The sequence below is a fragment of the Streptomyces sp. NPDC040432 genome (assembly GCF_055595445.1).
The window spans coordinates 113,642-158,391 of record NZ_JBVIVP010000018.1 but is presented as its reverse complement, the minus strand read 5'-3'; the positions used below and the strand labels follow the sequence as shown (position 1 = coordinate 158,391).

At 73.3% G+C, this 44,750-nt stretch carries 41 protein-coding genes and 1 pseudogene; 30 read left to right on the top strand and 12 right to left on the bottom strand.

Features of this window, described 5'->3' with window-relative positions; all coding sequences use genetic code 11:
* A pseudogene (locus tag ACZ58N_RS29415) lies at window positions 1-279 on the bottom strand (hypothetical protein); the annotation flags it as partial.
* Window positions 280-309: 30 nt separating this feature from the next.
* Between ACZ58N_RS29415 and ACZ58N_RS29410 the strand changes: the two are divergent.
* Complete coding sequence (locus tag ACZ58N_RS29410) at window positions 310-1,197, top strand: tetratricopeptide repeat protein (protein WP_471165821.1); 888 nt, start codon at window positions 310-312, stop codon at window positions 1,195-1,197.
* Between the two features lie 86 nt (window positions 1,198-1,283).
* Here the strand turns inward: ACZ58N_RS29410 and ACZ58N_RS29405 are convergent, their stop codons facing one another.
* Window positions 1,284-2,555 (bottom strand): DUF1015 family protein, encoded by a 1,272-nt coding sequence (locus ACZ58N_RS29405; RefSeq protein ID WP_471165792.1) that lies wholly within the window; start codon window positions 2,553-2,555, stop codon window positions 1,284-1,286.
* Between the two features lie 98 nt (window positions 2,556-2,653).
* Here ACZ58N_RS29405 and ACZ58N_RS29400 point away from each other — a divergent pair, with 98 nt between their 5' ends.
* The 4 genes from ACZ58N_RS29400 (at window position 2,654) to ACZ58N_RS29385 (ending at window position 6,856) form a co-directional block, all read left to right on the top strand.
* The gene (locus ACZ58N_RS29400; RefSeq protein WP_471165790.1) at window positions 2,654-3,718 is read left to right on the top strand and encodes an HAD-IIA family hydrolase; all 1,065 of its coding nucleotides are present in this window, start codon (window positions 2,654-2,656) and stop codon (window positions 3,716-3,718) included.
* 65 nt (window positions 3,719-3,783) lie between these two features.
* Window positions 3,784-4,836 carry a FecCD family ABC transporter permease gene (locus ACZ58N_RS29395; RefSeq protein ID WP_471165787.1) on the top strand — a complete coding sequence of 351 codons (1,053 nt, stop codon included), beginning with the start codon at window positions 3,784-3,786 and terminating at the stop codon, window positions 4,834-4,836.
* Window positions 4,833-5,918 carry a FecCD family ABC transporter permease gene (locus ACZ58N_RS29390; RefSeq protein WP_471165784.1) on the top strand — a complete coding sequence of 362 codons (1,086 nt, stop codon included), beginning with the start codon at window positions 4,833-4,835 and terminating at the stop codon, window positions 5,916-5,918. Before ACZ58N_RS29395 ends, ACZ58N_RS29390 begins: the two co-directional genes overlap by 4 nt.
* 125 nt (window positions 5,919-6,043) lie before the next feature.
* Window positions 6,044-6,856, top strand: a complete 813-nt coding sequence (locus ACZ58N_RS29385; RefSeq protein ID WP_471165781.1) for an ABC transporter ATP-binding protein — start codon at window positions 6,044-6,046, stop codon at window positions 6,854-6,856.
* Window positions 6,857-6,921: 65 nt separating this feature from the next.
* Here the strand turns inward: ACZ58N_RS29385 and ACZ58N_RS29380 are convergent, their stop codons facing one another.
* Complete coding sequence (locus tag ACZ58N_RS29380; protein WP_471165779.1) at window positions 6,922-7,269, bottom strand: SCP2 sterol-binding domain-containing protein; 348 nt, start codon at window positions 7,267-7,269, stop codon at window positions 6,922-6,924.
* A gap of 64 nt (window positions 7,270-7,333) precedes the next feature.
* Between ACZ58N_RS29380 and ACZ58N_RS29375 the strand changes: the two genes are divergently transcribed.
* The 5 genes from ACZ58N_RS29375 (at window position 7,334) to ACZ58N_RS29355 (ending at window position 12,746) form a co-directional block, all read left to right on the top strand.
* Entirely contained in the window at window positions 7,334-7,630 is a 297-nt protein-coding gene (locus tag ACZ58N_RS29375; protein ID WP_471165776.1) for a hypothetical protein, read from the top strand.
* A 7-nt stretch (window positions 7,631-7,637) separates the two neighbouring features.
* Complete coding sequence (locus tag ACZ58N_RS29370) at window positions 7,638-8,453, top strand: TlyA family RNA methyltransferase (protein WP_471165774.1); 816 nt, start codon at window positions 7,638-7,640, stop codon at window positions 8,451-8,453.
* The gene (locus ACZ58N_RS29365) at window positions 8,450-9,409 is read left to right on the top strand and encodes an NAD kinase (protein WP_471165772.1); all 960 of its coding nucleotides are present in this window, start codon (window positions 8,450-8,452) and stop codon (window positions 9,407-9,409) included. Before ACZ58N_RS29370 ends, ACZ58N_RS29365 begins: the two co-directional genes overlap by 4 nt.
* Window positions 9,410-9,575: 166 nt before the next feature.
* Window positions 9,576-11,294 (top strand): DNA repair protein RecN, encoded by a 1,719-nt coding sequence (recN, locus tag ACZ58N_RS29360; RefSeq protein WP_471165818.1) that lies wholly within the window; start codon window positions 9,576-9,578, stop codon window positions 11,292-11,294.
* Between the two features lie 324 nt (window positions 11,295-11,618).
* Complete coding sequence (locus ACZ58N_RS29355; protein WP_471165769.1) at window positions 11,619-12,746, top strand: glycosyltransferase family 4 protein; 1,128 nt, start codon at window positions 11,619-11,621, stop codon at window positions 12,744-12,746.
* Window positions 12,747-12,780: 34 nt separating this feature from the next.
* Here the strand turns inward: ACZ58N_RS29355 and ACZ58N_RS29350 are convergent, their stop codons facing one another.
* From ACZ58N_RS29350 to ACZ58N_RS29340, 3 genes are all read right to left on the bottom strand, one after another.
* Window positions 12,781-14,403, bottom strand: a complete 1,623-nt coding sequence (locus tag ACZ58N_RS29350; RefSeq protein WP_471165766.1) for a PucR family transcriptional regulator — start codon at window positions 14,401-14,403, stop codon at window positions 12,781-12,783.
* A 22-nt stretch (window positions 14,404-14,425) separates the two neighbouring features.
* Complete coding sequence (locus ACZ58N_RS29345) at window positions 14,426-15,808, bottom strand: FAD-binding protein (RefSeq protein ID WP_471165763.1); 1,383 nt, start codon at window positions 15,806-15,808, stop codon at window positions 14,426-14,428.
* Between the two features lie 109 nt (window positions 15,809-15,917).
* A complete protein-coding gene (locus tag ACZ58N_RS29340; protein ID WP_471165760.1) occupies window positions 15,918-17,723 on the bottom strand; it encodes a glycoside hydrolase family 15 protein in 1,806 nt (601 codons plus the stop codon).
* A 478-nt stretch (window positions 17,724-18,201) separates the two neighbouring features.
* Here ACZ58N_RS29340 and ACZ58N_RS29335 point away from each other — a divergent pair, with 478 nt between their 5' ends.
* From ACZ58N_RS29335 to ACZ58N_RS29275, 13 genes are all read left to right on the top strand, one after another.
* Complete coding sequence (locus ACZ58N_RS29335; RefSeq protein ID WP_471165758.1) at window positions 18,202-19,854, top strand: CTP synthase; 1,653 nt, start codon at window positions 18,202-18,204, stop codon at window positions 19,852-19,854.
* Between the two features lie 80 nt (window positions 19,855-19,934).
* Window positions 19,935-20,567: an NUDIX domain-containing protein gene (locus ACZ58N_RS29330; protein ID WP_471165755.1), complete on the top strand. Its 633-nt coding sequence runs from the start codon at window positions 19,935-19,937 to the stop codon at window positions 20,565-20,567.
* Window positions 20,568-20,835: 268 nt separating this feature from the next.
* A complete protein-coding gene (locus ACZ58N_RS29325) occupies window positions 20,836-22,845 on the top strand; it encodes a tetratricopeptide repeat protein (RefSeq protein WP_471165753.1) in 2,010 nt (669 codons plus the stop codon).
* A 152-nt stretch (window positions 22,846-22,997) separates the two neighbouring features.
* Window positions 22,998-24,113: an alanine dehydrogenase gene (gene ald, locus ACZ58N_RS29320; RefSeq protein WP_389711146.1), complete on the top strand. Its 1,116-nt coding sequence runs from the start codon at window positions 22,998-23,000 to the stop codon at window positions 24,111-24,113.
* Between the two features lie 326 nt (window positions 24,114-24,439).
* Window positions 24,440-25,600: a ParA family protein gene (locus ACZ58N_RS29315; protein ID WP_385571743.1), complete on the top strand. Its 1,161-nt coding sequence runs from the start codon at window positions 24,440-24,442 to the stop codon at window positions 25,598-25,600.
* Window positions 25,585-26,094, top strand: coding sequence for a hypothetical protein (locus ACZ58N_RS29310; RefSeq protein WP_471165751.1), 510 nt, complete (start codon window positions 25,585-25,587; stop codon window positions 26,092-26,094). Before ACZ58N_RS29315 ends, ACZ58N_RS29310 begins: the two co-directional genes overlap by 16 nt.
* A gap of 98 nt (window positions 26,095-26,192) precedes the next feature.
* Window positions 26,193-27,296 (top strand): segregation and condensation protein A, encoded by a 1,104-nt coding sequence (locus ACZ58N_RS29305; protein WP_471165749.1) that lies wholly within the window; start codon window positions 26,193-26,195, stop codon window positions 27,294-27,296.
* Window positions 27,293-27,982 (top strand): SMC-Scp complex subunit ScpB, encoded by a 690-nt coding sequence (gene scpB / locus ACZ58N_RS29300; RefSeq protein WP_471165746.1) that lies wholly within the window; start codon window positions 27,293-27,295, stop codon window positions 27,980-27,982. Before ACZ58N_RS29305 ends, scpB begins: the two co-directional genes overlap by 4 nt.
* Entirely contained in the window at window positions 27,982-29,427 is a 1,446-nt protein-coding gene (locus ACZ58N_RS29295) for a pseudouridine synthase (RefSeq protein WP_471165745.1), read from the top strand. Before scpB ends, ACZ58N_RS29295 begins: the two co-directional genes overlap by 1 nt.
* 134 nt (window positions 29,428-29,561) lie before the next feature.
* Window positions 29,562-30,170, top strand: coding sequence for a nicotinamide riboside transporter PnuC (gene pnuC, locus ACZ58N_RS29290; protein ID WP_471165744.1), 609 nt, complete (start codon window positions 29,562-29,564; stop codon window positions 30,168-30,170).
* On the top strand, window positions 30,167-31,255 hold the full coding sequence (locus tag ACZ58N_RS29285) for an AAA family ATPase (RefSeq protein ID WP_471165742.1): 1,089 nt from the start codon (window positions 30,167-30,169) through the stop codon (window positions 31,253-31,255). Before pnuC ends, ACZ58N_RS29285 begins: the two co-directional genes overlap by 4 nt.
* On the top strand, window positions 31,252-32,016 hold the full coding sequence (locus ACZ58N_RS29280; protein WP_471165741.1) for an NUDIX hydrolase: 765 nt from the start codon (window positions 31,252-31,254) through the stop codon (window positions 32,014-32,016). Before ACZ58N_RS29285 ends, ACZ58N_RS29280 begins: the two co-directional genes overlap by 4 nt.
* A gap of 131 nt (window positions 32,017-32,147) precedes the next feature.
* Entirely contained in the window at window positions 32,148-33,128 is a 981-nt protein-coding gene (locus ACZ58N_RS29275) for an ADP-ribosylglycohydrolase family protein (RefSeq protein WP_471165816.1), read from the top strand.
* Between the two features lie 119 nt (window positions 33,129-33,247).
* On the opposite strand, the gene ACZ58N_RS29270 is transcribed toward ACZ58N_RS29275, so the two are convergent.
* The 3 genes from ACZ58N_RS29270 to ACZ58N_RS29260 all read right to left on the bottom strand — a co-directional run bounded on the left by ACZ58N_RS29270 (window position 33,248) and on the right by ACZ58N_RS29260 (window position 34,835).
* On the bottom strand, window positions 33,248-33,928 hold the full coding sequence (locus ACZ58N_RS29270) for a nucleotidyltransferase domain-containing protein (RefSeq protein WP_471165739.1): 681 nt from the start codon (window positions 33,926-33,928) through the stop codon (window positions 33,248-33,250).
* A gap of 28 nt (window positions 33,929-33,956) precedes the next feature.
* The gene (locus tag ACZ58N_RS29265; RefSeq protein ID WP_471165737.1) at window positions 33,957-34,412 is read right to left on the bottom strand and encodes a Rieske (2Fe-2S) protein; all 456 of its coding nucleotides are present in this window, start codon (window positions 34,410-34,412) and stop codon (window positions 33,957-33,959) included.
* Between the two features lie 81 nt (window positions 34,413-34,493).
* Entirely contained in the window at window positions 34,494-34,835 is a 342-nt protein-coding gene (locus ACZ58N_RS29260; protein WP_471165735.1) for a DUF952 domain-containing protein, read from the bottom strand.
* Between the two features lie 181 nt (window positions 34,836-35,016).
* Between ACZ58N_RS29260 and ACZ58N_RS29255 the strand changes: the two genes are divergently transcribed.
* The 5 genes from ACZ58N_RS29255 to der all read left to right on the top strand — a co-directional run bounded on the left by ACZ58N_RS29255 (window position 35,017) and on the right by der (window position 39,674).
* Window positions 35,017-35,457 (top strand): YidB family protein, encoded by a 441-nt coding sequence (locus ACZ58N_RS29255; protein WP_471165732.1) that lies wholly within the window; start codon window positions 35,017-35,019, stop codon window positions 35,455-35,457.
* A gap of 112 nt (window positions 35,458-35,569) precedes the next feature.
* Window positions 35,570-36,658 carry a prephenate dehydrogenase gene (locus ACZ58N_RS29250; RefSeq protein WP_471165729.1) on the top strand — a complete coding sequence of 363 codons (1,089 nt, stop codon included), beginning with the start codon at window positions 35,570-35,572 and terminating at the stop codon, window positions 36,656-36,658.
* A 131-nt stretch (window positions 36,659-36,789) separates the two neighbouring features.
* On the top strand, window positions 36,790-37,491 hold the full coding sequence (gene cmk, locus ACZ58N_RS29245) for a (d)CMP kinase (protein WP_471165727.1): 702 nt from the start codon (window positions 36,790-36,792) through the stop codon (window positions 37,489-37,491).
* A complete protein-coding gene (locus ACZ58N_RS29240) occupies window positions 37,452-38,135 on the top strand; it encodes a lysophospholipid acyltransferase family protein (protein ID WP_471165725.1) in 684 nt (227 codons plus the stop codon). Before cmk ends, ACZ58N_RS29240 begins: the two co-directional genes overlap by 40 nt.
* Before the next feature lie 75 nt (window positions 38,136-38,210).
* The gene (der, locus tag ACZ58N_RS29235; RefSeq protein ID WP_471165723.1) at window positions 38,211-39,674 is read left to right on the top strand and encodes a ribosome biogenesis GTPase Der; all 1,464 of its coding nucleotides are present in this window, start codon (window positions 38,211-38,213) and stop codon (window positions 39,672-39,674) included.
* Between the two features lie 12 nt (window positions 39,675-39,686).
* Here der and ACZ58N_RS29230 read toward each other — a convergent pair whose 3' ends face one another.
* Both ACZ58N_RS29230 and ACZ58N_RS29225 read right to left on the bottom strand, forming a co-directional pair.
* Window positions 39,687-40,085 carry a hypothetical protein gene (locus ACZ58N_RS29230; protein WP_471165721.1) on the bottom strand — a complete coding sequence of 133 codons (399 nt, stop codon included), beginning with the start codon at window positions 40,083-40,085 and terminating at the stop codon, window positions 39,687-39,689.
* A gap of 219 nt (window positions 40,086-40,304) precedes the next feature.
* Entirely contained in the window at window positions 40,305-41,117 is an 813-nt protein-coding gene (locus ACZ58N_RS29225; protein WP_471165719.1) for a hypothetical protein, read from the bottom strand.
* A 292-nt stretch (window positions 41,118-41,409) separates the two neighbouring features.
* On the opposite strand from ACZ58N_RS29225, the gene ACZ58N_RS29220 reads away from it, so the two are divergent.
* Complete coding sequence (locus ACZ58N_RS29220; protein WP_471165717.1) at window positions 41,410-42,195, top strand: LysM peptidoglycan-binding domain-containing protein; 786 nt, start codon at window positions 41,410-41,412, stop codon at window positions 42,193-42,195.
* A 92-nt stretch (window positions 42,196-42,287) separates the two neighbouring features.
* Entirely contained in the window at window positions 42,288-43,265 is a 978-nt protein-coding gene (locus ACZ58N_RS29215) for a helix-turn-helix transcriptional regulator (RefSeq protein WP_471165715.1), read from the top strand.
* Window positions 43,266-43,592: 327 nt separating this feature from the next.
* Here the strand turns inward: ACZ58N_RS29215 and ACZ58N_RS29210 are convergent, their stop codons facing one another.
* Entirely contained in the window at window positions 43,593-44,651 is a 1,059-nt protein-coding gene (locus ACZ58N_RS29210; protein ID WP_471165713.1) for a phosphatase PAP2 family protein, read from the bottom strand.
* Between the last annotated feature and the right edge of the window lie 99 nt (window positions 44,652-44,750).

Genomic DNA, 44,750 nt, shown 5'->3' with positions numbered 1-44,750 from the left:
GACCGGGGTGGGGACCGTCCCTCGTACCCGCGTCGCGATGACGACCGTGGTGGTTTCCGTGGTGGTCGTGACGACCGCGGTGGCGACCGTCCGTCCTACCCGCGCCGCGACGACCGTGGTGGGGACCGTGGTGGGTTCCGTGGTGGCCGCGATGATCGCGGTGGTGACCGTGGTGGGTTCCGTGGTCGCGATGACCGCGGTGGCGACCGCGACTTCCGGGCCGACCGCGACCGGGACCCTGTCAAGCGGCTCCCGATCGACGAGGACATCACCGGCCACGAGATCGACGCGGATGTGCGTCAGGAACTCCTGAGCCTGCCCAAGGGCCTCGCCGAGGAAGTCTCGCGCAACCTGGTCATGGTGGCCCGGCTGATCGACGAGGACCCCGAGCAGTCGTACGCGTACGCCCGGATCGCCCTGCGTCTGGCCTCCCGCGTCGCCGCCGTCCGCGAGGCCGCCGGCTTCGCCGCGTACGCCACGCAGAAGTACAGCGAGGCGCTCGCCGAGTTCCGTGCCGCGAAGCGGATGACCGGGTCCGTCGAGCTGTGGCCCGTCATGGCCGACTGCGAGCGCGGCCTCGGCCGCCCGGAGCGGGCGCTGGCCATGGCCGGCGAGCCCGAGGTACAGAAGCTGGACAAGGCCGGCCAGGTCGAAATGCGTCTGGTCGCCGCCGGTGCCCGCCGTGACATGGGCGAGCTCGACGCCGCCATCGTCACCCTGCAGAGCCCGGAACTGGCCTCCAGCTCCGTGCAGCCGTGGACCGCGCGCCTGCGCTACGCCTACGCCGACGCCCTGCTGGCGGCCGGTCGTGAGGACGAGGCGCGCGAGTGGTTCGGCAAGACCCTCGAAGCGGACAAGGACGGGGCCACCGACGCCTCCGACCGGCTCGCCGAGATCGACGGCGTCGAGTTCGTGGACGCCGCGACCCTCGCGGACGAGGCGCACGAGGACTCGGACGCCGACTTCGATGACGAGGAAGAGGACGACGAGGACGACGAGGACGACGACCAGGACGAGGCCGAAGTCGCCGCCGCCGAGCGCGCGGGTGACCAGGCCGAGTACTACGACGAGGACGACGACGAGTACGAGCCCGTCGAGGACTCCGAGGTCGATGTCACCGACGAGATCGTGGACATCGAGGACGACGAGCGCGACGAGCGCGATGACCGGGACCGGGACGAGCGCGACAGCGTCTGAGTGGTCTGACTGACGTACGAAAGGGCGGTACCCCACCGGGGGTACCGCCCTTTCGTACGTTCAGGGCCGATCGGCGGCGGCGCCGATCAGTCGAGGCTGCGGAGCACCAGGCCCGTCGCCGGCTTCGGGCCGAAGGAAGTGGACTTGCGGGGCATGGTGACGCCCTGGCGGGCCAGGTCCCGCACCACGTCCTCCCGTACCGGGTGCAGCAGGACGGCGGTGCCGCCGTGGCGTTCGGCCATGGCGACGGTGGCCGGGGCGTCGTGGATGTACGTGATGTGCTCGGGGGCGTCCGGCACCTGCCACAGGGCGTCGAGCAGGGAGGCGTGCAGCACGGTCGCGTCGAGTCGGCGCCAGGCCTCGGGGCGGTCGCGGCGTACGGTGCGGGCGATCAGTTCCGGGTCGGGGTCGGTGACCAGGTGGAAGGTGCCGTCGCCGGTCAGGAGGAAGGCGTTGCCGCGTTCCGAGGCGTCCGCGAGGACTTCCAGGGCGAGTGGCAGAGGCCCGTCGACGGTGCGGACGCGGAAGTTCCCTTCGAGCGCGGCCAGTGCGTCGGCGAGGGGGAGGCGGCGCAGCATCCGGTGGATGGCGCGGACCTGGAGCGGGTAGCGGGCCGTGTCGACGAGGAGGACCAGGCCGAAGTCCCACGGGGTGGGGGAGCCGTGCTCCTCCTGGAGGCGCAGGTACGTCGCCCAACGGTGGTGGCCGTCGGCGATCAGGGCCTGGCGGTGGCCGAGGTCGGCGGCGACGGCGGCCAGTTCGGCCGGATCGGTGACCGCCCACAGGCGGTGCAGGAAGCCGTCCTCGGTGACGGTCGACAGGAGGGGTGTGCGGGTGGCGGCGGCCTCCACGACGGCCGCCGCTCCGGTACCCGGTCCGTCGCCGCGGTAGGTGAGCAGCAGCGGTTCGAGGTTCGCCGAGGTCGCGCGCATCAGGCCGGCGCGGTCGGTGACGACGTCCGGCATGACGTCCTCGTGCGGCAGGACGATGCCGGCGTCCGCCGTCGACAGGGCCAGGGCGCCGACGACGCCGCGTTGCAGGAGGGAGCCCTTGCGCTGCTCGTAGACGTAGAGCGCGGCGTCGGGATCGGCGCTGAGGACGCCCTCGGCCAGCCAGTGGCGGAGGGTGCGGGCGGCCTGCTCGTTGCGGGCGGCCGGGGTCTCGGCCTGCGGGAGGATCAGCCGGACGATGTTGTGCGGGTCGGCGGATTCGAGGTAGTCGACTCCGTCGGGTCGTACGACCACGTCGTACGGCGGCGAGGTGACGGCGGCCAGGCTGCCGACGCGTTCCGGGACGTAACGCAGTCCGTGGAAGGGGATCAGGCGCAGCCCGTGCTCCGCGTTGCCAGGTGTGGTCATTGGTGCATGGTAAGACCCGTCTCGCGATGCGGGATGATCGGGGGAGCAATGGGGTAGCGCAATATCGGACAAGTTCGATCATGTGAGGAGCGGACCGGATGACCCGGCAGAGCAGGACCAGTCCCGCGGGCAGTGAGCGGAGTCTGCACCAGGCGTACGACACGGCCCTGCTGGACCTCGACGGGGTGGTGTACGCGGGCGGGCGGGCCATCGCGCACGCGGTGGACTCCCTCGCGGTGGCCCGGGCGGAGGGGATGCACCTCGCGTACGTCACGAACAACGCGCTGCGGACTCCGGAGGCCGTCGCGGAGCACCTCGGCGAGCTCGGGATCCCGACGGACGCCGCCGAGGTGATCACCTCCGCGCAGGCGGTGGCCCGGCTGATCGCCGACCAGGTGGAGCCCGGTTCGAAGGTGCTGGTGATCGGCGGCGAGGGGCTGCGGGTCGCGTTGCGCGAGCGCGGGCTGGTGCCGGTGGACTCGGCCGAGGAGGAGGGGCTCGCGGCGGTCGTCCAGGGCTACGGCGGGCCGGACCTGGCGTGGGGCCGGTTCGCCGAGGCCTCGTACGCGATCAACCGGGGGGTGCCCTGGTACGCGTCGAACACGGACCTGACGATCCCGGGGGCGCGCGGGATCGCGCCGGGGAACGGTGCGGCCGTGGAGGTCGTACGCATCGCCACGGGCGCGGAGCCGCAGGTGGCGGGGAAGCCGCTGCCCCCGATGCACCGGGAGACGGTGCTGCGGACCGGGGCGAAGCGGCCGCTGGTGGTCGGGGACCGGTTGGACACCGACATCGAGGGCGCGCACAACGGGGAGGTCGACTCGCTGCTGGTGCTGACCGGGGTGACGGACGCGGAGCAGTTGCTGCGGGCCGAGCCGAAGCACCGTCCGACCTACGTGGACCGGGACCTGCGGGGGCTGTTGACGGGGCAGCCGGAGCCGAGTGAGCGGGACGGCGTGTGGCGGTGCGGCGGGTGGAGCGCCGTGGACATGGGCACCCACCTGGACGTCTCGCAGGTCCTGGACATCGGCGGGACTCCGGCGGAGGCGGACGGGGATCCGCTCGACGGGCTGCGGGCGCTGTGCGCGGTCGCCTGGTCGGCGGCCGGGGACGGGTCCTACGCGCACGACGTGGCGAAGGCGTTGGCGAAGCTGGGGCTCTGAGCCGGCCGGTCACCTGGGCCGTTCGGATGAACGTATTGTCGGCTGGCTAGGTTAGCCTAACCTTCGTGTTGGTCGACAGTCCCCCCGAATCCGAACGGAGCACCGCGCCGGTGCCCGCCGCCCGCCCGCGCCACGCGGCGCGCGCCGCGGGTCTGCTCGTCGCGGTCGCCGTCCTGGCCCTGGTCATGGTGGCGAGCATCGCCGTCGGGGCCAAGCCGATGTCCCTCGACGACGTCTGGCACGGCCTGTTCTCGTACGCGGGAACCCCGAACGACGTGGTGGTGCGGGACCTTCGGGTCCCGCGCACCGTCCTCGGGGCGCTCGTCGGGCTGGGCCTCGGCCTGTCCGGTGCGGTGATGCAGGCCCTGACCCGCAACCCGCTGGCCGAGCCCGGCATCCTCGGCGTGAACGCGGGCGCCGCGGCGGCCGTCGTGTCGGCCATCAGCTTCTTCGGCGCCGCCTCGCTGACCGAGTTCGTGTGGTGGGCCTTCCTGGGCGCGGGCGTCGTTTCGGTCGTCGTCTACGTGCTCGGCGGCAGCCGCAGCGCGACGCCGGTGCGCCTCGCGCTCGCCGGTACGGCGGCCAGCGCGGCGCTCGTCGGCTACATCAACGCGGTCCAGCTGATGGATTCCAAGGCGCTGGACAAACTGCGCTTCTGGACGGTCGGTTCCCTGTCCTCCGCGACCATGGACACCGTCCGGCAGGTGGCGCCCTTCCTGCTGGTGGGCGCGGCCCTCGCGCTGCTGCTGGGGCGCCCGCTCAACGCCATGGCCATGGGCGACGACACCGCGCGGGCCCTGGGCACCCACCTGACGCGGACCCGGATCGCCGCCATGGTCGCCATCACCCTGCTGTGCGGGGCGGCGACCGCCGCGTGCGGGCCGATCGTGTTCGTCGGGCTGATGATCCCGCACCTGGTGCGGGCCGTGACGGGGCCCGACATGCGCTGGGTGCTGGTGTACTCGGCCGTGCTGGCGCCGGTCCTGCTACTGGGAGCGGACGTCGTCGGCCGGGTCGTCACGCGGCCTGCCGAACTGCAGGTCGGCATCGTCACCGCGCTGATCGGCGGCCCGGTCTTCATCCACCTGGTTCGGCGCAAGAGGATGGCCCAGCTGTGACCGCGAACGCCACCGGGACCACCACCGCTGCCGGCGCCCCTGCGAAGCCGCGGCTGCGCGCGCTGCGCGGGCCCGGGCGGACCTCGCTGCGCGTGGAGCCCCGCGCGCTGGTCACCGGCGTGTTGTTGGCCGTTGCCACGCTGGTGCTCGCCGTCGTGCTCATCGGCACCGGCGACTTCGAGATCGCGCCCGCGGACGTCGTACGGACCCTGCTGGGCAACGGCAGTCCCGCCCACGCCTTCATCGTCAACGACCTGCGGCTGCCCCGGGTCCTCGTCGCCGTCCTGTGCGGCGCGGCCCTCGGGATGTCCGGCGCGGTCTTCCAGTCCGTCTCCCGCAACCCGCTGGGCTCGCCCGACCTGTTGGGCTTCGGGCACGGTGCGTCCGTGGGCGCGCTCGTCGTCATCGTCGTCTTCAAGGGCGGGGCCACCGAGGTGGCGCTGGGCGCACTGGCGGGTGGTCTGCTCGCGGGCGCCGCCGTCTACCTGCTCGCGTACAAGCAGGGGATCCAGGGGTACCGGCTGGTGCTCGTCGGCATCGGGTCCTCGGCGGTCCTCGTCGCGGTGATCCAGTACCTGATGACGAAGGCGCAGGTCGTCGAGGCCACCCGTGCGATGGTCTGGCTGACGGGTTCGCTGGCCGGCCGGGACTGGGCACAGGTGTGGCCGCTGCTGGCCACCTGCGCGGTGCTGTTCCCGCTGGTCCTCGGGCAGAGCCGGGCGCTGCGCGCGATCGAGATGGGCGACGACGCCGCGTACGCGCTGGGCGTGCGGGTGGAGCGGACCCGCATGGTGCTGATGCCGGCGGCGATCGTACTGACCACCGCGGCCGCCGCGGCCGCCGGGCCGATCAGCTTCGTCGCGCTGGCCGCGCCCCAGCTGGCGCGCCGGTTGAGCCGCTCGACCGGCTCGAACCTGCTGACCGGCGCGCTGATGGGCGCCGTGCTGCTGCTGGCCTCCGACCTGGCCTCGCAGCGGGCGTTCGGCGCGGACCAACTACCGGTGGGCGTGGTGACCGGGCTCGTCGGCGGTCTCTACCTGCTGTGGTTGCTCGTCATCGAGCGCAAGGCCGGTCGCATATGAGGACGCGGGCGGGCGGATCCGTACCCGCGCCCGGGACCGGGACCGGGACCGGTACCGGAACAGGCAAGGAATCAGGGAACGGGTCCGGCCACGGCAACGGGTCCGGCAACACGAGGAGTACGCAGGTGCAGCGGCTGACCGCGGAGAACGTCACGCTCGGGTACGACCAGCGGGTCATCGCGGAGAACCTGTCGGTGGAGATCCCCGACAACTCGTTCACGGTGATCGTGGGCCCCAACGCCTGCGGGAAGTCGACGCTGCTGCGGGCCCTGTCGCGGATGCTGAAGCCGTCCGCCGGGCGGGTGCTGCTGGACGGGCAGGCCATCGCGTCGATGCCCGCGAAGAAGGTCGCCAGGACCCTGGGCCTGCTCCCGCAGTCCTCGATCGCCCCCGACGGCATCACCGTCGCCGACCTCGTCTCGCGCGGCCGGTACCCGCACCAGGGCCTGCTCCGCCAGTGGTCGCCGCAGGACGAGCTGATCGTCAACGAGTCGATGGCCGCCACCGGCGTCGCCGAGCTCGCCGACCGGGCCGTGGACGAACTGTCGGGCGGTCAGCGCCAGCGGGTGTGGATCGCGATGGCGCTCGCCCAGCAGACCCCGTTGCTGCTGCTCGACGAGCCGACGACCTACCTGGACATCCAGCACCAGCTCGACGTCCTCGACCTGTGCGCGGAACTCCACGAGGAACAGGGCCGGACCCTGGTCGCGGTGCTCCACGACCTCAACCACGCGGCCCGTTACGCGACCCACCTGATCGCGTTGCGCGGTGGCGTCGTCGTCGCCGAGGGTCCGCCGGCCGAGGTCGTCACCGCCGGCCTGGTCGAGGAGGTCTTCGGGGTCCGCTGCCAGATCATCGAGGACCCGCAGACGGGCACCCCGCTGGTGGTGCCGGCGGGCCGCTCGGCCCGTGCGCGGGCGGCCGTCGGAGCGCTCTGAGCGTTCCCGGTCCTCGCGCCGACGGGCCCGCGGGTTCCCCTCCTGCAGAGGAGCGACTTCACGTCCTACAGGAGGGACTTCAGGCGCAGCAGGTCGCGGAAGCCCGCCTCCAGCCGGACCCGGCCGGAGGCCCAGGCCTTGGGGAACTTCAGCTCGCCCGCGACCAGCGCGAGGAGGTCGTCCCCGGTCATCGCGAGCCTGATCTCGGCCTTCGCTCGGGGCGGTCCGGGCGCGACCGCGTCCACCCTGATCCGGCCGTCGTCCAGCCGGCCGGTGAAGGTCCGGTCGAGGTCGGTGATGTGGCAGCTCAGGGAGCGGTCCAGGGCGGCCGCGCCGCGCACGTCGCCCTCGGCCCGCGCCAGGTTGTCGGAAAGTCGGTCGAGTGCTTCGCGGCACTCCTCGATCGTAGCCATGGTGATCACGACCGTACCGCAGAGCCGTGCGCGGCCGTCGACCGCTTCGCGGTAGCGTCGAACCATGACCGACGAACGACCGGAGAGCGCCGGGGACCGGCCCGAGGAGCCCGGCACGGCGTCCGGCGAGGACCTCGCGACGGAGTCCGGGCAGCCGTCCGCGCCCGCCCCGCTGGGCGTCGTGCGCACCCCCACCGGCCACGCCGCCGTCGACGCCCACCTGGAGCGGCTGGCGGACGCGGACCGGCTGGCGGCGGACGGACACGTCGAGGTGTACGAGGATGTGCACAGGGGACTGCGCGAGGCGCTGACCGCGCTGGACGCACCGACCGTCCCCGGACCTTACGAAAACAGGAGCTGAACCGATCGTGGCAGGAGTGGCACGCCGCCGCCTGGACGCCGAACTGGTACGCCGCAGCATGGCCCGCTCGCGGGAACACGCGGCCCAGCTGATCGCCGCCGGCCGGGTGACGGTGGGCGGTACCACCGCGACCAAGCCGGCCACCCAGGTCGAGACCAGCGCGGCCCTCGTCGTGCTGAAGGACGACAGCGACCCCGACTACGTCTCCCGGGGCGGCCACAAGCTGGCCGGCGCCCTCGCGGCGTTCGGGCCGCAGGGCCTGCTGGTCGAGGGCCGGCGGGCGCTCGACGCGGGAGCCTCGACCGGCGGCTTCACCGACGTGCTGCTGCGCGCGGGCGTCGACCACGTCGTCGCCGTCGACGTCGGCTACGGGCAGCTCGCCTGGTCCCTGCAGAGCGACGACCGGGTCACGGTGAAGGACCGCACCAACGTCCGCGAGCTGACCGTCGAGCTGATCGACGGGATCCCCGTGGACCTCGTGGTCGGAGACCTGTCCTTCATCTCGATCGGACTGGTGCTGCCCGCGCTCGTCGGGTGCACGGCACCCGGCGCGGACCTGGTGCTCATGGTGAAGCCGCAGTTCGAGGTGGGCAAGGACCGCCTCGGCAGCGGTGGCGTGGTGCGCAGCCCCGAGCTGCGCGCGGAAGCGGTGCGCGACGTCGCGGCCCAGGCCTGGAAGCTGGGGCTGGGCGTGGTCGGGGTGACGGCGAGCCCGCTGCCCGGGCCGTCGGGGAACGTCGAGTACTTTTTGTGGCTGCGGGCGGGGGCACCGGCACTCGACCCGGGGGATGTGGACCGTGCAGTGGCGGAGGGGCCTCAGTGACAGATTCGTCGGCGTCAGCAGGTACGGGATTTCCGACGGCTCCGGGGGAACCGGATCCGGCGGCCGAGCGCACCGTCTTCCTGGTCGCGCACACCGGGCGGCCCGCGGCCATCCGCAGTGCGGAACTGGTCGTGCAGGGCCTGCTCAAGTCGGGACTCGGGGTCCGCGTCCTGGAGCACGAGGCGGCCGACCTGCCGCTGCCCCCCGAGGTGGAACTCGTGGCGGAGTGCACGCCCACGGTGCTGGAGGGGTGTGAGCTGCTGATCGTGCTGGGCGGCGACGGGACCCTGTTGCGCGGGGCGGAGTTCGCGCGCGGTTCGGGCGTTCCGATGCTCGGCGTCAACCTGGGTCGGGTGGGGTTCCTCGCCGAGGCCGAACGCGACGACCTGGACCGGGTCGTCGACCGGGTCGTCACCCGGGAGTACGAGGTCGAGGAGCGGATGACCCTCGACGTCCTCGTACGGACGAACGGCGACGTCGTCCACCGGGACTGGGCGCTGAACGAGGCCGCCGTACAGAAGGTGTCCCCGGAGCGGATGCTGGAGGTGGTCCTGGAGATCGACGGGCGCCCTGTGACCGGATTCGGCTGTGACGGGATCGTCTGCGCGACGCCGACCGGCTCGACGGCGTACGCCTTCTCGGCCGGCGGACCGGTGGTCTGGCCGGAGGTCGAGGCCCTGCTGATGGTGCCGATCAGCGCGCACGCGCTGTTCGCGAAGCCGCTGGTGACCTCGCCGGACTCGGTGCTGGCGGTCGAGGTGCAGACGGGCACCCCGCACGGCGTGCTGTGGTGCGACGGGCGGCGGATGCTGGAGCTGCCCGCCGGGGCCCGGGTGGAGGTCCGTCGGGGCACGGTGCCGGTACGGCTCGCCCGGCTGCACCACGCGTCCTTCACGGACCGGCTGGTCGCGAAGTTCGCGCTGCCGGTCTCGGGATGGCGCGGAGCGCCCCACTAGGTGCGACCCGTCGGGCGGCGGCGACCCGTCGGGCGGTGTCGGCCCGACGGGACCGTGACAGCCCGTCCCATAAGTCGGTATTGGTGCATGCGTTCGAAAGACCTCGGGCGGGTGCTGTCCCATGGCACCGGTGAAACCTCGGTATCGTCGTCCCGTGCTTGAGGAGATGCGGATACGGTCGCTCGGGGTCATCGACGACGCGGTGGTCGAGCTGTCGCCCGGATTCACCGCGGTGACCGGCGAGACCGGCGCGGGCAAGACGATGGTCGTCACCAGCCTCGGCCTGCTGCTCGGTGGCCGCGCCGACCCGGCCCTGGTGCGGATCGGGGCCAAGGCGGCGGTGGTCGAGGGCCGCATCGTCCTGCGCCCGGACTCGCCCGCCGCCCTGCGTGCCGAGGAGGCCGGGGCGGAGCTCGACGACGGCGTCCTGCTGATCAGCCGGACGGTGTCCGCCGAGGGGCGCTCCCGCGCCCACGTCGGCGGCCGCTCCGTGCCCGTCGGCCTGCTCGGCGAGCTCGCCGACGAACTGATCGCCGTCCACGGCCAGACCGACCAGCAGGGCCTCCTGCGGCCCGCCCGACAGCGCCAGGCACTCGACCGGTACGCCGGGGACGCGGTCGCCGTCCCCCTGGAGAAGTACGCCGGCGCCCACCGCAGGCTGCGCGCCGTAGCCGTGGAGCTGGACACCCTCACCACCCGGGCCCGGGAACGGGCCCAGGAGGCGGACCTGCTGCGCTTCGGGCTCGACGAGGTCGCCGCCGTGGAACCGCTGCCCGGTGAGGACGCCGAGCTCGCGGCGGAGGCCGAGCGGCTCGGTCACGCCGAATCCCTCGCGTCGGCCGCGCAGGTCGCCCACGCCGCCCTCGCGGGCAACCCCGAGGACCCGGAGGGCGTCGACGCGAACACGCTCGTCGCCGGCGCGCACCGGGCCCTGGAATCCGTACGCTCCCACGACCCGGTCCTCGGCGCGCTCGCCGAGCGGATCGGGGAACTCGGCATCCTGTTGACCGACGTGGCCGGCGAACTCGCCGGGTACGCCGACGACCTCGACGCCGACCCGCTGCGGCTCGCCGCGGTGGAGGAGCGCCGGGCGGCGCTGACCCAGCTGACCCGCAAGTACGGCGACTCCATCGACTCCGTGCTCGAATGGGCCCAGCAGGGCTCCGCCCGCCTGCTGGAGTTGGACGGGGACGACGAGCGGATCGCGGAGTTGACCGCCGAACGCGACGCGCTGCGAGACGAACTGTCCCTGCTGGCGCAGGCGTTGACGGACGCGCGGGGTGAGGCGGCCGAACGGTTCGCCTCCGCCGTGACCGCGGAACTGGCCTCACTGGCCATGCCGCACGCCCGCGTGACCATCGACATCCGGCAGACCGAGGACGCCGAGGGCGTCGAGGTCGGCGGTCGTCCGGTCGCGTACGGGCCCTCGGGCGCCGACGAGGTCGAACTGCTGCTGGCCCCGCACCCGGGCGCCCAGCCGCGGCCGATCGCCAAGGGCGCCTCCGGCGGTGAGCTGTCGCGGGTCATGCTGGCGGTCGAGGTCGTGTTCGCCGGTTCCGACCCGGTCCCCACCTACCTCTTCGACGAGGTCGACGCGGGCGTCGGAGGCAAGGCGGCCGTCGAGGTCGGGCGGCGGCTCGCGAAGCTGGCCAAGTCCGCCCAGGTCGTCGTCGTCACCCACCTTCCGCAGGTCGCGGCCTTCGCCGACCGGCAACTGCTGGTGGAGAAGACCGTCGACGGATCCGTGACCCGCTCGGGCGTCACCGTGCTGGAGGGCGAGGACCGGATCCGCGAACTGTCCCGGATGCTGGCCGGGCAGGAGGATTCGCAGACCGCGCGGGCCCACGCCGAGGAACTCCTCGACGCGGCGCGCGCCGACGCCTGACGGGACCGGAGGGGCCCGGGACGGACACCGCCCCGGGCCCCTCCGGTACGTACGGGCCGAGCCGGAGCGCATCGAGGGCGGGTCCTGCGGCGCAGCGAGGACGGGGCGCCGGAGGGGCCGCGAGCGGGTCGCCGCGCTGCGGGGGACGCTTCCGGAACCCCGTCCGCGGGGCTTCGGGGTGACGCGGACATAGCCCGTGTGGGTGAGGCCGGTGGACGTCGAACGGTATCTCGTACGGGATCCGCACCCGTATGGTCCCGGAACGCGCGTGCGGACTGGCATCCTGGGCGACGTCTCTGACTCCTCCCCCTGGAGCTTCGGCCCGTGAGCAGCTCCCCGGTTTCCTTCCCCGCCCCCGCACAGCCGTACGGGCGGCCACCGCTGCGTACCGTCCAGGTCCTGGGCGGTGCGGGCGCGGGCAGCAGCGCCCACGTACGGTCCCTGACGACCGGTCTGGCCGCGCGCGGGGTGCGCGTGACGGTCTGCGCCCCCGTCGCCGCGGAAGGGGAGTACGACTTCACCGGCGCCGGCGCGGAGTTCACGCCCGACGCCGCGAGCGCCCTGCGCGCCGCCTGCGCCGGCGCGGACCTCGTCCACGCGCACGGGGTCCGCGCCGGGATGCGGGCCGCGCTGGCCCTGCGCGGCGGCGGCCGGCGGGTGCCGCTGGTCGTGACCTGGCACGGGGGCACCCCCGAGGCGCCCGGCCCGTTCGGCCGCCTCGGTCGGCTCCTGGAGCGGCACGTGGCGCGGACCGCGGCCGTGGTGCTGGGGGCCTCCTCCGACCAGGTGGACCTCGCCCGACTGCGCGGCGCGCGCGACGCCCGGCTCGCCGCCGTGGCCGCACCCGTGACCGCCGCCGACGGCCCCGAGCCGGTGGCCGACGCGGACAAGACCCGGGCGGAACTGGGCGTCGTGGAACGGCCGCTGGTCATCGCGATCGGCAGCCTGGTGGCCCGCCGCGGGTACCCCGTCCTGCTGGACGCGGCCCGCGCCTGGCGGGACCTGGACCCGGTACCGCTGCTCGTCATCGCGGGGGAGGGGCCGCTGCGGGCCGAGCTGTCCCGGCGCATCGAGGAGGAGGGACTCCCCGTCCGGCTGCTGGGTCGCCGCCGCGACGCCGACCGGCTGCTGGCCGCCGCCGACGTCGCGGTGCTGCCGAGCCGCTGGGAAGGACGCTCGCTGCTGGCCCAGGAGGCCCTGCGGGCCGGGGTGGCACTGGTGGCCACCGAGGTCGGCGGAGTGCCCGAGCTGGTCGGGAACGCGGCCCTGCTGGTCCCGTACGGGGATCCGGCCGCGCTCGCCGGTGCCGTGGCGGCGCTGCTGGGCGACCCCGGGCGGCGCGCCGACCTCGCGGAGGCGGGACGCGCCCAGGCGGCGACATGGCCGTCCGAGGACGAGACGGTCGCTCAGGTCCTGTCGGTGTACGACGAGCTGATGGAACGCCGGCGCTGAGCCCGACGGCGCCCACGGGCCGGCCCCCGCCGCCTCAGGAGGCCATCACGTGCCGGCGGGCGCGCAGGGCCAGGCTGAGGGAGAGCACCGTCTCCGGGTCGTCCAGGTCGGCGCCCAGCAGCTCCGAGATCCGCGCCAGGCGGTTGTACAGGGTCTGGCGGTTCAGGTGCAGCTCCCTGGCCGTCTCCGCCTTGCGGCCCGCGTGCGCCAGGTACGTCTCCAGGGTGGGCAGCAGCGGAGGCCGGGAAGCGGCGTCGTGGACGCGCAGCGCCCCGATCGCCCGGTCCACGAACGCCGCCAGGTCGGGGTGCTCGCGCAGCCGCCACAGCAGCAGGTCGATGTCCAGGCGGCGGGCGTCGTACCACGGCCGAGGCGGCAAGCCGTGGGCCGCGGTGGCCGTCTCGGCGGCGTGCCGCAGCCCCGCCGAGGCGGCCGCCCAGCTGCCGGAGACGCCGACGACCACCACCGGGGGCGCCCCGGCCCGGTCCAGGCCGGCCCGCTCGACACCCGCCCGCAGCGCCGCCGCGACCCGGTCGGCCACCGCGGTGCGCTCCGACTCCGCGCGCAGCGACACCAGCAGCGGCACCCGCCCCTCCACCGGACGGACGCCCAGCAGTACCGGGGCCCCGACCGACGCCAACTCCTCCAGGACCGCCCGGGCCAGCACGGCCCCGTTGCCCGAGGCCCCCAGGTCGGTGGACAGCCGCATCACCATCGGCAGCAGCGGTCCCGCGCCCGGCCGGAAGCCCAGCACGCGGGCCTGCGCCGGCGCGTCCTCCGCCGAGATGCGGCCCTCCGCCAGGTCCGTCAGGAAGTCACCGCGCCCGCGCGCCGCCAACTCCTCCTCCTGCCGGGCCTGCATGAGGACCACGGCCAGCACCCCGGCCGTCCGCTCCGCCCCCATCCGGTGCACCGGCAGCAGCGGCGCCGACACCCCGGCCAGTACCAGCCGGGCCCGGACCGAGCCCGTGCCGTGACCGCCCCCGGGAACGTCGATGACCACCGCGTTCCCCGAGGGCTCGACCTCCCGCTGGCCGCGCAGCCCCTCCCACACCTGGAGCGGGTCCGCCGCGGCGTCCCCGACGACCGGGCCGGCCGCGTACAGCAGCTGCCCGTCGGGGGTCTCCAGGAAGACCGGGTTCGCCGTGAAGTCGGCCAGGACCCGCAGCACCTGCGGGATCCCACCACCGCCCAGCAGGGCCTCCGTGCAGCGCCGGTGGACCTCCTCGGCCCGCTGGAGCAGCGCGTAGTGGCCGTTGACGATCTCGGTGTGGACCTCCTCGGTGACCGCGACGAACGGCACCTCCCGGTGCAGCTGCACCAGCGGCAGGCCCGCCGCGCGGGCCGTCTCCACGAGGGTCGCGGGCAGCCGGGAGAAGCGCGGGCCCAGCTCGACGACCAGCGCGGCGATGCCCCGGTCCGCGAGGCGGCGCACGAAGGCCCGCTGCTCGGCCGGCCGGGTGCCCAGGCCCAACCCCGTGGTCAGCAACAGCTCGCCGCCCTTGAGCAGGGACGCGATGTTGGGGACCTCGCCCGCGTGTACCCAGCGGACGGTCCGGCCGAGCCGGTCGGCGCAGGCCACCACCTCCGGAAGGCCGCTCCGCAGCCCCGGCAGCTCCAGCGCCCGCTGAACCGTGATCCCGCCCTGATCGTCCATGTCGCCGGACGCTATCAGGGGGTCACGCGGGAGGAATGTTGTGGTTGAACCGGAAGACGTTGTCCGGGTCGTACTCCCGCTTCACGGCCCCCAGCCTGCGCATGTTTTCCGCGCCGAGCCCGGCCACGATCCGCTCCGCGCCCTCGTGCGCGATGAAGTTGAGGTAGACCGCGCCGGTGGACCAGGGCGCCGCGTCGGCCCGTACGTCCTTCACCCACCGGCGGCACGACTCGTCGTCCGCCGGGTCCTCCCAGATCGCGAACGGGTGCACCGCCCACGCCGCGTCCCGGTACGGCACCGGGTAGTCGGCCGGGCCGTCGGCGATGGCGCCGCCCTGCGGCCATAGCAGGTGCTGGGTGCCCGTCGGGACCGGCATGGTGCCCGCCCGCGCGCAGAACACGTCCACGAACGGGTCCGGGACGCCCGTCAGGTACTCCGCCGACCAGTAGTTCCGCATGCCCGGCGGATCGTCGATCATGCACTGGAGGTCGGCGTACGGGATGGCCGTCACGATCTCCGCCTCGTGCGGCAACGCCAGCAGCGGCTCGGCCAACCTGCGCATCTCGTCCTCGGGACCGGCGTACGTCAGCAGGACGGCCGCCAACAGCCGACCCACCAGGTGCGCCGGTACGAAATCGTCCGGCGGGCCGGTCAGGTACAGGGCCGCCCCGCTCGCCTCGCGCGGGCCCGCCTCGACGACGGCCCGGAACGTGCGCACCACCTCGGGCCCGTGCTCGGGCAGGTACAGCACGAAGGCGATCGACATGGCGGGCAGCTCGTGCAGCCGCAGGGTCATCGACGTGGCGATCCCGAAGTTCCCGCCACCGCCGTGCAGCGCCCAGAAGAGCTCCGGACGGTCCTCGGCGGTCGCGGTGACCGTCTCGCCGTCCGCGGTCACCAGGTCCACGCCCAGCAGGTTGTCGACGGCCAGCCCGAACTTCCGGTCCAGCCAGCCCGAACCGCCGCCCAGCACGAAACCGCCGACCCCGGTGGTCGAGGCCCGGCCGCCCGTCGTCGCCAGGCCGTGCGGTTGGCAGGCCCGGTCCAGCCCGCTCATGGTCGCCCCGCCGCCCACCCGCACGGCCCTGGCGCCCGGATGCACCGTCACCTCGTTCATCCGGCGCAGGTCCACCACGAGCGCGCCGTCGCCCAAGGACATTCCCGCCACGCTGTGCCCGCCGCCGCGGACCGCGATCGGCAGGTCGAGTTCGCGGCCGAACCGGACGGCCGTGACGACGTCCGCCTCGCTCTCGCACTGGGCGATCACGGCCGGACGCCGGTCGATCATCGCGTTGAAGATCGCCCTGGCCTCGTCGTAACCGTCGTCCTCCGGCGCGAGGACGGGGCCCGAGAGGTCCTCGCGGAGCGCGGCCAGTGCCGCGGTCGCCTTCGATGGGGAAGCCATGACCGGCCCCCTTCGGGAAAGGACAAGGGACCACTCCAGGCTAGGCGCGCCCCCGAACCCCGGCATCCCGGCGACGCCCCCACGCGCGGGGGCGTCGCGTGGGGCTGCGTCAGCCCCCGTACGCCCCGCTCGCCGTCAGGCGGAGGGCCGTGTCGATCAGGGGGACGTGACTGAAGGCCTGCGGGAAGTTGCCGACCTGGCGCTGGAGCTTCGGGTCCCATTCCTCGGCGAGCAGCCCCAGGTCGTTGCGCAGGGCGAGGAGCTTCTCGAAGAGCTTGCGCGCCTCGTCGACCCGGCCGATCATCGCCAGGTCGTCGGCCATCCAGAACGAGCAGGCCAGGAAGGCCCCCTCGTCGCCCTGGAGCCCGTCCACGCCGGCCTCCTCGCCGGCCGTCGGGTAGCGCAGGATGAAACCGTCCGGGGTCGACAGCTCCCGCTGGATCGCCTCGATGGTCCCGATCACCCGCTTGTCGTCCGGCGGCAGGAACCCCATCTGCGGGATCAGCAGCAGCGAGGCGTCCAGCTCCCGGGAGCCGTACGACTGCGTGAACGTGTTGCGTTCCTTGTCGTAGCCCTTCTCGCAGACGTCCGCGTGGATCTCGTCGCGCAGCTCACGCCAGCGGTCCAACGGGCCGTCCGCGTCCCCGCTCTCGATCAGCTTGATCGTGCGGTCCACGGCCACCCAGGCCATCACCTTGGAGTGCACGAAGTGACGGCGCGGGCCGCGCACCTCCCAGATGCCCTCGTCCGGCTCGCTCCAGTGGGTCTCCAGGTAGCGGATCAGCTTCAGTTGGAGCACCGACGCGTAGTCGTTGCGGGCCAGGCCCGTCATGTGGCCCAGGTGCAGGGCCTCGGTGACCTCCCCGTACACGTCCAGCTGGAGCTGGTGGGCCGCGCCGTTGCCGACCCGGACCGGGCCGGAGTTCTCGTAGCCGGGCAGCCAGTCCAACTCCGTCTCGCCCAGCTCCCGCTCACCGGCGATCCCGTACATGATCTGCAGGTTCTCCGGGTCGCCGGCGACCGCGCGGAGCAGCCAGTCCCGCCAGGCCGAGGCTTCCTCCCGGTAGCCGGTGCGCAGCAGCGACGACAGGGTGATGGCGGCATCCCGCAGCCAGGTGTAGCGGTAGTCCCAGTTGCGGACCCCGCCGATCTCCTCCGGGAGGGAGGTGGTCGGCGCGGCGACGATCCCGCCGGTGGGCCCGTACGTCAGGGCCTTCAGGGTGATCAGGGAGCGCACCACGGCCTCCCGGTAGGGCCCGTGGTACGTACAGTGCGCGACCCAGTCCCGCCAGAACTCGGTGGTGGCCTCCAGGGCTCCCTCGGCGTCGGGGCGCTCGGGGGCGCTGCGGTGCGAGGCCTGCCAGCTGATGGCGAAGGCGACGCGGTCGCCGGGGCCGACGGTGAAGTCGGAGTACGTCGTCAGGTTCTTGCCGTACGTCTCCGCGTCGGTGTCCACCCAGACCGAGTCCGGGCCGGCGACGGCCACGGTACGGCTGTCCACCTTGTGCACCCAGGGCACGATCCGTCCGTAGCTGAAGCGCATGCGCAGCGACGAGCGCATCGGGACGCGCCCGCTGACACCCTCCACGATGCGGATCAGCTGCGGCGCGTGGTCCTCGCGCGGCGGCATGAAGTCGATGACGCGGACGGTCCCCCGCGGGGTGTCCCACTCCGACTCCAGCACGAGCGATTCGCCGCGGTAGCGGCGACGGTCGGCACGCGGCGGCTCGGTCCCGGGCGGGACCGCGGGGCCGACCCGCCAGAACCCGTGCTCCTCGGTACCGAGAATGCTCGCGAAGGCGGCAGGGGAATCGAAACGGGGCAGACACAACCAGTCCACCGCTCCGTCCCGGCAGACCAGCGCCGCGGTCTGCATGTCCCCGATCAGTGCGTAATCCTCGATGCGCCCGGACACGTTGCATCTCCAGTCGAACGGCCACGTCCGCCCCTGAGGGCGCTTGCATTGCGCGGATGCGCGGTCTTCCTGTTGCGGAAGGATCCCCGCGTCGAGCTCCAGACTGCCGGACGTGGCGGGGTGACGCCGAATTCCGGCCTGCTCGGCGCGATGTAACAGCAGTATCCGAGCAGGGTATGTCGGGCACCCTAGTGATCTCCTGAAGTCCTGGGGGAATGCGGCTCGACTGAACGGGTGACCTGCGCGAACGGCCCTGCCGGGCTGCTCCGCGCCGGTACGGTGCGGGCGGCCCGCAGCGCGTCCGGAAGCGGACCCTCCCGGGCGCTGATAGGCTGGTACCCCGTGGACCGGTGGTCTGCCTGTGCGAATCAGGAGCCCCGAAACCGCAGCTTCGGCGCCCCCTGAGACCCGATCCGGATCTTCGCGGGACGGCGCCGGACGCACCTCACCTCGCGACCACGGGAGCCCCCTCTTGGCGATGCCGCCCAAATCCATGACGACCAAGCACATCTTCGTCACCGGGGGTGTCGCTTCGTCCCTCGGCAAGGGGCTGACCGCCTCCAGCCTGGGTGCGCTGCTGAAGGCGCGCGGCCTGCGGGTCACGATGCAGAAGCTCGACCCGTACCTGAACGTCGACCCCGGCACGATGAACCCCTTCCAGCACGGTGAGGTGTTCGTCACCAACGACGGCGCCGAGACCGACCTGGACATCGGTCACTACGAGCGCTTCCTCGACGTCGACCTCGACGGCTCGGCCAACGTCACCACCGGCCAGGTCTACTCGCAGGTCATCGCCAAGGAGCGGCGCGGCGAGTACCTCGGTGACACCGTGCAGGTCATCCCGCACATCACCAACGAGATCAAGCACCGCATCCGCCGCATGGCGACCGCGGACGTCGACGTGGTCATCACCGAGGTCGGCGGCACCGTCGGCGACATCGAGTCGCTGCCGTTCCTGGAGACCGTCCGCCAGGTCCGCCATGAGGTCGGCCGCGACAACGTCTTCGTCGTGCACATCTCGCTGCTGCCCTACATCGGCCCCTCCGGCGAGCTGAAGACCAAGCCCACCCAGCACTCCGTCGCGGCCCTGCGCAACATCGGCATCCAGCCCGACGCGATCGTGCTGCGCGCCGACCGTGACGTCCCCACCTCCATCAAGCGCAAGATCTCGCTGATGTGCGACGTGGACGAGGCCGCCGTGGTCGCCGCGATCGACGCCAAGTCGATCTACGACATCCCCAAGGTGCTGCACACCGAGGGCCTGGACGCCTACGTCGTCCGCAAGCTGGACCTGCCCTTCCGCGACGTCAACTGGGCGGTGTGGGAGGACCTGCTGGACCGGGTCCACAACCCCGACCACGAGGTCAAGGTCGCGCTCGTCGGCAAGTACATCGACCTGCCCGACGCCTACCTGTCGGTGACCGAGGCGCTGCGCGCCGGTGGGTTCGCCAACCGGGCCCGCGTGCAGATCAAGTGGGTCACCTCCGACGACTGCAAGACCCCCGAGGACGCCGCGGCGCAGCTCGCCGACGTGGACGCGATCTGCGTCCCCGGCGGCTTCGGCGACCGCGGTGTCAACGGCAAGGTCGGCGCGATCACCTACGCCCGCGAGAACCGGATCCCGCTGCTCGGCCTGTGCCTGGGCCTGCAGTGCGTGGTCATCGAGGCCGCGCGCAACCTCGCGGGCATCGCCGACGCGAACTCCACCGAGTTCGACGCCTCCACCCCGCACCCGGTCATCTCGACCATGGAGGAGCAGTTGGCCTTCGTCGAGGGCGCGGGCGACCTGGGCGGCACCATGCGCCTGGGCATGTACCCGGCGAAGCTCGCCGAGGGCTCCATCGTGCGCGAGGTGTACGGCGACCAGGCGTACGTGGACGAGCGCCACCGCCACCGCTACGAGGTCAACAACGCCTACCGCGGCGAGCTGGAGCAGAAGGCCGGCCTGGTCTTCTCCGGCACCTCCCCGGACAACAAGCTCGTCGAGTACGTCGAGTACCCGCGCGAGGTGCACCCCTACCTGGTGGCCACCCAGGCCCACCCGGAGCTCCGCTCGCGCCCGACCCGCCCCCACCCGCTGTTCGCGGGCCTGGTCAAGGCGGCCGTGGAGCGGCAGCAGTCCGCGAAGTGAGCGCCTGACCGCATAACGTGGACAGCCGGGGTACGGAAGATCCGTGCCCCGGCTGTCGCGCGTGGTACGGAGGCATGGGGATGGGCATCAGCGATACGTCGGAAACCTGGGAGACGCTGTCGACACGGCGGCCCTTCCAGGGCGCCAAGACGGCGGTCGACTCGGACGAGGTGCGGATGCCGGACGGGTCCGTGGCCCGCCGCGACTACCAGGTCCACCCCGGCTCGGTGTGCGTCCTGGCGCTCGACGCGCACGACCGCGTCCTGGTGATCCGCCAGTACCGGCACCCCGTACGGCACCGGCTGTGGGAACTCCCCGCCGGCCTGCTCGACGTACCGGGTGAGAACCCGCTGCACGCGGCGCAGCGGGAGCTGTACGAGGAGGCCCACGTCAAGGCCGAGGACTGGCGGGTGCTGGCCGACTTCTTCGCCTCGCCCGGCGGCTCCGACGAGGCGATCCGGATCTTCCTGGCACGGGGCGTCGGCGACGCCGAGGGGGAGCGGTACGAGGAGTACGACTCGGAGGAGGCCGACATGGAGGTGGCCTGGGTGCCGTTGGCCGACCTGGTGCGGGGCGTCCTCGCGGGCGAACTCGCGAACCCCGGCCTGGTGACCGGCGTCCTGGCGCTGGCCGCCGCCACGGCCTCCCCGGAGGGCCCCGAGGGCCTGCGCCCGGCCCTGGCGCCCTGGCCGGCCCGCCCGTACGAAGCGTAGTCACCACCCCGCCGACCCCCGGGAGGAGCGGCCCCGGCCGCCGCGCCCGGGGGTCGGCGCGCCCGCGCCGGGCCGCCGGACCCCGCCCGGGCGGACGCCCCGGACCCCGCCCCCGTTCCGGCCTGCGCCGGGCCGGGGGCGGGGCCGTGACGGGGGCCGGAGTCCGGCGGCGGAGCCGTGACGTACGAGCGGCGGGCGATAAAGCGGACCATCCGCTGATCCGATTGGGGGATCTACCCGCCGCGCTCCACCCGGTCCGTCGCTCTGCGTGAACTACGCTCGGCAACCCGAAGGCAGGGAGAGGAGCGGATCCGTGACGGATTTCGTCGGGCGGCGGCGTGAGCTCAAGGAGCTGCGCGAGGACATCGCGCGGACCGGGCTCGACACCCTCTCCGGCCGCAAGGCCAAGGCGCCCCGGGCGCGGGTCCTGCTGGTCGCCGGACGGCCGGGCTCGGGCCGGACCGCCCTCGCCGAGGAGTTCGTGCGCGAAGTCGCGGACCAGTACCCCGACGGACTGTTCACGGTCCGTCTGACCACCCCGGGCGGGGCGGCGGTGGCCACCGAGCGGGCGGTCCGCACCCTCCTGGAGGGCCTAGGCAGGCCCACTCCGCCCGGCGCGGGCGAGGACGACCTGAGCGCCGCCCTGCGGGAGTCGCTCGTCGGACGGCGGGCCATCCTCCTCCTCGACGACGCCGCGGACCCGCAGCAGGTCGACGCCCTGCTGCCGGACACCCCCGAGTGCCTGGTCGTGGTCACCGCGGAGGGGCCCCTCACCGGCATCCCGGACGTCCGCCCCTGCACCCTCGGCGGCCTCGACACGCCCTCCGCCGTCGAGATGCTCGCCCAGCACATCGGGGACACCCGCGTCACCGTCGACCCCCGCGCCGCCGAGACCCTCGCCGAGGAGTGCGGGGGACAACCGGCCGCGCTCGCACTGGCCGGCGGTTGGCTCGCCGCCCACCCGAAGGCGGCCGTCGCCGACCTCGCCAAGCAGCTCCACGACATGCCGCCCGGCACCAGCGGCCCGCTCGCGCGTTCCTTCCGGCTCGTCTACGAGTCCCTCCCGCAGCCCGCCCAGCGCACCCTGCGGCTGCTGCCGCTCGCGCCCGCCGGGATGCTCGACTCGCACACCGCCTCCGCCCTCGCCGGGTGCTCGGTCGCCGCAGCGCAGTCCACCCTGGAGGACTTCGCCGGACTGGGCCTCGTCCGGCACGCCCCGGACGGCCTGTTCCTGCTGCCCGGCTGCCTCGCCCCCCTGCTCCAGTCCCTCCTGGAGGCCAAGGAGCGGCCCGCCGAGGTCCAGCTGGCCCGGGCCCGGATGCTGGAGCGGACCGTACGGCTGCTCACCTCCTGCCGTTCCATGGCGGAGGAGGACGAGGACGTGCTGCGGGAGCGGCTCGACGGGACGCCCCGAGCCCTGCGCTTCCCCGACCGGCGTGCCGCCGCCGTCTGGCTCGACACCCGACTGCCCGCGCTGTCGGCCGCCGCCACCCTGGCCGTCGCCGACGGAGACCTGGACACCCTGGCCCGGCGGCTGGTGTCCGCCCTGGTCAGGGCGCTCGCCGAGCACCGCGGAACCGAGGCGGCCGCCCCCGAGCTGTACGGGCTGCACCGCCTCGTGCTGGACGTCGCCGAGCGGCGCCAGCTGCACCGCGAGCAGGCCGCCGCACTGTTGAACCTGGCCGATCTGGACGCCGAGACGGGTCGCACCCAGGAGGCCCTGGAGCGCTACCGGGCGGCTCTCGACGCCGGGAAGGCCGCGAAGGACCCGTACGCCACCGGTCGCGCGATGGAATCCGTAGGCGGCGCGTACCAGGAGCTTGCGGACTGGCCGAGGGCCTCCGACTGGTTCGGCCGCGCCCTGTCCCAGGCCCTCGCCCGCGGCGAGCGCGCGGACGAGGCCAGGCTGTACGGGCGGCTGGGCAACGTGCACACCTACGCGGGCCGGTACGGGGAGGCGCTGCGCAGTTGGCGGGCGGCCGCCGCGGGCTACCGCAAGCTGGCCGATCTCCCGGGCCAGGCGAAGGCGTTGAGCGAGATGGCGCGGGTCCAGGAGTACGCGGGCCGGCCCGAGGAATCCCTGCACACCTGCCGCGAGGCGATCGAGCTGGCGCGCAGGGCCGGCGACCTGCGACTTCAGGCCGCCCTCCAGGTCCGGTTGGCCGACACGCTGGACCGCCTCGGCGACCCCGCGGCTGCCAGACTGCACCGCTCCGCGGCCGACAGATTGCTGGGAGATGACCCCGCTGCCTGCGAAATCCGTAGTACTTCCGACTGAGATTATTCGTTTGCAAGGCTAGACAGCGACTCATCCTTCATTAGACTGGGTTCACCGCGGCATCCCGTGGTGCATCCCGTTGCGCGTTCTTGTGGGCGGGTATGTATGGAAGTAGCCCGTATTTTCCCCTGAGCCAAGGACCGTGATCGACGATGAAGGTCGGCATCCCCCGCGAGGTCAAGAACAACGAGTTCCGGGTCGCCATCACGCCCGCCGGCGTGCATGAGCTGGTCCGCAACGGCCACCAGGTCTTCATCGAGCAGAACGCCGGTGTCGGCTCCTCGATCACGGACGTCGAGTACGTCTCGGCCGGCGCCGAGATCCTCGCCACGGCGGACGAGGTCTGGGCGACCGCGGACCTGCTCCTGAAGGTCAAGGAGCCCATCGCGGAGGAGTACCACCGCCTCCGCAAGGACCAGACGCTCTTCACGTACCTGCACCTCGCCGCCTCCCGCGAGTGCACGGACGCGCTGCTGGAGTCCGGCACCACCGCCATCGCCTACGAGACGGTCGAGCTCGCGAACCGCGCGCTCCCGCTGCTCGCCCCGATGTCCGAGGTCGCGGGCCGGCTGGCCCCGCAGGTCGGCGCCTACCACCTGATGCGCTCGGCGGGTGGCCGCGGCGTGCTTCCGGGCGGCGTGCCCGGCACCTCCGCCGGCGAGGCCGTCGTCATCGGTGGTGGCGTCTCCGGCTGGAACGCCGCGCAGATCGCCATCGGCATGGGCTTCCACGTGACCCTGCTCGACCGCGACATCAACAAGCTCCGCGAGGCCGACAAGATCTTCGGCACGAAGATCCAGACGATCGTCTCCAACGCCTACGAGCTGGAGAAGGCCGTCCTCGCGGCGGACCTCGTCATCGGCGCGGTGCTGATTCCGGGTGCGAAGGCCCCGAAGCTGGTCACCAACGAGCTCGTCTCCCGGATGAAGCCCGGAAGTGTCCTTGTCGACATTGCGATCGACCAGGGCGGCTGCTTCGAGGACTCCCGTCCGACCACTCACGCCGAGCCGACCTTCCAGGTCCACAACTCGGTCTTCTACTGCGTCGCCAACATGCCGGGCGCGGTGCCGAACACCTCCACCTACGCGCTGACGAACGCGACCCTGCCGTACATCGTGCAGCTCGCGAACCTCGGTTGGGCCGAGGCCCTGCGCCGTGACCCGGCGCTCGCGCTGGGCCTCAACACCCATGACGGACAGGTCGTTTACGGTCCCGTCGCCGAGGCCCACGGCCTGGAGACCCTTGAGCTGAGCACGCTGCTCGGCTGATCCGTCAACGACTGACGTCAATCTCACGTATCCGGCCGGACCTTGCCCGCAAGGTCCGGCCGGACGTGTTTGCGAGGTGCCCGCGGACCCGGCTCAACTCGCCTCGAACGTAACCCTTTAACCCTTTCGCACACCCGCGAAACTTCGCAGTGACAGCTCGCACGCCCTTGACAGAGTCGTGTTCGGTTGCCGACACAACGCGTCGGGTCCGGTGGATTGTGTTGCCGCTGAGCGGTGACACGCCATAGAGTCGCCAACCGTCGGCATGGTGCAACGCTGACCTATCGATAAGTGTCCTGGTCACGTCCGAGGAGGTAAGACGACTTGTGAATGAGTCGACATTTGCTCCTGGAGGTGGTCGAGCAGGGACGCCTGAGCGGGGCCAGGGTCCTGCCGGGCTCGAAGCTGTCGGCTCCGTCGCGGTCCGCACCTTCGCAAACCACCAGCACATGACGACGCCCCGAAACAGCATGGACGGCCTAGACGTGAACTCCAGGGCCGGCGACCCGAGCGGCGACAAGCCCGTGGGTTTCGCCGACTACGCAAATGTGCCCGAGGGGCACTTCTACGACCCCGACGCGGAGTACGAACCGGACCCCGAGTACGCGGCCACCCTCGCCCCCGACGCTGCCCGTCAGCGCCGTGAGCGGATCGGCCCGACCGGACGCCCGTTGCCGTACTTCCCGATCCCGGGTCCGCTGGCCGAACACGGACCGGCGAAGATCATCGCGATGTGCAACCAGAAGGGCGGCGTGGGCAAGACCACGTCGACCATCAACCTGGGTGCCGCCCTCGCCGAGTACGGACGGCGGGTGCTGCTCGTCGACTTCGACCCGCAGGGCGCCCTGTCCGTGGGGCTCGGCGTGAACCCGATGGAACTCGACCTGACGGTCTACAACCTGCTCATGGAGCGGGGCATGTCGGCCGACGAGGTGCTGCTCAAGACGGCGGTCCCCAACATGGACCTGCTGCCGAGCAACATCGACCTCTCCGCCGCCGAAGTGCAGTTGGTCAGCGAGGTCGCGCGCGAGTCGACGCTCCAGCGGGCCCTCAAGCCCCTGATGGCCGACTACGACTACATCGTGATCGACTGTCAGCCCTCGCTCGGCCTGCTGACCGTGAACGCCCTGACGGCGGCCCACAAGGTCATCGTCCCGCTGGAGTGCGAGTTCTTCGCACTGCGCGGCGTCGCGCTGCTGACGGAGACGATCGAGAAGGTGCAGGAGCGGCTCAACCCGGAGTTGGAGCTCGACGGCATCCTCGCCACGATGTACGACTCCCGCACGGTGCACAGCCGCGAGGTCCTGGCGCGCGTCGTCGAGGCCTTCGACGACCACGTCTACCACACGGTCATCGGCCGTACGGTGCGCTTCCCGGAGACCACGGTCGCCGGTGAGCCGATCACCACGTACGCGTCGAACTCCGTCGGCGCCGCCGCCTACCGCCAGCTGGCCAGGGAGGTGCTCGCCCGGTGTCCCGCCGAGTGAGTCTGCCCGGAGCCGACGAACTGTTCCGCACGACCGGGGGGATGGCCCTCCAGTCGTCCTCGCCCAGGCGGGGCGCCGACGAGGCGCCGGCCGGCGGTACGGAACACGCGGCGGCTCCGGCGGACGGCACGGTGCGGACCACGGGCGACGCGCGCGTCAGGGAGGCCGGCGATCCGGCGGTCGGCGCGCAGCGCAGGCCGCAGGAAGGTTCTGCCTCTGCCGCCGGGGCGTCCTCGCCCCGGTCCGGCAAGGGGCAGGGCCGGGGCGCGAACCGGCGGCCCAGCGGTCGCGAGCGGCACGACGAGAAGATCACGGTCTACGTCTCCGCCGAGGAACTCATGGACCTGGAGCACGCCCGACTGGTGCTCCGCGGCGAGCACGGGCTGGCCGTCGATCGCGGCCGGATCGTCCGTGAGGCGGTCGCCGTGGTCCTGGCCGACCTGGAGTCCCGAGGGGACGCCAGCATCCTCGTACGCCGCCTGCGCGGCCGCTGATCCGGCCTCCGCGGGGATCCGGGGCATAGGCTGCGTCCGGGGGCGGGCCGAGCCCGCCCGGCCGCACGCCGAACCCTCCGCACCACCCCTGGACCGCGATGCCCCCGAACGACCTCCCCGCCCGCCCGACCCGCCGGAGCCTGGGCCGCGGGCCGGGAACGGCCGAGGAGCCCCAGGCGGGCCCGCCGCGGGTGGCGCCGGTCGGCGGGGCTCCCGAAGCCCCCCGGAGCGCTGACACCCCCGCCGAGCCCCGCCGGGAGGCCGTACGCCCGACGGCAGGGGGACCCGTGGGGGAGCCGGGGCGCGAACCCGCCCCGGAACCCGTACGCGAGCCGGTTCCGGAGCCGGTCCCGGTAGGCGCGCGGGAATCCGTGGGGGAGACCGGCCCGCAGGGCGGAGCCGGCGCGGACGGGCGGTTCACGCTGCGGCTCGCCAACTTCGAGGGCCCCTTCGACCTGCTCCTCCAGCTGATCTCCCGGCACAAGCTCGACGTCACCGAGGTGGCCCTGTCCAAGGTCACCGACGAGTTCATGGCGCACATCCGGGCCATGGGCCCCGACTGGGACCTGGACCAGACCACGGAGTTCCTCGTTGTCGCGGCCACCCTGCTGGACCTGAAGGCCGCCCGGCTGCTGCCCGCCGCCGAGGTCGAGGACGAGGCCGACCTCGCCCTGCTGGAGGCCCGGGACCTGCTCTTCGCGCGGCTCCTCCAGTACCGGGCGTACAAACGGATCGCCGAGATCTTCGAGCTGCGGGCCGAGGACGAGGGCAGGCGCCACCCCCGTACGGTCGGCCTGGAGCCGCACCACGCCGACCTGCTGCCCGAGGTGGTCATCAGCATCGGCGCCGAGGGCCTCGCCCGCCTGGCGGTCCGGGCCATGCAGCCCAAGGCCAGGCCCGAGGTGTACGTCGACCACATCCACGCCCCGCTCGTCAGCGTGCGGGAGCAGGCGGGACACGTCGTACGTCTGCTCAAGGCGCGCGGCGAGGCCACGTTCCAGGAACTGACCGAGGACGCCCCGGACACCCTGACCGTCGTCGCGCGGTTCCTCGCGCTGTTGGAGCTCTACCGGGAGCGGGCCGTGGTCCTCGACCAGGAGGAGGCCTTGCGGACCCTGACCGTCCGCTGGAGCGGCGGGGACGGCGACGGAATGCCGAAGGTCACCGACGAATTCGACCAGGTCGTGGAGGCGGGCGAATGACACAGGCCCCGGAGCAGGGCACGGAGCAAGGCGCGGAGCAAGGCGCGGAGCAGGGCACGGACGGCGCGACGCCGAGGGACGGCCGGGCGCTGAAGGGCGCCCTGGAGGCCGTCCTGATGGTCGTGGACGAACCCGCGACGACGGACCACCTCGCCAAGGTGCTGGGCCGCACGCCGCGGGACGTGGCCGACGCGCTGCGCGAGCTCGCCGACGAGTACACCGCGCAGCGCAGGGGCTTCGAGCTGCGCCCGGTCGCGGGCGGCTGGCGGTTCTACACCCGGCCCGAGTACGCGGAGGCCGTCGAGGCCTTCGTCCTGGACGGTCAGCAGGCCCGTCTCACCCAGGCGGCCCTGGAGACCCTGGCGGTCGTCGCCTACCGCCAGCCGGTCAGCCGGTCGAGGGTCTCCGCGGTCCGCGGAGTCAACTGCGACGGGGTCATGCGGACCCTCCTGCAGCGGGGTCTGGTGACCGAGGCGGGGACGGAACCCGAAACAGGTGCGATCCTGTACAGGACGACGAACTACTTTCTGGAGCGGATGGGCCTGCGCGGCCTGGACGAGCTCCCGGAGCTCGCGCCCTTCCTCCCCGAGGCGGACGCGATCGAAGCCGAGACGCAAGAGGGTGTTCCGTCGTTCGATCCGGATGCACCGGACACCTCAGAAGACGACAAGACGACGGAACTTTGATGCGAAGCAGCGGCAACGGTAACGGCAACGGCGGCGGCAACAGGAACGGCAGCGGCGGTGGCGGCGCACGCGGCGGCAGCTCCCGCGGCGGCGGCTCCGGATCGGGCGGTGGCTACCGCGGCGGCGGCTCGGGCTCGGGCGGCGGCGGATCCCGCGGCTCCTCCAGCGGCGGCTCCTCCGGCGGGTACCGCGGCGGCTCCTCCAGCGGCGGCTCCTCCGGTGGATACCGCGGCGGCTCCTCCAGCGGTGGTGGCTCCCGTGGTGGCTACCAGGGTGGCTCCTCCTCCGGTGGTGGCTCCCGCGGCGGCTACCAGGGTGGCGGCTACCAGGGCGGTGGATCCGACTCGCGTGACCGTGACCGCGACCAGCCGGCGCCCCGCATCCGCAACCCCCGTCCCGAGGAGCGCCGCTACGACGTCGGCCCCGAGGGCGAGCGCAACGGCCGCGGCGGTGCCAAGGCGGGCGGCGGCGGTGCCCGCGGCGCGGCCGACGGCAACCGCGGTGGCGGCGCTCGTGGCGCGGCGGCCCGCGGTGGCGCCAAGGGCGGCCCCAAGACCTCCCGGACCCCGGCCATCGGCGGGGCCGGCGGCCCGCGTCGCGGCCCCGGCAGCCGCAGCGGCCAGTCCAAGCCGCGCGAGCTGGAGGCGCGGATCGAGGAGCGCGTGCGCGACCGGTACGCCGACAAGCCCGAGATCAAGACCCCGAAGACCTTCCCGGGCGCCGAGGAGGAGGGCGAGCGCCTGCAGAAGGTCCTCGCCCGCGCCGGCATGGGTTCGCGCCGTGCCTGCGAGGAGCTCATCGAGCAGGCGCGCGTCGAGGTCAACGGCGAAATCGTGCTGGAGCAGGGCAAGCGCGTCCAGCCCAAGGACGAGATCAAGGTGGACGGCCTGACCGTCGCCACCCAGTCGTACCTGTTCTTCGCGCTGAACAAGCCCGCCGGCGTCGTCTCCACGATGGAGGACCCGGACGGCCGTCAGTGCCTCGGCGACTACGTCACCAACCGTGAGACGCGTCTCTTCCACGTCGGCCGGCTCGACACCGAGACCGAGGGCATCATCCTGCTCACCAACCACGGTGAGCTGGCCCACCGCCTCACGCACCCGAAGTACGGCGTCAAGAAGACCTACGTCGCCGCGATCACCGGCCCGCTGCCGCGCGAGATCGGCAAGCGCCTCAAGGACGGCATCGAGCTGGAGGACGGCTACGCCCGCGCCGACCACTTCCGCGTCGTCGACCAGGTCGGCAAGAACTACCTGGTCGAGGTGACCCTCCACGAGGGCCGCAAGCACATCGTGCGCCGCATGATGGCCGAGGCCGGTTTCCCGGTCGAGAAGCTCGTCCGGACCTCCTTCGGTCCGATCGAGCTCGGTGACCAGAAGTCCGGCTGGCTGCGCCGCCTCACCAACACCGAGGTCGGCATGCTGATGCGCGAGGTCGGCCTGTAGTCACCGCGCACGACCCCGAAAAGCCCGCGACGCCCTTGGCGCCGCGGGCTTTTCGCTTGCCCGGCGCCCCCCGCGCTGTTTATAGTCACACTGACCATTAAAGGTCGGGAACTTTCGAACACGCGGGGGCCGCCATGGGCTGGAGTACGAACTGGACCGAGATCCTCGGGTTCGCCACGGGGGCCGTCTGCGTCTGGCTGGTGGCCCGGCAGCACATCGCCAACTGGCCGGTCGGCATCGCCAACAACGTCTTCTTCATCGTCCTCTTCACGCAGGCCGGCCTGTACGCCGACGCCGGGCTCCAGATCGTCTTCATCGCCCTCGCCGCGTACGGCTGGTGGTCCTGGACCCACGGGGGTGGACCGGGCACCACGGGAGCCCTGCCGGTGCGCCGCACCACGCGCGCCGAATGGGCCTGGCTGCTCGTGGCGGGGGCGGTGGGGACCGCCGCCCTGACCCTGCTGCTGGACCGCGCCACCGACTCGACCGTCCCCTTCTGGGACGCGCTGACCACCGGCCTCTCGCTGATGGCCACCTACGGACAGTGCCGCAAGCGGCTCGAATCCTGGTGGCTGTGGATCGCCGCCGACCTCGTCTACATCCCGCTCTACGCCTACAAGGGCCTGTACCTGACCTCGGTCCTGTACGTCGGCTTCCTCGCCCTGTGCGTCGCCGGGCTGATCGGCTGGCGCCGCACGCTCGTCGCGGGAGACCTCCGCAAGGCCGTGGGAGCGGTGGCATGAGCGCCGGCGAACGCTTCGGACACGGACTGGTGCTGGGCAAGTTCTATCCGCCCCACGCCGGCCACCACCACCTGGTGCGCACCGCCCAGGAACGGTGCGAGCGACTGACCGTACTGGTGTGCGCAGCCTCGGTGGAGTCGGTGCCGCTCGCCGACCGGGTCGCCTGGATGCGCGAGGCGCACCCCGGGGCGGACGTGGTCGGGGCCGTCGACGACATCCCCGTCGACCTGCACGACCCGGCGGTCTGGGAGGCGCACATGGCGATCTTCCGGAGCGCGGTGGGCCGGCCCGTCGACGCCGTCTTCACCTCGGAGGCATACGGCGCCGAACTCGCCCGACGGTTCGGGGCCCGGGAGGTCTGCGTCGACCCGGCGCGGACGCGGTTCCCCGTCTCCGGCACCGCCGTCCGGGCCGACCCCGTGGCCTGCTGGGAGTTCCTGGGGCCGGCCGTCCGGGCCGCGCTGACCCGCAGGGTCGTCGTGCTCGGCGCCGAGTCCACCGGGACCACCACCCTTTCCCGGGACCTGGCGGCGCATTACCGGGCGCGGGGCGGGGTGTGGGCGGGGACGGGCTGGGTCGCCGAGTACGGTCGCGAGTACAGCGAGGAGAAGCTCGCCGCGGCCCGGGCGGCCGACCCGGCCGCCTCCTGGTCCGACGTCACCTTCACCTCGGGGGAGTTCCCGGTGATCGCCCGACGGCAGGACGAGGCCGAGGAGCGGGCGGCCCGGCTCGGCTCGCCCGTGCTCTTCTGCGACACCGACTCCTTCGCGACCGGCATCTGGCACGAGCGCTACATGGGGGGCCGCAACGCCGAGGTCGAGAGGACCGCCGCGCTGACCCGCCGGGACCTGTACCTGTTGACCGACGACGCCGGCGTCCCCTTCGAGGACGACGGCCTGCGCGACGGCCCGCACCTGAGGCCCTGGATGACGGGCCGGTTCCGCGAGGAACTGACCGCGACCGGCCGGCCCTTCCTGACGCTGCGCGGCGACCGGGCGACCCGCCTCGCGACCGCCGTCGCGGCCGTGGACGCCCTGCTCGCCGAAGGTCGCCGCTTCGCGGACCCGCTCCCGGAGAACCGGTGAGCGGGCCCGGGCCGCACGGCGGCACCCGACACCCGGCCGGTTACGACCCCCACGCCTTCGAGCCGTTCGCGGTGACCGTCGACCTCGCCGTCCTCACCGTCCGCGCGGGCGCCCTCCACGTCCTGCTGATCCGGCGCGGCCAGGACCCGTACGCGGGGGCCTGGGCGCTGCCCGGCGGGTTCGTGCTGCCCCGGGAGTCCGCCGAGACGGCCGCCCGCCGGGAACTCGCCGAGGAGACCGGACTCGACGGCTCCCTCGTCGCGGAACTGCACCTGGAACAGCTGCGCACCTACAGCGAACCGGACCGGGACCCCCGGATGCGGGTGGTGTCGGTGGCCTTCGCCGCGCTGGTCCCCGACATGCCCGAGCCCGCCGCGGAGGGCGGCGGCGACGCCGACCGGGCCCGCTGGGTACCCGTCGGGGACGTCGCGGACCTGGCCTTCGACCACGCGTCGATCCTCGCCGACGCCCGGCGGCGGGTCGGCTCCAAGCTGGAGTACACCTGCCTGGCCACCGCCTTCTGCCCGCCCGACTTCACCCTCGGGGAGCTCCGGGCCGTCTACGAGACCGTCTGGGGCACCCCCCTGGACCGGCCCAACTTCCGACGCAAGGTACTCGCGACGCCCGGCTTCGTCGAAGCCGTGCCCGGCGCCGCCCGACTCACCGGCGGTCGCGGCAAACCCGCCGCGCTCTACCGGGCGGGACCCGCGACCGCCCTCCACCCACCCCTGCTGCGCCCGACGGAAGGTACTGCGCGATGACGACGAACGCGACGAACGGGACGACCGGCGCGACGAACGCCACGACCGGCGCCACCAACGCCACGACCGACACCGCCGGGTCGACCGGCGAGCGCCCCACGACCGGCAAGCGCGCCGCGACGGGTGCGCTCATGGGCCTCGCCCTCGGCGACGCCCTCGGCTTCCCCACCGAGTTCAACGACGTCCCCGCGATCCTGGCCAAGACCGGCCCCTGGCGGCGAATGGAGCTGCCCCGCCCGGCGATCGTCACCGACGACACCCAGATGACGCTCGCCCTGGCCCGCGGCATCCGCAGGGCCGGCGAACGCGGCCCGATCACTCCGACGCGGCTCGCCCGGCCGGTCCGGGAGGAGTTCGTCGACTGGTACCAGTCCCCGGAGAACAACCGGGCGCCGGGCAACACCTGCCTGAAGGCCTGTCACCTGCTGACGAAGCCGGACCGCGACTGGCGGGACGCCAGCCAGATCGGCTCCAAGGGGTGCGGCGCGAACATGCGCGTGGCGCCCGTCGGCCTCGTCCCCGGTTGGACGGAGGAGGAACGCGCGGGCGCCGCCCAGCTCCAGTCCGCCCTCACCCACGGCCACCCGACGGCCCTCGCCGCCTCCGACCTCACCGCCCGCGCGGTCCACCTGTTGGCCCGCGGCACCGAAGTCACCGGCCTCGTCGGGCAACTGCGCTCCTACGCGCTGGAGAACCGCACCCGCTACCACGAGCGCTGGCTCGGCGACCTGTGGATGCGGACGGCCTCCGACGCCTCGCCGGAGTCCTTCATGGCCCGTGGTTGGGACGAGTGCCTCGGGGTCCTGGACCGCCTCACCGCCGCCCTGCGCACCCCTTCCCCGGAGACCGACCCCTGCCTGACGACCGGCGCGGGCTGGATCGCCGAGGAGGCCCTGGCCACCGCCCTGCAGTGCTTCCTGCTCTTCCCGGAGGAGCCGCTCCTCGCCCTGCGCCGCGCCGCCTGCACCGCCGGCGACTCCGACTCGATCGCCTGTCTCGCCGGCGCCTTCGCGGGCGCCCACCTCGGCGCCGACGTCTGGCCCCAGGAGTGGGAGGGCCGCATCGAGTACCGCGACGAGCTCCTCGCCTTCGGGGCCCTCTGGGAGGCCTGAACCGTGCTCGACGCCATGACCCTCGACCTGGGCCCCGTCGTGGCCCGCGAGCCCGACCCGCGCGGCGCGTAGCCCGCCGGTTCCCGCCGGGCCCGGCCGGTGTGCCCGTCCCGTTCGCCCTACCCGGCCGAGGCGCGGCGGGCGCGCCGCAGGAAGTCCTCGACCCGGGCGCGGTCCGGCTCGGCGGGGAGCGGGCCGGCGGTGAGGGCGGCGTCGGACTCCGCCGCGAGCCGGGTCATCCAGGCGTCGACCTCGGCCCAGCCGATCTCGCCCCGTCGGACCGCGAGGAGACGTTCGCGTTCGGGGCCCGCGTCGATGGTGAGGCGGCCCGTGCGGAGCAGGTCGCGGCAGGAGCCGAGGAGCCGCAGCAGGTGCATGGCGTGCTTCCAGCGCGGGGCGCCGTGGACGCGGACGTCGGCCAGGAGCTTGCCGTGCTGGGACTTCGCGTACCGGGTGAAGCTGGTGTGGGCCCGGCGGGAGAGGAACGCCCCGCGCAGGTCGAGGAGTTCCCGCCCCACCGGGGTGACCCGTTCGACGAGGGGGGAGTGCAAGCACTCCAGGACGTTCGGATTGGACCGAAGCGCGAGCTCGCAGAAGCGTTCCAGCTCCCAGGAGAACTCCTCGTCCCGGGGCCCCTCGACGTGCGTCGGCGGCTTCTCGAACCGCCAGAACAACGGCGTCGGGGCGAGGTAGACACCGCGCACGTCGGTGTCGCTCGCCTCCGTCGCCAGACCGAAGGCGCGGGAGCCCATGACGCAGCTGTAGATCGTGTGGTCCCGTACCAGGGTGAGGTCCTCCATCCCGGGAGGTTAGGCGGGCCGCGGCCCGCTAGGCGAGCGAGATATTGCCGTCCGCGGCGACCGTGATCTTCTTCTCGGGCAGCGGGCGGGTGGCCGGACCCTTGGTGGCGGCACCGTCGGTGACGCTGAACGTGCTGCCGTGACAGGGACAGTCGATCTGCCCGTCCCGGACCTTGTCGACGAGGCACCCCTGGTGCGTGCACACGGCCGAGAAGCAGCGGAAGGACCCGGCGGTCGGCTGGGTCACCACCACCTTCTCCTCCTTGAGGACCTTGCCGCCGCCGACCGGCACCTCGGAGGACTTGATCAGCGCCTTCGCCGCGGGGGCCGCGGAGGACCCGCCGGGCTCACCGGTGGAGGCGCTGCCCGGCTCGCTCGCCGTCATGTCCGCGCCGCCGCCGCAGGCGGCGATCGTGCCGCCCGCGAGGGCGGCGGCTCCGGCCGCGAGTACGGTGCGCCGGGCGGTCTGCGTGGGGTCGCTCATGTGATCTCCTCGCTGGGGTGCCGGGATGGCGTGCAGCATCCTGGCGCGTGGCGGGCCCCAGGTGAAGCCCGCCACACCGGTTCATCCCGCCGGCTGCCACGGCGTCAGTTCCGCCGGGCGGCCGGGGGCTCGTACGACTTCCCACACGCGGGCCACCGCGTTCCGGTTCAACGGACCGTGGACGTGCGGGTAACGGCCGCCCGATTCACCCGACCGGCGGACCTCCGACGTCAGCGCCGATTCGTCCAGTTCCACGGCGAGCAGGGTGCCGGGCGTCTCCCGGTAGTGGGCCTCCGCGATGGCGAGCAGGGTCGGACGGTCCGCCGAGCAGTGGACGAATCCCTCGGAGGCGAGCGAGGCGGGGGCGTACGGGAGTTCCGGCACGGCGTTCCAGTCGGCGAGCGGGACGATGTGGAAGATCATGCCGGTCGTTCTACCGCACGGCGCGCGCCCCTGCCCGGGGGCGGCCCGGGAGGTGCGCGGAACGAGGGGCACGCGTGTGCGACGAGTGGCGGATCGGGGCGATTCGGGTGACATTGTCCGTGTCTCGACGCCGGGCCCTCCACTGCGTGTGCGGCCCGGTCCCTCTTCGAAAGGCGTGACCATGGCGGGTAATGACCTCGGCTCCCTGCTCGGCGGACTCCTCGGCGGCGGTCAGGGCGGTCAGGGCGGCGGTGCGGGCAACATCCTCGGCGCGCTGCTCGGTGCCCTCGGCGGCGGGGCCGGCGGCCAGGGTGCCCAGGCCGCGGGCGGTGGCAACAATCCGCTGGGCGGGCTGCTGGAGATGCTGACCAAGTCCGGTCTGGTCGACCAGGCGCAGTCCTGGGTCGGCACCGGCGAGAACAAGGCCGTCAGCGGCGCGGAGATCGCCCAGGCCCTGCCCGACGAGGCCCTCCAACAGGTCGCGCAGCAGACGGGCGTCAGCCCGGAGCAGGCCGCCGACCAGATCGCCCGGGCGCTGCCCACCGCCGTCGACAAGCTGACCCCGGAGGGCTCCGTCCCGTCGGGCTCGCTGGAGGACATCATCAAGCAGCAGAACCTGTAGGTGGCGCGGCACGAGGGTCCGGCGGCCGTCCCACGGGGTGGCCGCCGGACCCTCGCGGCGTACCCGCCGGCTACCCTGAGGGCCTGCCGTCCGCGATCACCCTGGAGCACCCGTGAGAACCGCCGCCGTCATCGGAACCGGACTGATCGGCACCTCCGCGGCGCTCGCGCTGACCGCGCGCGGCATCACCGTCCACCTCGTCGACCACGACCCCTCCCAGGCCCGGACGGCCGCCGCCCTCGGCGCCGGCACCGACGAGGCCCCCGAGGGCCGCGTCGACCTGGCGATCGTGGCCGTCCCCCCGGCCCACGTGGCGGGCGCCCTCGCCGACGCGATCGGCCGCGGCCTCGCCCGCGCCTACGTGGACGTCGCCAGCGTCAAGGGCGGCCCGCGCCGGGAACTCACCGCGCTGGGCGTCGACGCCGGCGCGTACATCGGCACCCACCCGATGGCGGGCAAGGAACGCTCCGGACCGCTGGCCGCGACGGCCGACCTGTTCGAGGGCCGGCCCTGGGTGCTCACCCCCACCCGCGACACCGACCACGAGGTGCTGAACCTGGCGCTGGAACTGGTCGCGCTGTGCCGGGCCGTCCCCGTCGTGATGGACGCCGACGCCCACGACCGGGCCGTGGCCCTCGTCTCGCACACCCCGCAGCTCGTGTCGAGCATGGTCGCGGCCCGGCTGGAGGAGGCGGACGAGACCGCGGTCCGGCTGTGCGGACAGGGCATCCGGGACGTGACGCGGATCGCGGCGTCCGATCCGCGGATGTGGGTGGAGATCCTCTCCGCGAACCCCGGCCCCGTCGCCGACGTCCTCTCCGGGATCGCGGCCGACCTGGAGGAGACCGTGGCGGCCCTGCGCGGACTCCAGTCGGCGGACGAGACCGAGCGCCGGGGCGGAGCCGCCGGCATCGAGGACGTCCTGCGCCGCGGCAACGCCGGCCGGGTCCGGGTCCCCGGCAAGCACGGCGCGGCCCCCACCGCCTACGAGACGGTCGGCGTCTTCATCAGCGACCGCCCCGGCGAACTGGCCAGGATCTTCGCGGACGCGGGCCGGGCCGGGGTCAACATCGAGGACGTGCGCATCGAGCACGCCACCGGCCAGCAGGCGGGCCTGGTCCAGCTGATGGTGGAGCCGCGCGCCGTCCCCGGCCTGGAGGCGGAGCTCCGCGACCGGGGCTGGGCCCTGCGCCAGCAGTAGCCCCACCGGGACCGGCCGTGGGACGGTCCCGGCACGAGCGGAATCAGCGGGCGCCGCGGCCCGGTAACCTGGGGGAGGGGCGCTTTTGGCGCGCCCGGACACGTACGCGCAACCAGGAAGGTGCCCGCACCGTGGAAACCGCAGCTCCGTCCGCCGTGATCGTCGCCATCGACGGTCCCTCCGGCACGGGCAAGTCCAGCACCTCCAAGGCCGTGGCCGCCAAGCTCGGACTCCGCTACCTGGACACCGGCGCCCAGTACCGGGCCATCACCTGGTGGATGATCACCAACGGCGTCGACACCGACGACCCGCAGGCCATCGCCGTCGCCGCGGGCAAGCCCACTCTCGTGTCCGGCACGGATCCGACCGCCCCCACGATCACCGTGGACGGCCTGGACGCCGCCGCCCCCATCCGTACCCGGGAGGTCACCTCCAAGGTCAGCGCCGTCAGCGCCGTCCCCGAAGTGCGCACCCTGATCACCGACCTCCAGCGCTCCATCGCCGCCGAGGCGGCGGACGCGGGCGAGGGGATCGTCGTCGAGGGCCGGGACATCGGCACCACCGTCCTGCCCTCCGCCGACCTCAAGGTCTTCCTGACCGCCTCGGCCGAGGCGCGCGCCGCCCGCCGCAGCGGCGAACTGCGCGGCAAGGAGGCCGCCGACCTCGCGGCCACCAAGGACGCCCTGATCAAGCGGGACGCGGCCGACTCCGGCCGCAAGACGTCCCCGCTGGCCAAGGCCGACGACGCCGTCGAGGTCGACACCACCGAACTCACCCTCGACCAGGTCATCGAATGCGTCGTGACCCTGGTCGAAGAGCGGCGCGCCAGGTGAGCGCAACGCCCTCCTTCAAGGGTGCGGCGGTCGGCAGGCGCATCGGCATCGGGCTCATGTACGGGCTGTGGAAGCCCCGCGTGCTGGGGGCCTGGAAGGTGCCCGTCTCCGGCCCCGTCATCCTCGCGGTGAACCACGCCCACAACATCGACGGGCCCATGGTCATGGGCACCGCCCCGCGCCCCCTGCACTTCCTGATCAAGAAGGAAGCGTACGTGGGGCCCCTCGGACCCTTCCTCGACGGCATCGGGCAGGTGAAGGTGGACCGGAGCGGCACGGACCGGACCGCCATCACCCGCGCCCTCGGCGTCCTCGATGGCGGCGGCGCCCTCGGGATCTTCCCCGAGGGCAGTCGCGGCGAAGGGGACTTCGCGTCCCTGCGCGCGGGCCTCGCGTACTTCGCGGTCCGCAGCGGCGCCCCGATAGTGCCCGTCGCCGTCCTGGGCAGCACCGAGGCCAAGGGCCGGGTCGTCAAGGGACTGCCGCCGCTCCGGAGCCGGGTCGACGTCGTCTTCGGCTCCGCCTTCGACGCCGGGGACGGCACGGGCCGCCGCACGCGGACCGCGCTGGACGCGGCCACCGTACGCATCCAGGACCGGCTGACCGCCCACCTGGCCGACGCCAAGCGCCTCACCGGGCGCTGAGCGAGACTTGAACCAGTAGTGGAACCGCGCTGCGCGGGCGCCACCGATCACCACGAACGACGAGGAACGGACTTCATGAACGACCAGCAGGACCACGGAGCACTTGGCGACGCCGAGTACGCGGAGTTCATGGAGCTCGCCGCGGAGGAAGGCTTCGACGTCGAGGACGTCGAGGGGGCGCTCCAGGAGGCGGGCCACGGCCCGCTCCCCGTACTCGCCGTCGTCGGCCGCCCGAACGTCGGCAAGTCGACCCTGGTGAACCGCATCATCGGCCGCCGCGAGGCCGTCGTCGAGGACAAGCCGGGCGTCACCCGCGACCGCGTGACCTACGAGGCCGAGTGGGCCGGCCGCCGCTTCAAGGTCGTCGACACCGGCGGCTGGGAGCAGGACGTCCTCGGCATCGACGCCTCCGTCGCCGCCCAGGCCGAGTACGCCATCGAGGCCGCCGACGCGGTCGTCTTCGTCGTCGACGCCAAGGTCGGCGCCACCGACACCGACGAGGCCGTCGTCAAGCTGCTGCGCCGCGCCGGCAAGCCCGTCGTGCTCTGCGCCAACAAGGTCGACGGCCAGAGCGGCGAGGCCGACGCGGCCTCCCTGTGGTCGCTGGGCCTCGGCCAGCCGCACCCGGTGTCGTCCCTGCACGGCCGCGGTACGGGCGACATGCTCGACGCCGTGCTGGAGGCCCTGCCGGAGGCCCCCGAGCAGACCTTCGGCGGCGCCGCCCCCGGCGGCCCGCGCCGCATCGCGCTGATCGGCCGCCCGAACGTCGGCAAGTCCTCCCTCCTGAACAAGGTCGCCAAGGAGGACCGCGTCGTCGTCAACGAGCTGGCCGGCACCACCCGCGACCCGGTCGACGAACTGATCGAGCTCGGCGGCGTCACCTGGAAGTTCGTCGACACCGCCGGCATCCGCAAGAAGGTGCACCTCCAGCAGGGCGCCGACTACTACGCCTCCCTGCGCACGGCCGCCGCCGTCGAGAAGGCCGAGGTCGCGGTCATCCTGATCGACACGACCGAGAACATCAGCGTCCAGGACCAGCGCATCATCACCATGGCCGTCGAGGCCGGACGCGCCATCGTGATCGCCTACAACAAGTGGGACGAGCTCGACGAGGAGCGCCGCTACTACCTCGAACGCGAGATCGAGACCGAGATGCAGCAGGTCGCCTGGGCGCCCCGGGTGAACGTCTCGGCGCTCACCGGCCGCCACATGGAGAAGCTGGTCCCGGCGATCGAGACCGCGCTCGCCGGCTGGGAGACCCGTGTTCCCACCGGCCGGCTGAACGCCTTCCTCGGCGAGGTCGTGGCGGCGCACCCGCACCCGATCCGCGGCGGCAAGCAGCCCCGCATCCTGTTCGGCACCCAGGCGGGCAGCAAGCCGCCGCGGTTCGTGCTCTTCGCCTCCGGCTTCCTGGAGCACGGCTACCGCCGCTTCATCGAGCGCCGCCTGCGCGAGGAGTTCGGCTTCGACGGCACCCCGATCCACATCTCGGTACGGGTGCGGGAGAAGCGCGGAGCGCAGTACAAGAAGAAGAAGTAGCCGGTCCCGGGGTCAGTAGCCCCGGCGCGGAGCGGGCGGCAGGGCCGCCGGGATGTGCTGCATCCCGGTCTGGTGCTGCCGCCCGCCGCCGTATCCGGACCCGGTGGTCCCGGCGTGGGCGTACGAGGCCTGCGGGGAGGGCGTGGCCGGGACCGGCAACGGGGCGTGGACGGGCTGCCAGGGGTCGCTCTGCCACGCGGAACCGTTCCATCCGCCGGTGCCGTTCCATCCGCCGGTGCCGTACGAGCTGTACGGGCCGCCGTGGGAGAACGCCGTGAAGCCGAGGTGCTCCTCGCCCGTCCGGTCGCCCGGCAGCGCCCGGAAGGCGCGCAGGTACTCCGAGTAGAGCGTGTCGTAGATCGGGGTGTGCGAGGCGGCCGGAGCGGTCTCCCGGTCCCGTGAAGGGCGCATCGGGGGGACGCTGCTCGGAAGGGACGGGGCGCGGGATGGGTCGTATGAATGCACGTATCAGCCAACGAACCCGAGGCCGTGCGGATGCGGGGTGACGGGGCGGAAAACGCAGATCGCCGGGGGTGCGCGGGACGGACCGCGCACCCCCGGCGCATGCCGCCCGGCCCCTTCGTGAGGGGCCGGGCGGCCGTTTCGGCGGGGAAGGTCGGGACGGGCCGATCAGGCGCCCGGCGTCCCGGCCAGGGGCATGGAGGCGGCGACCAGCTTGCCGTTGCTCGCGGCCTTGTCCAGGGCGTCGCGGAGCAGGTCCTCGCGGGGCTGCTGGCCGATGGAGCCGACCGGTGCGGCGTAGATCAGCACGCGCTGGGTCCTGTTCACGGCGGCCCGCCAGCCGTCGGTGACGCTCAGCGCCTGGTGCGCCTGCCACCAGGCCACCTGGGGCCCGCCGTCGACACCCGGCTGGAGGACGGCGTGCAGCTGGCCGCCCGCGAGCAGCACGGACCAGCCGCCCAGCGCCGAGGGGACCTCGGAGGTGTCGGTGACCGGGATGAAGCCCTGCTCGATGAGGAGCGGCAGGAAGTCGTCGCCGGGGCCGGTGGTGCCGGGGCGGGCGATCGGGGCGGTCGGCTCGACGACCAGCGCCGGGTGCAGGTCGCCGTCGATCAGGACCAGTCCGCTGGTGATGCCGAGGACGGCCTGGCCGCCGGGCACGGCCTGCGGGGCCTCGCCGGCGGGTGCCGGGGCGGGCGCCGGGCTGTCCCCGGTGATGCTGCGGACCGCACCCTGGAGCTGCTCCTCGGAGACGGAGACGACCTGCGAGGGAATGCAGTTGGCGTGGGCGAACGCGAGGACGGCGGTCTCCTCGCCGACGAACAGCACCGTGCTCGTGGGGTCGCTCTCGGGGTCGCCGGGGGTACGGCAGGAGGTGCAGTCGTAACTGCGCGGGGCGTCGTCGCCGGTGAGCAGCCTGTCGGCTTCTTCGTCACCGATCTCGGCACGTACCTCAAGACTGACGTCGAGCATGCGCGGCACGGGGTGGCTCCTCATTCGTGCGGAGGCCGGGAGGCTCCCGGCTCGCCGGGCTCAACGTGAAATCGGCGGCCGGGGTCACGCCGTTTGAGGGAACGGAATCGAACCTGACACCCGGAAGAGTGAATCGACCGAGATGGGCTTCGTGTTCGTGTCAACTCTTGTCCGGGTGTGCGCAGTTGATGGTCATGGTCGGCCGTTTCGGTGGGGCCGGTCGGTCCGCCGTACGGGTGGGGCCGGCGGGCGCGCCGCGTGGCGGGGCGGTCGCGGGCCGGCCGCTGCGTAGCGTGACCCGATGCCCGACCTCCGTCCTCGGACGCGGTGGGCGGCGGCCCGGGCCGTCGCCGCGCTGGTGCTCGTCCTCCCGTCGGGCCCGGCCGTCGCCGCCGCTCCCGGCTCCCTGGCACCGCCACCCCCGGCACCCGGACCCGCGGGCGCCGCGCACCCCGGCTCGCCCGGCGTGCTCGGGCACGGTCCGGGGGACTGCGGCCCGGGCGGCGAGTGGCCCTGGGACTGCGTCGCCGACTGCGAGAGCGGCGGCCGTTGGGCGGTGAACACGGGCAACGGCTTCTACGGGGGACTCCAGTTCTGGCAGCCGACCTGGGAGGACCACGGTGGTCTCGCCCACGCGCCCCGCGCGGACCTCGCCACCCGCGCCCAGCAGATCAGCGTCGCCGAGGAGCTGCTCGGCACCCAGGGGTGGGGGGCCTGGCCGGTGTGCGCGAAGCGGTACGGGCTGGCAGGCCGGATGCACGTCGTCCGGCCGGGGGAGACCCTCGTCGGGATCGCGGGCAAGCACCGGGTACCCGGCGGGTGGCGGGCCCTCCACGAGGCGAACCGGGCGACGGTGGGCGAGCAGCCGCAGCACCTGAAGGTGGGCACGCTCCTGGCCCTCCCGCCGACGACCCCACCGGCCCGCCGCCCCGACCACCGGCCGGCCCCCGCTCCGACGCCGACGCCGACCCCGGCCCCCGCAACCGTTCCGACCCCCGAGCCGCCGGCCCCGGCCCCCGCACCCGCCCCGACCCCCGTGCCGTCGGCGCCGGTCCCCGCGGCCCCCGCGCCCGCGCCGGGGAACTGAGCCGGGCCCGCGCGCCGCGGGGTGGCGTCGGCGGGCGCCCGGAGCGTCGGGTGACCGGCGGTGGCCGGGCGCCGGTCGGCGAGACTACGGGGATGCTGGATACCTCCGCACGACTGCTGCGCCTGCTGTCCCTCCTCCAGGCCCACCGCGAATGGACCGGGGCCGACCTGGCCGACCGACTCGGCGTCACGCCGCGTACCGTCCGCCGGGACGTGGACCGGCTGCGGGAGCTGGGGTACCCGGTGAACGCCAGCCCCGGCACGGGGGGCGGCTACCAGTTGGGGGCCGGCGCCGAACTGCCGCCGCTGCTCCTTGAGGACGACGAGGCCGTCGCGGTGGCCGTGGGCCTGCGGACGGCGGCGGGCAACGGCGTCGAGGGGATCGGGGAGGCCTCCGTACGGGCCCTGGCCAAGCTGGAGCAGGTGCTGCCGTCGCGGCTGCGGCGACGGGTGTCGACCCTCAACGAGTTCACCGTGCCGATGCTGCGCGGGCCCGCCCCCTCCACCGTCGACCCGTCGGTGCTGACCGAGCTCGCCGCCGTGTGCCGGGACCGCGAGAGGCTGCGCTTCGGATACCGGGACCACGAGGGCAACGTCAGCCGGCGCACGGTGGAGCCGCACCGCCTGGTGTGCACCGAGCGGCGCTGGTACCTCGTCGCCTGGGACGTCGACCGGGAGGACTGGCGGACCTTCCGGGCCGACCGGATCGAGCCCCGGCCTCCGCACGGCCCGCGTTTCCCCGCGCGGCCGGGCCCGGCCGAGGACCTGGCGGCGTACGTCTCGCGGGGCATCTCGCAACGGGCCTGGGCGGCCCAGGCGGTGGTGCGGCTGCGGATGCCCGCGCGGGACGCGGCCGGGATCGTCGGACCGGCGGACGGAGTGCTGGAGCCCGTCGACGAGGACAGCTGTCTGTTGCGCACCGGGGCGGTCAGCCTCGACGTCCTGGTGATTCACCTGATGCTGCTCGGCTGTGAGTTCGAGGTCGTGGAGCCGGTCGAGCTGACCGAGCGGATCAGGTCCGCGCGGGACCTTCTCGGACGAGCCCTGGAAGGCGCAACGGACAAAAGGTGAGGCTGGACGGCGGGCTTCCCGGGGCGGGACGCCACCCAATGCCCGAACGTAATTCGGTGGTTCTCGACCGGAATTCGAAAGGTGTTCCGCGGACGGTGTGCAGGAGGCGGGAATCCATGCCTCCCGGTCGTCGGCGGCGGTTCGCCCGCCGGACACCGGCGGGCATTCGACCGTCGACAACCCGTGACACAAGCGTGACCCGGTACGGAGGAACATCCGGGCGCGAAGCTGACGGGCCGGACATATGAACGACGAGGGCGGGCCGGTCGGGTGACCGGCCCGCCCTCGGGCGCGCGGGAAGGGTGTGCGTACCGTCCCGCGGTGCCCTCAGCCTCCGGCGGCCGGACGGGCCGCGGTGCCCCGGGCGCCCGCCCGCTCGGTGTGCGCCGGCCGGCGGCTGCCGGCCGGCGTGACCGGGGTGCGCTCGGAACGGATCAGGTGCGGCCGGGCCGGGGCGTGGGCCGCGGGCCGCAGCGCGGGGGAGTGCGCGGCGGTGGGGGGCGTCACGGCGACGGGCACGGGGGTCGGGGCGCCCGGCCCGGCGGCGCGCCGGGGCTGCCACTTGCCGCCCGCGGAGAGCAGCGGGGTGAGCGCGGCCGCGACGGGCTCGGAGATCCGGCCCTCCTCCAGCCGGCGCCGGAGCATCTCGCGCAGCTCGAAGACGTAGGCCTCGGCGCGGGCGATGAGCGGCTCGAACCAGGGCAGCGCCAGCATGATCAGGAGGCCGGCGGTCCAGCCGAGCAGGACGTCGGAGACCCAGTGGGTGCCGAGGTACACGGTCGTGGCCCCGACGCTCAGCGAGACCACCGCGGACACGATGGACAGCACCCGGCGGGTGACCGTGGTGGAAGCCAGGTAGGCGAGGATTCCCCAGGTCACGACGGCGTTGGCGGTGTGGCCGGAAGGAAATATATCGCCGCCCGCGAAGAGCTCGGCGGAGCCGATCCGGGTGGCGTAGTGGGGGCCGAGGCGACCGAGGCCGAGCTTGACGGCGCCGACGGTGATGTTCAGCAGCAGCAGGGCCACGCCGAGGGTGATCAGCGGGCGCAGCGTGTGTTGGCGCCAGGAGCGCCAGCCGAGCCAGGCCGCGACCATGACGGCGGTGGGCCCGCGCTGGCCGAGCACGACGAGGTAGTCGAGGAAGGCGTGCAGCTCCGGCCACTGCTCGTAGGGCCGGAAGAACATGATCTGCCAGTCCAGCCGGACGAGCCAGGACGTCATCAGCACCGCCACGACGATCGCCAGGTAGAACGCGAGGGTCGAGGCGAGGAGCACGACGCGGTGCCGGCTCATCCGCGGAGTTTGCAGATGAGCCGGTCGCTCTGGTTCCCGGTCCAGCCGGGCGAACACCGGCTCCAGACGGGTCAGCAATTGGTCGGTACGCACTCAATCGACGTTACCGCGCGCCGAAGGGCAGCCCGGTCGAATCGCTGGCTTTGTGATGACCATGTGATGTGGAGTGCGTCTCACGCAGTACTTAATTCC

Coding starts and splice junctions, on each gene's coding strand:
- ACZ58N_RS29405 (WP_471165792.1), bottom strand. CDS start 2,555: ATGACCACACCTGGCAACGCGGAGCACGGGCTGCGCCTGATCCCCTTC.
- ACZ58N_RS29400 (WP_471165790.1), top strand. CDS start 2,654: ATGACCCGGCAGAGCAGGACCAGTCCCGCGGGCAGTGAGCGGAGTCTG.
- ACZ58N_RS29380 (WP_471165779.1), bottom strand. CDS start 7,269: ATGGCTACGATCGAGGAGTGCCGCGAAGCACTCGACCGACTTTCCGAC.
- ACZ58N_RS29375 (WP_471165776.1), top strand. CDS start 7,334: ATGACCGACGAACGACCGGAGAGCGCCGGGGACCGGCCCGAGGAGCCC.
- recN (WP_471165818.1), top strand. CDS start 9,576: ATGCGGATACGGTCGCTCGGGGTCATCGACGACGCGGTGGTCGAGCTG.
- ACZ58N_RS29350 (WP_471165766.1), bottom strand. CDS start 14,403: ATGGACGATCAGGGCGGGATCACGGTTCAGCGGGCGCTGGAGCTGCCG.
- ACZ58N_RS29345 (WP_471165763.1), bottom strand. CDS start 15,808: ATGGCTTCCCCATCGAAGGCGACCGCGGCACTGGCCGCGCTCCGCGAG.
- ACZ58N_RS29335 (WP_471165758.1), top strand. CDS start 18,202: ATGCCGCCCAAATCCATGACGACCAAGCACATCTTCGTCACCGGGGGT.
- ACZ58N_RS29330 (WP_471165755.1), top strand. CDS start 19,935: ATGGGCATCAGCGATACGTCGGAAACCTGGGAGACGCTGTCGACACGG.
- ald (WP_389711146.1), top strand. CDS start 22,998: ATGAAGGTCGGCATCCCCCGCGAGGTCAAGAACAACGAGTTCCGGGTC.
- ACZ58N_RS29305 (WP_471165749.1), top strand. CDS start 26,193: ATGCCCCCGAACGACCTCCCCGCCCGCCCGACCCGCCGGAGCCTGGGC.
- scpB (WP_471165746.1), top strand. CDS start 27,293: ATGACACAGGCCCCGGAGCAGGGCACGGAGCAAGGCGCGGAGCAAGGC.
- ACZ58N_RS29295 (WP_471165745.1), top strand. CDS start 27,982: ATGCGAAGCAGCGGCAACGGTAACGGCAACGGCGGCGGCAACAGGAAC.
- pnuC (WP_471165744.1), top strand. CDS start 29,562: ATGGGCTGGAGTACGAACTGGACCGAGATCCTCGGGTTCGCCACGGGG.
- ACZ58N_RS29285 (WP_471165742.1), top strand. CDS start 30,167: ATGAGCGCCGGCGAACGCTTCGGACACGGACTGGTGCTGGGCAAGTTC.
- ACZ58N_RS29275 (WP_471165816.1), top strand. CDS start 32,148: ATGGGCCTCGCCCTCGGCGACGCCCTCGGCTTCCCCACCGAGTTCAAC.
- ACZ58N_RS29270 (WP_471165739.1), bottom strand. CDS start 33,928: ATGGAGGACCTCACCCTGGTACGGGACCACACGATCTACAGCTGCGTC.
- ACZ58N_RS29265 (WP_471165737.1), bottom strand. CDS start 34,412: ATGAGCGACCCCACGCAGACCGCCCGGCGCACCGTACTCGCGGCCGGA.
- ACZ58N_RS29260 (WP_471165735.1), bottom strand. CDS start 34,835: ATGATCTTCCACATCGTCCCGCTCGCCGACTGGAACGCCGTGCCGGAA.
- ACZ58N_RS29255 (WP_471165732.1), top strand. CDS start 35,017: ATGGCGGGTAATGACCTCGGCTCCCTGCTCGGCGGACTCCTCGGCGGC.
- ACZ58N_RS29240 (WP_471165725.1), top strand. CDS start 37,452: ATGCGTCGTGACCCTGGTCGAAGAGCGGCGCGCCAGGTGAGCGCAACG.
- der (WP_471165723.1), top strand. CDS start 38,211: ATGAACGACCAGCAGGACCACGGAGCACTTGGCGACGCCGAGTACGCG.
- ACZ58N_RS29230 (WP_471165721.1), bottom strand. CDS start 40,085: ATGCGCCCTTCACGGGACCGGGAGACCGCTCCGGCCGCCTCGCACACC.
- ACZ58N_RS29220 (WP_471165717.1), top strand. CDS start 41,410: ATGCCCGACCTCCGTCCTCGGACGCGGTGGGCGGCGGCCCGGGCCGTC.
- ACZ58N_RS29215 (WP_471165715.1), top strand. CDS start 42,288: ATGCTGGATACCTCCGCACGACTGCTGCGCCTGCTGTCCCTCCTCCAG.